The following is a 57671-nucleotide window of genomic DNA, read 5'->3' on the forward strand; positions in this document are numbered from 1 at the left end:
GCCTGCACATTGGTTCGTCTTGTTCAGTTTTCAAAGGTCTTTGTCGCCCCTCAAGCGACAACTATCTTAGTATATCATCTCCTTCTCTTCTTGTCAATACCTTTTTTCATCTTTTTTTACTTTTCTTAAACTTTTTCTTCCAATTTTATAGCTGGCAACATTTATTTGTTTTTATTAAAGAAGTTCCCATAGCCAAAAATACAAACATCTAATTTTAGAAATGTCATATGAGATGGATATAATTATTAAAAAAAGGAAGCAAGTAACGAGAAATTAACTTATGACTTCTTTACTTTTAGGAAGATGGTGGATGATATTTTTGAAGTCAGTTGGTTCAGCTAAACAAGTTTATCTTATTGTTACCTTAACTAAAGCAAGAAAAACTATCAATCCAACCTTTTCTTTGGCTTATCAAAATGATAATTTCACCACTTTAATGATTAAATTTAATCGGAAAACACTAAAATTTTACAAAGAGAAACCAATCTACACTCTTGACGAAAACGATTTTTTAGGATAAAATAATAAACGTTGTGGCGGTATAGCCAAGTGGTAAGGCACGGCTCTGCAAAAGCTTGATCGTCGGTTCAAATCCGTCTACCGCCTTCCGTAACCTGATTTAACAGGAATTAACCGAATGAAAAGCCCGTAAAATCGGGCTTTTTTATTTTTTTGTTCGGTTAAATTAGGTCAAATATAATGAAGTTGGTGGATGAATTTGAGACAAACATTTTCAACAAGAGTTTATTTTTCATCAAAATAGCACAAAAAATGAGCCAAAACCAATAACTATAAAAATTGATTTCTAGCTCACTTTTTATTATAATTCGGCAATTTGGTTCAGAGTCACTTCGGCAACTGTATCATTCCCGAATAGCGAAATAATCATTTTAACTTTGTTGTTGTCAATTTCGGTGATTTTACCCGTATAATCTGCAAAAGCGCCGTCAATGATACGTACGGTATCGCCAACTTTCACATCAATATCAAATTCTTGAACGGTTTGTCCCATTGAAATCAAGATTTGGCGAATTTCCTCTTCCAAAAGTGGTGTTGGTTTAGAGCGGTTTCCATGTGAGCCGACAAAGCCTGTTACGTTTGGTGTGTTCCGTACGACGAACCATGCTTCGTCTGTCATCACCATTTCTACCAAGACGTAACCTGGGAAACGATTTTCTTCAACTTCTTTGGTTTTTCCGTTTTTCTCCACTTGTACCGTTTGCGTTGGAATTTCTACGCGCAAAATATTTTCCAACATATTATAGGTTTGTGCACGTTGTAAAAGATTTTCTTTTACTTTATTTTCATACCCTGAGTATGTCTGCAAGACAAACCAGCCTTTATCAAAACTGTCCATCGTTCTTCCTTTCCTAAATAAAAAAGCCTGAGGGCTTCGGTTTCTTTCTAGCCCTATTATACCACAAAAATAGCAAATGCAATCTTTTTACTGCTATTTTTATAATAAAAGATAAAAGCCTACTTGATAAAACAACAAGCAGGCTAAAATTTAAAAGATATTTAACAATCGTACCAAACCTCTTGTGACAAGTAAGTCAAAAAGATAAATAATGACGACAAAGAAAGCTGTGTATTCCATAACTGAGATAAAATCTACCCAGCTTTGCTTTCTAGTTGGCCAAGTTGTATCTTTTAATACTTGAAATGTATCTTTAATGAATTTCACAACTTTCTCCTATCTAGTTTCTTTATGAATCGTGTATTTACTGCAATGTTTACAATATTTATTTACTTCCAGACGTTTTGGTTTTGGCGTACTACTCACTTTGATTGAATAGTTTCTCGATCCACAAACCGTGCACGCCAGACTCGCTTTTTTTAGTGCCATAACGCCTCCATCTTGTTTATTATATCAAGAAAGCCCATTTTTGACAAGTCTATTGGAACCAACTCTTAACCGTGTCCCAAAGATTCTGTGCTTTTTCAGGAATCTTAGCATCGTCAATTGCTTTCTTCGCTTGGTCAACCAAATTCTTAGCTTTATCCTGCACATCTTTCAAAACATCTGAACGATTGTCACTTTGCTTCGTAGTGTTATTTGTACCACTCGTATCAACCGGTGCAATACCATTTTTTGCATAGGCATTTTCATCACCGAACTTCGTACCATTTGTGTACGGTAGGATACTATTTGCCACACTTCGGAAAATAGCTGAAGCTTCATTGGCACTGGTGCCTGTCAGATAATGATTTTCATCTGTCTTTGGAAAACCTAACCACTGACTGATAACCACATCTGGCGTGTAACCAATAACCCATTGGTCTCCTGATAAATCTGGGTTAAAGTCAGTCTCTGTCGTTCCTGTCTTCCCAGCCATGTCATAGCCGTAAGGAGCAGCATAAACACCGGTACCATTGGTAAATGTTCCCAGCATCATACTGGTCATTTTTTCTGTTGTTGAGCGGTTAAGCACTCGCGTTGAAGTTGATTTATGAGTTTTGACTACTTGTCCACTAGCATTTTCGATTTTGGTAATCAAATGAGCATCATTCATAACACCATTATTGGCAAAAGTCGAGTAGGCTTGTGCCATTTGTAGCGGATTGGTTGTTACGCCACTGCCGAGAGCCACCCCAAGGGTCTGACTCACTTTATCCATATTCAAGCCAAATTTTTTACCATATTCAAAAACTTTTTTCAGTCCCAATTCATTAGCAGCAGCAACCGCTGGAATATTTAAGGATTGCGCTAAAGCCTGATACATTGGCACAGTCGAACTGGATTGAATCCCACCATAGTTGTTCACGGTGTAAGTTCCATACGTTGTTGTGCTATTGTCTAACTCTTTATTGATGGACCAGCCTGCATCAACTGCCGGGCTGTAAACTGCTAAGGGCTTAATAGTCGAGCCAGGGCTTCTTGAAGATTGTGTGGCATAGTTAAAACTTCTAAAACCAGCACTGGTACTATTGATTTGGCCGACAAGTGCGCGAACACCTCCCGTTTTAGGATCAAGCGCTACGCTACCCGATTGGGCTCTGGTGCCGTCTGCTGCTTGCGGGAATAAATCTTCGCGATCATAGATGACTTGCATGCTAGCTTGGTAATTTTGGTCTAGCTCTGTGTAAATGCGGTAGCCGTTATTGACAATATCAGCTTCTGTTAAGCCATAATCTCGAACTGCTTCATTGATAACCGCATCAAAGTAAGACGGATAACGATAATCTGCTGATTTTCCTGTGTAAGCATCTACCAATTGACTGCCCAAACCATTTGCTCCTGCTTGGTTTGCAGTATTTTGACTGATATAACCTGCTGCTGCCATATTTTGTAAAACGGTATTGCGTCGATTCGTTGCGTTTTTTATAGAAGCAAGCGGATTATATAGTTCCGGTCCTTTGAGCATTCCTGCTAAGGTAGCTGCTTGATCTAGTGTCAGTTGGCTAGCAGATACTCCGAAATACTTTTTAGAGGCATCTTCTACACCCCACACACCATTCCCAAAGTAAGAATTGTTGAGGTACATAGTGAGAATCTGCTTTTTACTATATTTTTTAGTTAATTCTAAAGCTAGGAAAAACTCTTTTGCCTTCCGCTCAATGGTCTGATCCTGAGATAAGTAAGCATTTTTAGCTAATTGTTGTGTAATAGTAGAACCACCACCAGAACGCCCAGCCGTTAAAATTGCTAGAATAAAACGACCGTAGTTAATCCCACTATTTTTATAAAAAGAACGGTCTTCTGTCGCAATGACGGCATGTTGTAAGTTCGGACTAATTTTGGACAATTCTACGTAAGTTCCCTTTTGCCCTGACAAACTTCCAGCTTTTTTGCCGTCCTTATCATAAATAGCTGTTGTTGCTTTCAAAGCATTCTGCAAATCATTCACATTAGTGGATTTGGCAACATAAAAGAGATAGCCTCCTGTCACCAAGCCAAAACCAAGCCCCAAAATCAAGACAATCTTCGTCAGGTGATAGCGACGCCAAAATCGACGAAATGGATGTTGAGAAATCGGTTTTTTTCGGCTTTTCCCAGAACGACTCAAATGTGATTCAGCCTCTTCAACCTCTGTCACCTCTTGATGCTTACGCTCAGGACTTTCCTTTTTAAAATGATTTACTGCTAGTTCAAATAATTCACTCAATTTTTTCATATCCTTATTCTATCACCTTCTCCATATCCAGACAAGAAGAGACCTCTTATCAAGCGTTTCGTTTAGAAAACTTTAAGAAATTGTTCAAGAGTTAGCTGACTATTTGCAATCATCTACTATTTTGTTACAATAAAATCATGCATTTTACAATTACGATTCCACAAGGTCTGCCAGAGATGACAGTCAAAGAGCTGCTGGAAGAACATTTTTTGATTCCACGAAAGATTCGCCATTTTCTGCGCATTAAAAAACACGTCCTTGTAAACCAACAACCCATTAACTGGCAAAGTCGGATTCATCCAGCTGATGCGATTGCTTTAATCTTTGACGAAGAAGATTATCCAGAAAAGTCTATTTTAATGGGCAAAGCTGATCTTGTGGAAGAATTATATCAAGATGAACACATCATCATTGTCAATAAACCTGAAGGTATGAAAACACATGCCAATGAACCGGCAGAGCTGGCGCTTTTAAATCATGTCTCTGCTCATGTTGGAAGTACATGCTATGTCGTTCATCGCTTGGACAAGGAAACTAGTGGGGCTGTCCTTTTTGCGAAAAATCCTTTTATCTTGCCAATCTTAAATCGATTGCTAGAAAACAAGGAAATTTCGCGTGAATATTGGGCTTTGGTACAAGGAGTATTCCCCAAAAAACGTCAAATCTATACAGATAAAATCGGGCGCGACCGTCACGATCGGCGAAAACGGCTAGTGGATAACAAAAACGGTCAATACGCTGAAACGCAGGTCACTAAGCTCAAAGAAATTGGAAACAACACCCTTATCAAGTGTCAACTTAAAACTGGGCGAACTCATCAAATCCGTGTACACCTTGCTCATCATGGGCTTCCTATCGTTGGCGATCCATTGTACAATCCTCAAAAGTCAGAGCGCCTCATGCTTCATGCTCATCGTTTAACTTTCACACATCCTTTTACACTCGAAAAAATTAGTGTCGAAGCTACCTCTCAAAGTTTTGAAAAAGGATTGATTTAAAAATAAAGGGACTACGAACTAAAAATTTTCGATTTTTAGTTCGTAGTCCCTCCCCCGCAAGAGTGCTCTTCCGAGCTTGAAAAGCAAACAGCTTTGATACTTGCTTCGCAAGTTTTATCTGCTACCTCAAAGCAGTGTTTTGAGCAATCAGAGTGGATTGCTGTGCAGGGCTGATTTCCCGACTTCAACAATTTACTGAATTGTTGAAGCTGGGACACTTTTTGCCCAGCCTCATTTTTCTATGCAACAGTAACAACTTTATAAATTGTTTTAGCAAGTGCCGCCTGATAATCTTCTGCACTGTGAGTGTGATCGGTCGTGACAGTAGCAACCTTTGTATCTAAATCAATTTGGACATCCGATACACCTTCTAATTTTAGGAAGTGCTCAGTGACGTGTTTTACGCAATTTTGACAAGATATATTTTCTAAAGTAACGATTTGTTTCATGATGAACTCCTTTTATGATTTTATTTTAAAGCGCCGTAAACGCAGCGCATTGGTGACGACAGAAACCGAGCTAAAGCTCATGGCAAGACCGGCTAACATAGGATTGAGCAGCGGACCGCCAAATACATACAGGAACCCCATTGCAACTGGTATTCCTAGAGTATTGTAGGCAAAGGCCCAGAACAGATTTTCTTTGATATTTTTAATCGTGGCTTGGCTGAGGCGAATGGCTGTCACCACATCTAAAAGGTCGCTGTGCATCAAAACAATGTTGGCTGAGTCAATAGCCACATCCGTTCCAGAACCAATGGCAATCCCGACTTCAGCTTGCACCAGAGCAGGTGCATCATTGATCCCGTCACCCACCATGGCAACCTTTTTCCCCTGCGCTTGCAAATTCTTGACGATATCTGCTTTGCCGTCTGGAAATACTCCTGCAATGACTTGATCGACACCAGCTTCTCTTGCAATGGCTTGAGCTGTTTCCTCACGGTCCCCTGTCAGCATCACCACTTCTAAGCCCATTTTTTGCAATTCAGCAATAGCTTTACGGCTATTTTTTTTGATTTGGTCAGCGACTGCTATCATCCCCACCAGTTGTCTATCCAAAGCGACAAACATAGCCGTCTTTCCTTGATGCGATAAGGAAATCAAGTCAGAGATATATTCTCCGAGCTCGACTTGGTATTGTCTCATTAAGTTTTCATTCCCAATTAGAATTTCTTGAGCTTTTACTTGAGCTGCAATCCCTTTACCTGAAATCGCTTGAAAATCTGTTACCGATGCTAATGGTATAGCTTCCGCTTTAGCGGCTTCTAAAATAGCAATTGCCAGCGGATGTTCTGAATGTTGCTCACTACTTGCAAGCGAATGTAGCAATTCTTCCCGTGTGACATCACCAAAAGTCAACACATCCGTCAAACTTGGCTTCCCTTCGGTAATCGTACCTGTCTTATCCAGAACGACAACATCTACCAAATGAGTCGCTTCAAGAGCCTGCCCTGACTTAATCAAGACGCCATTTTCAGCGCCCTTCCCCGTACCTACCATAATAGCCGTCGGAGTAGCTAAGCCAAGCGCACAAGGACAAGCAATGACCAACACCGCAATAAAGATAGAAAGTGAGAATTGCAAACTCTCTCCCGCCAGAACGTACCACAACAGAGCTGCTAAAACTGCCAAACTCAAGACAATTGGTACAAAATAGAGCGAGATCTTATCTGCCATAGCCGCAATAGGCGCTTTCGAGCCTTGCGCTTCCTCTACCAAATGAACAATCTGAGCTAAAGTTGTGTCCGAACCGACTTTGGTTGCTTCATAGTCAATAGAACCCGTTTGATTCATAGTGGCACTGGCAATCACATCTCCGACGTTTTTTTCGACAGGAACACTTTCACCTGTCATCATAGACTCATCCACATAGGTTTGTCCAGAGATAACCACACCGTCTACTGGCATACGTTCTCCCGGTTTAATCCGCACAATATCTCCAACCTTGATGTCTTCTGTATCAATTGTTACGACTTCGCCATAGCGAATAACGGTCGCTTGGTCGGGTACCAAACTCATCAAACTTTGAATCGCTTGTGAGGTTCGACCCTTGGCATTGGCTTCTAGATATTTCCCCAGTAAAACAAGAGTGATAATCACACCAACTGATTCAAAATACAACTGGTGTACAAAAGTATGATGCCCCAGCAAAACTTGAACGACCGAGTACAAACTATACAGAAAGGCTGCACTCGTTCCTACAGCAATCAAACTATCCATGTTCGGATGCTGTTTTGCCAAATTCCGAAAACCACGTACATAAAAACCGCGACCAACCCAAATCGCTGGCAAAGTAAGGAAAAATTGCGCCAATACAAAGGCAATGGGATGCGTCATGTGATCTAAAAAGGAGGGTAACGGCAAGCCAATCATGCTCCCCATTGAAATATAAAGTAGTGGCACGGTCGCTCCTGCCGCAAACCAAATCTGACACGCCATTTTGCGCACGTTTTCTTGCTTTTCCGCGACTTGCTTCGCATAATCAGACTGCCTTTGTTCTCCCTTTTCTGTCGCTTGGTAGCCAGCTTCTTTCACAGCCTCTAGGACTTGCTCGCTTGCAAATCCTTCTTTGGGAAGAACTGTCAATTTTTCCGTAGCTAAGTTCACCGTGGCTTCTTCTACTGTTGGCAAATCGTTGACGACCATTTCAATGGTCATCGCGCAAGCTGCACAGGTCATGCCTGATAATTTATACTCTTTTTTGTCATTTTCCATTTCTTACTCCGCCATTTTAGATTGATTCGTTTCATCTTGACAATGCGCGCCACAAGTACATTGACCTGGTGGACAATTGCACTGAATCGTCTCCGGTGCTTGTACCTGCTTTTCTTTTACAACATCTAGGATTCGAGACAAATCTGTTTGACTGAATTGATTGCTTTCTAGTATTGAAACTACTAAATCACCATGCTTGGTATTGCACATATTGTCAAGCAAGGTCCGCCAACTATTTTCCAAGTGCTCATCTTCTAAAATTAACGCATCATAGTAAAATTTCCCCTCAATTTTTTCCATTGAAATAAACTCTTTGGTTTTCAGACGATTAAGTAAGGTTTTAACAGTAGCCGGTTTCCAATCAAAATCAGCTTCTAAACGCTCCACCACCTCAGTACTTCTGCTATGAGGATACGCCCACAAAACACGCATAACTTGCCATTCTGCCTGACTAATATTTTGTTGTTCCATTTTGTTTCATCTCTTTTTTGATTACAATTGTAATTTTCGATTCTTTTATAGTTTACATCTGTAATCAGAGTTTGTCAAGCAAAAAAATCGAGAAGATTGCTCAACTCGATTTTTCTCTTTCTATATAGAAATTGTGTCTTTATCAATGCGCCAGCATTTCTTGAGCAATTTCTTGTCCGCTTAATTTAGTTGGATAGTAAGTTGGCCAATTTTCTAATTCGTTAAAGAGGGCTTCTTGGCTTTCACCACCGTAGAAAATGTGGAAGTGCGCTGCTTTCGTTGGGGCGATATTATGGTCGCTAAATTGAACATATTTATACTTACCTGCATCTGGGTCTGTCGCTTCAAACATGAAGCGCACGCCTCGGTTTCCTTTAGAGTACGTCAATGTATGCTTACCAACATATTTATAAGTATATTTCTTCTTTTGTCCGTTGACTACAAATTCCATAGTCTTATCTGTGATATTGATATGAGACACATCTGTCTTGTAGCCTTTTTCATAATACGCTTTGTACTCAGCAGCTGTCATCTTACCGCTTAATTTTGCTTTGTAATCAAAGACTTGGTCTAAAGTTCCATCTTGCAAATATGGATAAACGGATTGCCATTGACCTGCATAGTCAGACAACGTACGGTCTTTGACAGCACTATCTTCAAAGTAGCCATTTTGTACAGTCTTTGTATTTTTTTCTTTTTCAGCAGAAATTTCAGTACCAGCTTGATCTGTCGTCTTTTTCAAAGCTTTCAAGTTTGATTGCATGATGGAAATATAGTCTGCTCCATCTTTTGTTTGCTTTTCAGTTAAACTTTCAAGCGGATTAAGCACATCTAACTTCACACCCGTTTCTTTTGCCAATGTAGAAGCCAATGCTTGAGAAGCATTTTCTTCAAAATAGATATACTTAATATTGTTTTTCTTAATATATTTTGTCAATTCAGCCAAACGTGCCGCTGAAGGCTCACTATCTGGTGAAAGTCCTGAAATAGGCACTTGCTTCAAACCGTAGTCTAACGCTAAATAACGAAAGGCTGCGTGCTGTGTCACAAAGCTCTTTTGTTTGGCATTTGCTAAACCAGTTGCATATTCTTTATCCAGAGCTTCTAATTTCTTAATGTAAGCTGCTGCATTCTTTTGGAAAGTGACTTTCTTATCTGGGTAGCGTTTACTTAAGCTGTCGCGAATATTCTCCACCATTTTAATGGCACGTTTTGGTGACAACCACACATGGGGATCGTATTCATGATGGTGTCCTTCGCTCCCATGATCATGGTCTTCTTCCTCTTCTGTACCAGGAAGAAGCAACATTTTTCCACTTGCTTTCACCACATTTACTTTGTCTTTTTTCAAAGTTTTGAGCAATTTTGGTACCCAAGTTTCCATATTTTCATTTTCATATACAAAAGCATCTGCATCTTGAATCGTTGCAACTGCCTTGGCAGAAGGCTCGTATTCGTGCGGTTCTGTTCCTGCACCAATCAAGAGTTTGACATTGGCAGTATCTCCTGCTACTTGCCTGGTAAATTCATAAACTGGGTAAAATGTTGTGACAACATTTAATTTCCCATTTGCACTTTTTTGATTGGAACAAGCCACTAAAAAGATGCTCAGTAAACTTGCTACTAATAGACCAATTTTCTTCATTTCTTACTCCTATTTGATAAATTTTTTCAATAAATTTACTAGTAAAAATACGCCGACAAAAATAATGGTAATACTTGCACTGGCTGGCGTTTCTGCATAATACGAAATATACAAACCAGCAATCATACCTAAGAAGCCGATGATATTTGCCAACAAGATAACGGATTTAAAGTTCTTCCCCAACCGCAAAGCAATACTTGCCGGCAAAACCATAATGGTTGATACCAGCAACGCACCTGCCGCTGGAATCATGAGAGCAATGGCAACACCTGTCACAATGTTAAACAGAATGGACATGGTGCGCACAGGCAGACCGTCCACAAAAGCTGTATCCTCATCAAAGGTCAAAATATACATTGGTCGAATGAAGAGGAAGGTTAATGCCAGCACGATTGCCGCAATGATAAAGAGTGAAATCACCTGCTCCGTACTAATCGTGACAATAGAGCCAAATAAATACTGATCCAAACTCATAGAACTGGAACTCTTGCCCCTACTCATCACAATCAAAGCAATGGCAAGTCCTGTAGACATCAGAATTGCCGTTCCGATTTCCATAAAATCCTTGTAGATCGTCCGCAGGTATTCTAAGAAGACTGCCGCAATAATCACAATAATGACAGTTGAAATCGTAGGTGAGATGCCTAGCACCAAGCCAAAAGCAACCCCCGAAAGCGACACGTGGCTGAGCGTATCACTCATCAAACTCTGACGACGTAAAATCAAGAAAGTTCCTAAAACCGGCGAAAACAGACTCATAGCAATCACTGCTAGAAAAGCCCGCTGCATAAAATCGTAAGCTAATAAATTAAACATGGCTCACCTCCTCCTTGTCACTTTCGTGAACATTGAAGCAGCGCCATGGCGAATCTTGATTTCGCACCAAATGAATATTGCGGTCCGCATATTTTCGGACTTCCTCTGGATCATGCGTAATCATCAGTACAGCCTTGCCATGCCGATGCGCACTGTGGTGCATCAAATCATAAAATTCATCCTTGCTACCAGCATCCATCCCCGTTGTCGGCTCATCCAAGACAAAAACATCCGGATCCGAAGCAAACATGCGTGCAATCACTGCCCGCTGCTTTTGCCCGCCTGACAGCGAGCCAATCCGTTTATCTCGATGTTCCCACATACCAACTGCATCTAGACTGACCTTAATATGCTCCTCATCATGGGCATTTAAATGACGGAACCAACCCTTGCGTGGATAGCGACCGGATTTTACAAATTCATAGACGGTGCTTGGAAAACCCGCATTAAAACTAGCAATTTGCTGCGGCAAATAAGCAATCCGCAACTTCTTGCCAGCTGTATTCGTCTTAGAAATCGTCACCTTACCAAATCGAGGCTGCAAAATCCCAAGACTAGCCTTGATCAAGGTCGTTTTTGCTGCTCCATTTTCACCTGTCAAAGTCACAAACTCACCACTATCCACATAATAGTTAATATGCTCCAACACAGGCTCCTTATCATAATAAAAGGACAAATCTTCAACTGTGATATATCTCATTTTCCGATTTCTCCTACTAAGGTTTCCAAGAATTTTTGAATGGTAGCTTGCTCATTAGGAGTGTATTGATTGGCGATTTTTTCGTAAATTTCCAATGTATGCTGATGATGATGATGATGCTCCGCGGCAACTGGCTTCGCTAATTCTGTCAACCGATAAAAAATAACACGCGCATCTTTCTGATTCTTAAAAGGTTCCAGCATTTCTTGTTTGATGAGCGATTTGATGGCCTTTGTTACAGCTGCTTGACTGACGTTTAAGCGCTTCGCCAACTCTGAGTTTGTCAACGACTCCTCAGACAGCAACATCAAGATGTGCTCTTGAGTATTTGTCAAAGGCATTCCACTTGTACAAGAACCAATCAAAATCTCATGCTGATTCTCGGCTTTTAAAATGATTTCATTTAAGAAATGATCCATTTCATGTGCTAATTGACTCATGTTGCTCCTTTTCTGATTAACCAGTTAATTCTTTACTAGTTAAGTATATCATAAAGAAAAAAAGAGTCAAGTGAAAATTTCAGCATAGTTTCCACGAAAAGGATTAAGTATTCTCTAAATTTTTGTATAACTTTTCTAAGTCCATTTTCTCTAGGAAACAGCTCTTCCTTTTTCTTTTCACATTCTATGCTCTAGGCATCAAAAAGGGGATCTAAAGAGCCCCCATTTCAGAGGAGAATGCTCTCTAGATTCCCAATTTAAACTTATTATTTTTCTGAAGTCTTGATTTTATCAAGATTTCTTCTTGATGAGATAAACTGCACCGACCAAAACAATCAAACCAATGAAAATAGCTACTGTATGAATGACCGTACCTGTCTTAGGCAAACCTTTCTTTGGTGGAGTATAGCGATTTTCAAATGTCTTTATGTTCTTGTCATAACTTACTTTGGCAACCAAATGACCATTACCATCATCTGTGACTGTTACTGTCACCTTAATCACCTTCTTATCATAAGTGATTCCTTGAAGTTTTGTATCCTTTTCTGCAATCGTGTAATGGTAGGTACCAGTTGTTTTGTATTCAAAAGCATCAAAGTTTACCGAACCATCTGCGGTATTTTTCTTCGTTTGAAGCACTTGACCTCTTTCATCCTTCAATACAAACTCAAATTCATTTGCTTTCAAGGTACGACCGACCAATTTCTTAGTTACTTCAACCGTTGCTTGGACTGAATCTGCCGTATAAGTATTGTTGAAGACACGATCTTTTGTATCATAAGATACAGTTGCTACCAGTTTCCCTGCGCCATTGTCGGTCACAGTAACGGTTGCTTTGATTACCTTAGTGTCATATTTCACACCGCCAAGCTTCGTATCTTTTTCGGTAATCGTGTATTGATAAGTACCGACTGCTGTATAAGTTAGCGTCTTAAAGGTAATCTTACCGTCCTTATCATTTGTCACCGTTTCAAGCACTTCGTCCTTATCATTTGTCAGTTCAAAACTGAATTCACCGGCTTTAAGGTCACGACCAGTTAATTGTTTATTAGCTGAAAGCTGAGCAGTCGTTGGAGCAGCTTGGTATTGGTTCGTAAAGGTTTGGTCGTTCTGTTCATAGGCAACTTGTGCTACCAATTGACCTTGACCATTATCTGTTACGGTTACGGTTGCTTTAATCACTTTGGTGTCATATTTTACACCACCTAAGTTATTGTCTTTCTCTTTGATGGTGTAATGATAAGTACCGGCTTTCGTGTACTCAATGGTGTCGAAAGTGACACTACCGTCTTGAGCATTCTTCTTGCTTTGAGTAACTTTATCATCTTGGCCTTTCAATTCAAACTCAAACTCGCCATCTTTCAAAGCACGACCTGTCAAGGTTTTCTTAACAGAGAGTTGTGCGTTTGTTTTTGCAGCGGAATAAGTGTTCTTGAAGGTCTGATCATCTTTTTCATAAGCAACTTTTGTTACTAAGTGGCCTTGACCATCGTCTGTAACAGTGACTGTCGCTTTGATCACTTTGGTGTCATATTTCACACCACCGAGTTTCGTATCTTTTTCGGTGATGGTGTAGTGATAAGTACCCACCTTAGTATACTCAATGGTATCGAAAGTGACGCTACCATCTTGTGCATTTGTCTTCGTTTGGCGAACTTGATCGTCTGTACCAGTCAGTTCAAATTCAAATTCCCCTTCTTTGAGGTTACGACCTTCTAATAGCTTCTTAGCAGAAAGAGTTGCAGTGGCTTTATCTGCTGAATAAGTATTCGTGAAGGTGTTTTGGTTGTTTTCATAAGCAACTGTTGTATGTAGTTGACCTTTACCATCATCCGTGACAGTGACTGTTGCTTTGATTACTTTGGTGTCATATTTCACACCGCCTAAAGCACCAGCTTGTTCTTTAATGGTATAAGTATAAGTTCCAGCTGTTTTGAATGTCAACTCTTTAAATGAAATCTTACCATCTTTAGCGTTCTTAACGGTATCCACCACTTTACCGTTTGGATCAATCAAGTCAAAGGCAAATTCATTCGCTTCTAGGTCGCGACCAGTTAGCACTTTGTTCGCTTCTAATGTCGCAGTTGTTTCCTTAGCAAGGTAAGTATTGCTGAAGGTTGGATTAGCTGTATCATAAGATACTTGGGCAACTAACTGACCATTGCCATCATCAGTAACTTTGACAGTCGCTTTGATTTCTTTCTTATCATAGGTCACACCACCTAAGCCATTGTCTTTCTCTTTGATGGTGTAATGATAAGTGCCAACTTTTGTATAGTCAATCGCATCAAAAGTAACACGACCGTCTGCTGCATTTTTCTTCATCTGACGAACGTTGTCATCAGATCCGACTAATTCAAATTCGAACTCTTGATCGTTTAATGCACGACCTGTCAGTTCTTTAGTCACGCCTAGTTGTGCGCTAACCTTTTGACTAGAGTAGGTATTGTTGAAAGTTTGGTCGTTGTTTTCGTAGGTTACTTTTGAAACAAGCTGACCTTTACCATTATCTATGACTTCAACTGTTACCTTGATGGTCTTGGTGTCGTAAGTCACACCACCCAATCCTGTATTTTTCTCAGTAATGGTGTACTTGTGGGTACCAACAGTTTGATACTTGATTGCATCAAATTGAACCTTACCAGCTTTGTCATTCTTCTTGGTTTGAAGAACGTCTGCCTTGCCGTCTTCTTTCAGATCGAAGCTAAACTCGCCATCCTTCAAAGCACGTCCGGTTAATTTCTTCGTAACAGAGAAAGTAGCCTCTGTACCTTTGGCAGTGTATTTATTTGTAAAGTTTTGTTTAGAAATTTGATTCTTACCGCTCTCATCAAGACCTAGATAGATAACATTGACAACCAACTGTCCATCCTCTTCTTGTTGAACATGAACTGTAACCTTAATTGGTTGTTTATCATAGTCAACACCTGGAACGTTACCATCTTTTTCTTTGATAAGATAGTTATAGAGACCAGCTTTGGTGAACTTAAGATCTTTGAAAGGAATCGTACCATCCGCTTTATTTTTAGCTGTTTGAAGTAAACTATTATCTTTTCCATCATACAGCTCAAACTCAAACTCGTCATCTTGTAGATTGCGACCAGTTAAAGTTTTTGTCACTTGTAGTGGTACTGTGATTTCTTTTGGTGTGAACGTATTCTTAAAGGTCTTTTTACCACCGTCATAAGTCACGGTAGTACTTAGTTTCCCTTTACCATCATCCGTTACTTTAACTGTGACTTTGACTTCGCTCGAGTCATAAGTAACCCCTGTCAGGCCATTATTTTTTTCTGTAATGGTGTAGTGGTAGTTACCTGCTTTATCGTAGGTAATAGCTTGGAACTGAACTTTTCCTTGAGCATCATTTTTAGCTGTTTGAAGAACGTTTGGCTTACCATCTTCCTTCAACTCAAACTCAAATTCTTGCGCTTTCAGTTTGCGACCCGTGAGTTCTTTGGTCACATCGAAGGTTGCAGAAGTAGCTTGAGGTGTATAGGTGTTGTTGAAAGTGGTATCATCTTTTTCATAGATAATGTCAGAATGGAGTTTGCCTTTTCCGTCATCTGTAATTTTGACAGTAGCTTTCACTTCTTTCGTATCATAAGTAATGCCACCTAACTGACCTTTTTTCTCTGTAATGGTATAGTGGTAGTTACCTGCTTTTTTATACTCTAATTCTTTGAAGGTCACTTTACCATCAGTGTTGTTTTTCGCAGTATCTTCAACAACTCCTGTGTCATCGTTCTTCAACTCAAACTCAAATTCATCTTTTTGCAGCTGACGGCCTGTCAGAATTTTATTCACTTCTAATCGAGCAAAAGTCTTTCCTGGAGTATATCGATTGATAAAAGTTGGATTTTCGATCTCTTTATTAGCTTCTGAATACGTCACTTTGGTGACTTTCAGCTGACCGCCCTGATCTTCAACTTTTACCGTAACTGAAATAAGATTAGGGTCATACTCTACACCAGCAACATTACCCGATTTTTCTGTAATAGTATAATTGTAGGTTCCGGCTTTAGTATATTCAATCTCTTTGAATTCAACCTTACCATCTGCTTTATTTTTTACAGTTTCCAAAATTTTGTTGTTGTTTTGTAGATCTTTCAGTTCAAATTCGAATTCACCATCTTGAAGATCTCGGCCAACTAATTTTTTAGTTACAGCAAGTTTTGTACTTGTCTTATCCGGTATATAGTGGTTTGTGAAGGTGTCTTTTTTCTCTAACTGTCCATTTGCACCATTTCCTTGATAAGTAACTTCTGTAGCTAATTTACCTTCTTGATTTCTTGAAACTTTTACTGTAACTTGAATATCATTTGGGTCATAGTAAATTCCCTTTTCAGGATGGTCTTGACGTTTTTCAGAAATAGTATAGTTATAAGTTCCTTCTTCAGTAAATTCAAGAGCATCAAATGTTACTTTACCGTCAGCATCATTTGATTTTGTTTGAAGTGGGTTTTGTTCCCCATCTTTCTTCAATTCAAATTGAAATTCTTGATCCTTCAGTTTCCGGCCGATTAACTCTTTCTGAACCTGAAGTTGAGCAGAAACTTTTTCGTTTTTCTTATTGGTAACTGTCGGTCTATAAACTTTATCTGTCCCAAAGTCAGTTGGTTTCACACTAATCTTTTCAGTTGATTTTTGGTATCCGTCTGGAGCTTTAATTTCCTCAATAGTGTAGTTATCTTTCAGCAGCTTAGGAATCGTGACATCACCATTCGCATCAGTCTCATATTCACCGACTACCTGACCATTTCGATCACGTGTTACTTTAAATCGAGCACCAGCTAAGGCTTGTCCTGTTTTCTCATCCTGTTTATGGAGTTTGATGGAATAAACATAACCTTCAGCTTTACCACCTGCTGCCTGATAAGTATTCCTAAAGCCAACATGGCTAATTTCCCTATCATTAGACAATAAAGAAGCCTTGTTCTCGAGAATCTCCCCATCAGTTAACTCATAGCTTGCTTTAGCATCATACTCTATCTGATAACCTTCATCAGATTTTATATTTCCTAAGTTAACAGAAAACGAATTGTTTGAGAATTCAACATGAAATCGATTGGTAACATCTTCCATATTTTTAAATTCCCATTTGTCATGGTTTGCAACCCATTTCCCTTTATAAATTTTAAAAGTACTTTGAATGTAAGTTACACCAGGAGTCCCAAATGTGTCCTTAACAACTGCATTGGGAATATTTTTCCCTGAACGGTTAATTGGAAGTTTGTAGTGAATACCCTTTTGAGCATCAAACCAACCAGATTTGGTGATGTCTGTCTTTTCAGCTTTTCCAACTCCTTTAAACCCAACTTTTTTGTGAAATTTCACCTTTCCATTAACAGATATATCAAAATTCACATCAGTTTCTTCTTTCACGATTTCATGATTAACTCGGGCATAAAAATAAAAGCTACCTGTTACATTAGAGTGATTTTCTACATACTTTGTATAGGTTAATGTTACTGTTCTAGTTTGAGGATCAATCACAGCTTTTGCAACGACTTGATCTTTTGTATCTTTTAATTCAAACGGCTTAACATCACCAAAAGCTAACTTGTCTGGCAAAGCAATCGTAGTGTAGTCTCCTGCTTTAACACCATTATTTGGCAAGCTAAACTTGGCGTTTAAGCGAAATGTTTCCCATTTATCTAGCTTGTGATTTAAATCATGACCTCCATTATCGGTAATAGAGAAGTCTGTAATCACATCATCAATAGGCTTCGGTCCAGCAATTGCTCTCCGTGTTCTTTTACTTCTCGGTGGAGCTCCTGGCTGAGTCTCACTCTTTTCCTCTACCTTACTAGCTTTTTGTGAAGATGTATCTTCTTTTACTTGGCTAGCATCAGAGCTTTCTTCTTTTGAGGTGCTTGGCTTATTTTCCTGCTCATTTGAATTAGCTTCCGCTTTATTCTCAGTAGCAGGCTGCTGCCCCTGACTAGAACTAGTATCTGCTGCCTTTTGCGTTGACTCAGTAGGAGACGTTGGCTGTTCAGTCGTTCCTGTTTTCGGAGATGACTGAGTTGTCACTGTAGAAGATTGATTCGACAATGTCTGAGCAACAGCACTAGCTGGTGATAAGATTGTTGAAGCCAGCAATAATGCAACCCCAACAAGATTCATCGCTTTTTTAATCATGACGATTTCCTTTCTTTGGTTTTTCAGGACTTTGTACAAAAGTACAAAACTCCACTAATACCATTATATCAACTACCTTATAGTCCTTTCAAGCAAAATGCTCTATATTTTAGTTCTATTTCTTGACAAACTGTAAAGTTTTAAACACCCCATTGATATACAACAGGATATCTCGCAGGTGGTTTACAAAATGTAAACTTTTTTCGATGGTTTTGCTAGACTACATATATTTTTTAAATTAGAATATTTATAAGGAGGGAGCAAGATGGTACTTAATACGAGAGAAAAAATTCTAGAGGCTTTTTTTGAGCTTGCTATGGAACATCCAAATAAAATGCATTTTTCTTTAGCAGAAATTGCCAAAAAAGCTGGAATTTCAAGACAAGCCATTTATAAACGTCATTTCAATGGAAATCATGAAATTCTAGACTATATTCATAAAGAACTTGATGCTGAATTTCGAATGATTTTTCAAACTTATGATAAGAAAGTTTATCCTGATCCTTTTGTCTTTTTTGCAGAGGTAGTGATTCCTATCTTATACACCCACCGAAAACAAATCAGCTGTCTTTTTACAACAGCAGCAGATCCATATTGGAGGGAATTTTTACGAAATACCTATGGACAATGGATTGAACAACATATTACGATTGACTATCAAAAATTAAATATTCCAAAAGAAAAGGCTGCTCAAGTTCTTGTTAGAGGAATTTTGATCTTTATCGAAATTTGGATTACCCAACCTGAACCTACCCCTCCTGAACAATTTGCAGAAACCTTTTTAAAGTTGATTCATTTCCCTCTCACAGACTATGTTTGTTTCAAGCAAACTTCCTCTAATGACAAACTGATCGTTACAAACAGTTTGGAAGATAAAGAAAGGGAGTGAAACCGAACTAATCTTGAAAATTCTTAGTTCATAGTCTCATCTCCCATAGCTCTTCTGAGCTTGAAAAACGGATGAAGAAGTAAGTTGTCACGCTCACTTTTTATGTTATTTTTTTGTGGAGCAGATGATAAGATAGAATAACCACACTAATACCAATCCTGCTAATGTTAACAGAAATTTTGCTAAAAACAGCATGTCTGGATTAAGGGTTAAAATCCCTCCTGTCAGTAATAAAGCTAGGAAGACAAGGCTTAGTACAAGACGATTGGCTAAGGATTCAATACGCCGAAATCGTTGATTGTAGTCAATTAAGTCATGGTTGACAACCAAGCGACCGTTCACCACTTGCTCCACAAGTTGGTGTAGTCGTCGCGGAATACTTTTTCCATGCCGTAGCAAGTAAAGTAGTTCGATTAAGAAAGAATCGTAACTCAAAGTCTGGTGTAGAATATCTGACTTCATATTTTCAAGGAAATATTGCTTGGCGAGTGTCATCAGATTGATATTAGGAGCTAGCTCGCGAAAGAGACCTTCAATTTGCAAGGCAGATTTTTCCAAAATAGTCATCTGGGATGGTACTTGCAAATGATGACGTGTACAAACCGCCACTACGTCCTCAAACATATCTGTAATAGATAAGGAGCCCAACTCTAAATTGCCATACTTGGTCAACATGCGTTCAACATCTTGCTCTAGTTGTAATTTATTGATTGGTTCACTAGCCGTCGTAATGGTCAGAATAGCCTGCGTCATCGAGTCAATGTCCTGTGTCGTAAAGCTAGACAACATGTCGTTTAGAGACATACGAAAACCCGTTTCCAATTCTCCCATAATCCCAAAATCAATAAAATAAATCTTTCCTTCATGAATCAAGAGATTGCCGGGGTGTGGATCACCATGAAAGAATCCATCTTTAAATACCTGCTTGATAAAGCTCAACATAAGTTTCTGACCAATATCTGCCAAATCGTAACCCGCTTCTTGTAAAACAGCATATTGATTGATACGGACACCTGGAATATATTCCTCCACAATCAAGTGCGGAGTGGTAAACTCTGGATAGACTTTTGGCACTCCAACACAAGGAATATCTTGATTATATTGGGCGAACTCATCCATGTACTTAGCTTCGTTGCGAAAGTCAATTTCGTTCAGCAATGTTGTCTGTAACTGTTGCAAAATCTTTGGTAAATCCACCATGGGCAGCAAATGTTTGGGAAAATGACGGGCTAAACGAACCAGAAGAGCAAGGTCTTCTGTAATTTGCTCTTGAATGTGCGGACGCTGAATTTTCAGTACTACTTCATCGCCATTTAACAAAACAGCACGATGAGTTTGTGCCACGGAAGCGCTCGCCAAATGCTCTTGTGAAACATCTGAAAAGAGTTGCTCAATCGGACGCTTTAACTCATCTTCAATCGCAGCCATGACCGTCTCTTTGTCCAAAGGATTGACGTCATCTTGCAGCTTGCTCAATTCCTTGATATAGATTTCTGGCAATAAGTCACTACGGGTAGATAAAATTTGACCGATTTTTACAAAACTGGGTCCTAGTTGTTCAAAAGCTTCTCGCAATTGCTTGGGAGCTTTTTTCTCGTCCAACGGTTTTTTTCGATCTTTCAGATTGGACCAGCCGACTGCACTAAAGGCTGTTAGAATCTCTCGTAAGCGTTTATTTGCCATAAGGTTATCCTCATTCTGCTTGTTATCATTATTTTTTCTTTCAAATCCTACTTTTAGTTTAGCAAAAAACGCAGCCTTTATAAAGTTGTGACTGCGTTATCAGGAAGATTATTCTTCTGTTTTTGAAAATCCTTTGAGTAGCTGATCTAGTTTATCTTCTAGTCGTTCAATATCTTGCTTGGTGGCATATACATCATCGGATTGCTCCTCTGGACTTTCAGCCGTTTTTTCATTTACTTTGCGCTTTAGCTCTGACTGAAGCTGTTTGCCTTCATCCACCGTTAAGCGACCTTTGGCAATCAATTCTTTGACAAATTCGGTAGCTTTATCATAAGTCATGGAAGTCAATCCAATTCCTGCCAGCAAAACTTTTTTCAATTCGTCCATCTTGACACCTCCGTATATGAGAATCTTTCCACTTTCATTATAGCGCTTTTAAGCCATTTATTCTAGAGAAAATTGAACTGATAGACAAATTTTTAAAAAAGATCAACCACAAGTTTTACATTCAAAATAGTTAATAAAATAGAAACGGCATAAGCTAAGTAGGTATTCCATTTGCTGTTGACAAATTCGCCCATGAGCTTTTTATTAGAGCTGAAATACACGAGTGGAAAGATTGAAAATGGCAAAGCGACAGAAAGAAAGACTTGGGAATAGACCAAAAGATTGTCTAGCACCTGTTCTTTGTCTCCGTATAAAATAGCAACAATCACAACCGGTAAAAGAGCTAGTAAGCGAGTTACCAAGCGAAGAAACCACGGCGGCAGCTTCATGTTTAAAAAGCCTTCCATCACGATTTGTCCCGTTAAGGTTCCTGTGATTGTTGAGTTTTGACCACTAGCTAACAAAGCGACTGCAAAGAGCGTTGAGAGGATCGGGCTAGCAATAGCTCCAGCAATTTGAGGGTCTTTTAAGGCGTTGTACATTGCAGAAAAAGCACCAATTTTATCCGCATGACCAAAGAATAAAGCTGCTCCTAAAATCAACAGCAAAGAATTAACCACAAAAGCCAAACTCAATTGAATATTCGAGTCCCACGTCATAAACCGTACAGCTTCATGTACAGATTGTTTAGCCTTGTAGTTAACTTTTCGCGTTTGGGCGATAGAAGAGTGCAAATACAAATTGTGCGGCATAACCGTTGCCCCTACAATGCCCAGTGCCAAGGTCAAAACGGACGTTCCATTTTTACTAGCCGTATGTTGATAAGCTACCACATTTGGCAAATATCCTGATAAAATATGATGAAGATTGGGCTTTGCAAGGATTACCAGATATAAGAAAATCAATAAAATAGTTAAAATCAGCGTTCCAACGATTGCTTCAATCTTACGAAAGCCTAATTTCATCAAAAAAAGCAACAAGAAAACATCAAAGACTGTAATCAGAATCGAAAATAGCAAAGACCAACCAAATAGTAAATGAAGCGCAATCCCTGCACCGATGACTTCTGCCAAGTCCGTTGCCATTAAAGCCAACTCTGTAATAACCCAAAGGAGATAGCGAACTGGCTTTGACGTATGAGCCGCAATGGCTTGTGCCAAATCCATCCTTGTGACAATTCCTAATTTTCCCGCCATTTGCTGCAATTGCATAGCCATTACAGAAGAAACCAAGACAGCTGATAAGAGCAAATAACGATAGGTGGCACCACCTACAACACTTGTAATCCAATTTCCCGGATCCATGTAACCAACGGCAACCAACATTCCCGGCCCTGAAAAAGCTAATAAAGTACGAAAGAAACCAGCGTTTTTAGGCGTTACAATACTTTGGTTAACTTCACTTAAGGAAACCTTTTTGTCTGACATTTCTATCATTCTTTCTATTGTAGAATTATTTCTACTATATATTATAGCACAAACTATTAACGGTGGTTAATTTATATTTTTATAATGGTTAATATTTGGTGCTATTTAAACAATAAAATGCTTAGAATAGCTAAAATCGCAGGTCCGCCTTGAGTCAAGATGATTTTCTTGTTAGCTGTGGCTGCACCATACGCTGCAACCCCGATAACAAACAAAACAAAAACGGTCACAATTTCTAAATTATGTGAAATATACAAGCCATATAGTAGGAAAAGAGCTAAAAAGGCATTGTAAACCCCTTGATTTTTAAACAAGGAAGTAACGGACGGGCGAGATAATTCTTCCTTTGTCATATTAAAGACTCGGCTGGTGCTGTCTGACTGGGTAGCGATACTTTCTAGATAAAAGATATAGAGGTGTTCCAGTGCGACGAGTGTAGCTAATATAGTAGTAATGAGTGACATAATTTTTTCTTTCTAATGTTTTTCCACGGTAATCTGATCTAAGCCAGATACAAGTTTTTCTAATAAAGTGCTCAGCGTCCTTTGCTCATCATCCGAGAGAACTTTTTCCATTTGCTTTTTGACATTTACATGATAGGTCGGTGGCTCATGCAAAAGCTGCTCTTTTGCAACATTCGTGACATTCACTAGAACCTCTCGTTGATTTTTGGGATTGCGGCTCCGTTGAACATAACCGCGCTCTTCTAAAAGTTTGAAATGCCGAGTTAAAGCCGCAGGATCGATTTTTAAGACCTCTTGCACAGCAACTTGACTGCATGGAGCATTGTCCAATAAAAAATCCAGTATCTCGTACCGCGTTAAGCTAATTTCTAATTTTTGCTCAAAGAGTTGCGTGATAGCTTGATCAGTTAAATGCAATTGGTACAGCAGGTGATGAATGGCAACCATTTTTTCTCCTTTCTGATTTTAATTGACTAGTCAATTATTGATAAATCAATTATAGACCATCAAAAAAAGAAAAGCAAATATTTTGCTCCCCTTTAACAGATTATCTGTTTAATCTCTAGTAAATGGTTGATTTCGTGATTAATGTTTGGTCGATCATCGCAGAAATTGATTGATTGAATACCGCTGTTAAAGGCAACATCTACATCCAACGTCCGGTCACCGATATAGTAAGTCATTGCCTTATCCAGCTGGTATTTCTCTACGAGATAGTTCACACCTTCTGGGTCGGGCTTTCTTGCAAATCCATTAGCAGTAGTTACAATTTCTGTGAAATAATCCAAAATCTCTAAATCCGCCAAAATTTGATAAGCATTTTTCCCTTTATGAGTATAGACAAACTGCTGAATATCTGCTTCCTGCGCCCAAACAAGAATAGCCTTAGCACCATCCATGAGCTGAATGTGAGCATTTTTCTCTTGCAAACTTTGACCTCGAAAGCGGTTCATCTCTTCAGCATCTAAACCTTTTTCTGTTGCGACTTTTTCCAGTAATTTCTGAACAGAATGTTGCAAGATATAAGCATGGATAGCTGGTCTGTCAAAATCCAAGCCATAGTGCATATAGGTTTCCTCAATCCCCGCCAAAATTGCATCATAGGAATCCAATAATGTTCCGTCCAAATCCCAAATAAAAGCTCTTGTCATGTTTGACTCCTCATTTTTCGTTGATAGATGATTTGTAAAAAAATCCAGCGAAAGGTATTGTCCAAAAGGGTGGCTGTCCAAACTCCGGGCAAGCCCAATCCCAGAGTTACCCCCAGAAAGTAACCCGCCACAATGCGAATCAGCCACATACCAACAGTCGTAGCATAAAAAGGCAACTTGGCATTTCCCAATCCTTGCCAAACAGCTGTGTAAATGACTGTTCCTGCTGTCATAGGCACACCCAAAAGTGAAAAAAGAATGACCGACAAGCTAGCTGTTACAGCGCCGCTATCCTTTGTATAAAGATGTGTTAGTGGCTGTCCAAGTGCAAAAATAAACAGAGCCACCGCTAGCATGAGTCCAAGAGATAGCCAGTAGGTCTGCTTCGTCAGCTTCCTAACTGTTTGAAAATCTGCCTGTCCCACCGCATGAGCCACCAACATAACCGTTGCAGTAGCGACTCCAAAACCCGGCATATAGTTGAACTGGGTCAGAACCTCTCCAATAGCATTTCCCGCAACGGCATCTGTCCCGAACTTAACGATAATGGCAATAATCACCACATCTCCAGCCCGCATCATCAGCCGCTCTCCAGCAGCTGGCAGAGATAAACGCAACAAGTCCCAATCCAGCCTCCAACTCCAAGGCGCTAAAGGCAGAGACAATTCTTTCCATAAAATCAAAACGCCTACCAGACGGGCTAAAATGGTGCCCAGCGCCACTCCAACAATTCCCATGTGGAAAATAAAAATCGCAAGACTGGAAAAAATGACATTGAGCAGATTGCTTAAAAAACTGATATACATAGGCATACGAGGGTTGCTAGTTGCCCGAATCAAGGAGCCTAGCGTAGTCATCAGACCCAAAAGGAGAATCGTTCCCCCGATTAAAGCCAGATAAAGACCACCTGCATTGGCGACGACAGGCTCCGTTCCCAGCCAAGCTAATATCTGGCGTCCAAAAACAAGCGAGAAAAGTCCTAGAAAGACGCTCAAAATCAGAGTTAATTTAATGGCTTCGCTAGTGTGATAAGCCAGATTGTCTCGATCTCCTTCTCCCAAACTCTTGGAAATGAGACTGGATACTGCTGCTCCCAGCGCAATAAAAATAGCTTGGTAAATCGTAATAACATTACCAGCAACCGAAACTCCTGAAATAGCCACGAGACCGAGACTCGCTACCAAATACGAGTCCACCATTCCCATTAGCATCTGCAAAAAGTTTTCGACCATGGCTGGTAGGGCAATATTTAAAATCTTTTTATAAGTGGTCATACATCATGAAACTCCTGCTTTTGATTATACACTTTTCTGCACTTTGCTGGCAATATTTTGTTTACACCCTGTTGCAATCTGAAAACACTCAGTTGGCTACCAGCTGAGTGTTTGTTACAAAAATTTATTAGATTATTAAAGTCCTAAATAGCTTTCTACTGCTGCCTGCATTTGGTCAGCAGCGACAGTCGTTTTATGGCGGACTTGTGCGGTTTCTAGGTTAGCAACTGCAGAAGGCACTGCAACTCCTGAAATCTCGTGGAGTTTTGTTAAGGCTTCAAAGTCACTAAGACCACTTTGTCCCATTACAGCTTCGACTGCCACAACTGGGAATTTGTAAGGACTGGCGGTTGAAGCAATAACAGTCGTAGTCTCATCACCTGTAGCTGTCCGGTATTTTTGATAAACAGCTGAAGCGACCGCTGTGTGCGGATCTTCAATGTAATCAGACGCCTCATAAACTCGTTTGATCTCAGATGCTGTCTCAACTTCGGTAGCATATTCTGCCGCAAAGAGTTCTAAAATAGCTGGGTCAAAATCAGTCAACTCATACTGACCATGCTGATTGAGAGACTTCATCAAATCCGCTGTCTTTTCTGCACTATTTCCTAACAGGTGGAAAATCAAACGCTCTAAGTTTGAAGAAACTAAAATATCCATAGACGGACTAGACGTTACCTTAAAGCTGCGCTTTTTGTCATAAACATGTGTCTTAAAGAAATCTGTTAGGACATTATTTTCATTAGAAGCACAAATCAACTTGCCCACCGGAAGACCGATTTGTTTAGCATAATAGGCTGCTAAGATATTGCCGAAGTTTCCAGTTGGAACAGCAAAATTAACTGCTTCGCCTGCCTGAATCTGACCAGCCTTAACCAACTGTGCATAGGCATAAACATAGTAAACAATCTGTGGCACCAAACGCCCGATATTCATAGAGTTGGCAGAAGAAAATTGCAACTTGTGCGCTGCTAGCCGCTCACGAAGAACCGCATCATTAAACATGCTTTTGACATTGGTCTGGGCATCATCAAAATTGCCCTCAATGGCCACCACATGAGTATTGTCCCCCGTCTGAGTGGTCATTTGTAGCTCCTGAACCTTGCTGACACCGTCTTTAGGGTAAAAGACGATGATTTCCGTTCCTGGCACATCGGCAAAGCCTGCCATAGCTGCTTTTCCGGTATCACCAGAAGTCGCCGTCAAAATGACAATTTTATTTTTCAAACCATGCTTTTTCGCTGCTGTCGTCATCAAATGCGGGAGGATAGACAAAGCCATATCCTTGAAAGCAATCGTAGCACCATGGAATAGTTCCAAATTGTATTGCCCGTTCAGTTTCACCAGGGGAGCAATCTCTGGTGTGTCAAACTTGCTGTCATAGGCATTGTTAATGCAGTCATCCAGCTCTTGATCTGTAAAGTCATCTAAAAAAGCAGATAAAATCAATTTTGCAACTTCCTGATAGGAAGCGTCTTTGAGTTTAGTAAAATCCAGTTCCACCTGCGGATAAGAAATCGGCGTAAAGAGACCACCATCCGTTGCTAACCCCTGCAAAATAGCCTGACTGGCTGTCACCGTATTGTTTGCATCACGCGTTGATTGATAAACTAAAGTCATGAATTTTTGTCCCTTTCGTGTAGTCTGTTCTATTATAACATGATTTATCAGAAAATTCCCGCATTTTATGGGAAATGTGAGAGAGTGGAGTTGGAGATTTTTATTATTTATATAGCTACCTCAAAAAAACAAACGGACGTAAGTTCATAGAATCCACCATCCGTTTTGTTTTTATTTCACCTTCATTACTCTTACTAGACTAGCGCGCTCGGCTTCTTCTAGCTTCATCTCGATATAATGAATGGTTTCTGTGAGATCTGGAATGGTTGCATACTCTAAGCCATTGACCCTACGGCGGGTCTTTTCAATCTCATCTGCCATCAGCTGGCAGCTCTTTTCAATTTCTGCTAAGCGCAGGAGGTCAGGCAATAGGTTGCCCATATCCTCAATCGTCTCATCCATCTGGCTATTAGAAGCTACATAGCTATAAACCACATCTCCCTCATCATCACCATAAGGATTGTCAATACGGGCATGCATCTTAGGCACCTGCACACTCATGATATTTTCCTGTTCGATATGAAGATTGACTTCTCGCATAGGAACAGCAAAAATTTCCTCCACCATGAGGTCGCTTTCTAAAGCTTTTGCCAATACAAAATCCTGCATGTGACCAACCAGAGCTGATTCAACTTTTTGGCGAAGGTGATTGTTCTCGCGAACAGCTTCAATGAAACGACGCATCAATTCATCCCGCTTATCCTTGAGGAGTTTGTGACCGCGAGTAGCTGTTTTCAGTCGCTCTTTCAGGTTGTTCAGCTCCATTCGGGTTGGTTTGACATTTAAACGAGCCATTCAGATCACCTCCCTAGGCTTGCTGCTTGCTTTCTGGCAAATATTGATCAATCATGTCGTCCTTGATTCGTTTAAGTTCTGTCCGTGGCAAGATAGACAACAATTCCCAGCCTAAATCCAAACTTTCTTCAATCGTCCGATTGGTATAAAAACCTTGATTGATGTACTCTTTTTCAAATCGCTCGGTAAATTGAACATAGAGCTTGTCGGTGTCAGATAGTGCGGATTCTCCCAGTACAACCGCTAATTCTTTGGCTTGTTTGCCTTGTGCATAAGCCGCAAAGAGCTGATTCATGGTTGCTGCATGGTCTCCCCGAGTCTTTCCTTCGCCAGAACCCTTGTCTTTGAGGCGCGAAAGAGACGGCAATACGTTAATCGGCGGACGATAACCGCTGTTGTAAAGGTCACGCGACAGGATAATCTGACCTTCGGTGATGTAACCCGTCAAATCAGGAATGGGATGAGTGATGTCATCCTCAGGCATGGTGAGAATAGGAATCTGCGTCACCGAGCCTTTCTTCCCCACCAAGCGCCCCGCCCGTTCATAAAGGGTGGAAAGATTGGTATAGAGATAGCCCGGATAACCTCGACGTCCCGGCACTTCTCGACGAGCTGCGGATACTTCGCGCAAGGCCTCGCAGTAGTTGGTCATATCTGTCATGATGACGAGAACATGCATGTCTTTTTCATAAGCCAAATATTCAGCAGCAGTCAGAGCAATCCGCGGTGTCGCAATCCGCTCAATAGCAGGATCATTGGCTAGATTGATAAAGAGGATAGAGCGGTCAATAGCTCCCGTTTCTCGCAAGTCATTCATGAAAAACTCGGCTTCTTCAAAGGTAATCCCCATAGCCGCAAAGACTACTGCAAAATTTTCTTCTGAATTGAGCACCGTAGCTTGACGAGCAATCTGGGCAGCCAATTCCTTATGGGGTAGACCCGCCCCAGAGAAAACTGGTAATTTTTGTCCTCGAACTAAGGTATTGAGGTGATCAATGGCTGAAATTCCAGTCTGGATAAACTCATCGGGATAATCTCGCGCGACTGGATTGATGGCTTGACCGTCAATATCCAAGTATTTTTCCGGCAAAATATCTGGTCCACCGTCAATAGGCTTGCCCATACCGTTGAAAATCCGTCCTACCATATCTTCTGACACTGGCAATTCAAGCGGTCTGCCGGTAAAACGAACCTTGGCTTTTTCTAGATTGATACCGCTGGAGCCTTCAAATAGCTGCACCATCGCCTTGTCTTCCTGCACTTCCAAGACCTGTCCCTGACGCTTGGTTCCGTCATGGAGCTGGATTTCCACCAGCTCATTAAAATGCACACCTTCGACTTGCTCCACAATCATCAAGGGACCGACAACTTCACTGACGGTACGGTATTCTTTAATCACGTTCATTGATTGCTCCTCCTTGGGCAAGAATATCATGCAGTTTTTCTCGAATAGCGGTATCCAAACTGCGAATTGCTTCCAACTGATCCTCTGGGATAAATTTAGAGCGGGCAATCCGATCGCGTAGCTCCACAGTACCATTCATGACTTCAGTAAAGTAAGCACCTAAATTCAAGGCACGATTGGCTTCCTCATCAAATATTAGGATATTAGTGAGCAGAGCCACTTGCTTTTTAAAGGAAGTGTAGGTATCAACCTCATCAAAAGCATTCTGCTGCAGGTAATCCTCACGAATCATCTTTGCTGTATTCATGGTGAGACGATCCCTTTCAGACAGAGAATCCAGACCAACCAGCCGCACAATTTCCTGTAGCTCACTCTCTTTTTGGAGAATGTTCATCGCCTTGGTCACTTTTTCCGACCAAGCCAACTGCTCATGCTGATCGATATATTGACCCACCTCGTCTAGATAAAGCGAGTAAGAGCTAAGCCAGTTAATCGCAGGGAAATGGCGACGTTGTGCCAACTGAGCGTCCAAGCCCCAGAAAACTTTGACAATCCGCAGAGTGTTTTGCGTGACTGGCTCAGAAATATCTCCACCCGGAGGGGAAACAGCGCCGATTGCGGTAATGCTTCCCTCACGCTCGTCACTCCCTAAGGTTTTAACCCGACCAGCTCGTTCGTAATATTCAGCAATACGGCTGCCCAGATAGGCTGGATAGCCTTCGTCGCCCGGCATTTCTTCCAAACGCCCGGACATTTCCCGCAGAGCTTCTGCCCAACGTGAGGTCGAATCTGCCATAATGGCCACAGAGTAGCCCATGTCTCGGAAGTACTCAGCAATTGTAATTCCTGTATAAATAGAAGCCTCACGCGCCGCAACTGGCATATTGGACGTGTTAGCAATCAGAACAGTTCGCTGCATGATAGACTGACCAGTTGCTGGATCAATCAACTCTGGAAATTCATTCAGTACATCGGTCATTTCATTGCCTCGCTCGCCACAGCCCACGTAGATAACGATATCCACATTGGCAAATTTAGCGACCTGGTGCTGAACAACGGTCTTGCCTGCTCCAAAAGGACCTGGAACAGCAGCCGCACCGCCCTTGGTCACGGGGAAAAAGGTATCAATCACTCGCTGGCCCGTCACCAAAGGCTCCTCTGGAATCAGCTTTTGAGCAAATGGGCGACCTCGGCGAACCGGCCATTTCTGCATAAGACTGCCAACAAAGATAGATCCATCTGCCTGCTCAATCTCATAGACAGGCTGATCGATAGTATAACTCCCTGCTTCTATCTTGGTCACACGACCACTGACACCAATTGGCACTAGAATGCGGTGGACTACCAGCTCGGTTTCTTGAACCGTACCCAGAATATCTCCAGCGGTCACCTCTGCTCCAATCTCCAGACAAGGCACAAAGTTCCACTTGGTCTCACGATTCAGATGAGGCAGCTGCACTCCGCGCACCAGAAAATCACTCTGCGTCACCGCTTGAAAGCGTGCCAAAGGCCGCTGAATTCCGTCAAACATTTGCGAAATCAGCCCCGGTCCCAATTCGACCGACAACGGACTCCCCGTTGTTTCCACCGGCTCTCCTGGTCCAAGCCCAGAGGTCTCTTCATATACCTGAATGGAGGCCTCATCTCGACGCATCTCAATGATTTCCCCAATCAAGCCCAAATTGCCCACACGACAAATATCCTGAATATTCGCTTCCTGCATCCCAGAGGCGACCACCAAAGGACCCGAAACTTTTATAATCTTTCCTTGACTCACAATCTTCCTCCATTCTTGGGAGATTTTTGCTTATTTTCTATCCTTGCCGTGAGCTTGAAACCCTTCTTAGCTATCTCTACAGCAAAAATTTATACTTCTTATTTTAAAAATCAGATAAGGCTTTTATTTGTTGCCCATTTTCATCAAAATTATCTGGGCTTAGCCATTTTTCTAAACGGGTTTTGACCGCTGGCCAGTCCCTGTCAATCATGGCTAGCCAGTCAGTGTCTCGGTTGCGCCCCTTATAAACAACTGCCTGACGAAAAGTGCCCTCGTAGGTAAAACCAAGCCTTTCTGCTGCGCGCCTTGAAGGCTGATTGAGTGCATCGCATTTCCACTCGTAGCGGCGATACTCCAACTCTTCAAAGACATAGCGCGCCAGCAAGTACTGGGCTTCCGTAGCCAGTCTGGTGCGCTTCAGCTTGGGCGAATAGGTCACAGACCCCACCTCAATGACACGGTTGCCTCGGTCAATCCTCATTAAAGCGAAAGTTCCCAGCGCCTTGCCACTCTCCTTGTCCACAATGGCATAGTAAAAACGATCTGGAGCTGCCAACATCTGATCTAGCAAGGCCGACCATTCTTCCTGACTTTGAACAGGATTTTGAAAGAGATAAGTCCACATGTCAGCAGGAGAATCCGGACCATAGACTTCATACAAATCCGCCCCATGTTTGTCCTTGGACAGGCATTCAACGATAACATACCGTCCTTCTAGTCGCTCCATCTTGGGCAAATCTCCCGGTTTGAAATTCGGCAGGGCATCTCCAATGGGCTGGCCTAATTCATTTATTTTCATAAAAACCTCACAATATATCCTGTCCAACTGCTTTTTCTACGTTCTTACGAATACGTCTCTGTCCTAATCCTGTTACTCCTTTATGAGTCGGGATTAAGATAATCGCTGGCAACACTTGCTTATCATAGTAAGCCAGCGTTTCAGGGATTTCAGCAGCCATGTCTTCTGTCAAATAAATAATAGCAAAATCTTCTCGGCTCAGTCGTCGTAAAGTATTCACCACATCGGTCGCTTCGGTGACTGGAAAAGTCTGAAAACCAATCAGGCGAAAAGGCAGAATGGCATCGCGGTTCCCCACCACACCAATTTTATAAGTTTTACTGGCCATAAATCGGTCTCATCCTTTCTTTGATGATCTCTACTGGAAGTTGGTTCGTCAAACCAGTCAAAATAAGTCGAAGATTCTTCACTTCCAACTCTTTTCCAAATAAATAACGAACCAGCAGAAGCGGACCACTTGTTTCAAATCGTCCTTGCTCTAAGAGTTTAAACTGAACCAAGTCTGCCAAATACTCCAGTTCAAGATTTGTCAGTTTACCCGAACGCATTTTTTCTTCATAAGTGCGTAATTCCGCGTCAAATTCTAGTGGATTGACTTTGGAAAACCAGCTAGCGAGATGACCTTTTTCTGCCAATTCAATCCACTCCGCATTCGTCAAAGTGCCTTCATCAGATAAGAGTTGCGTCATAAAACTGTGCGGTTTTTGGTGCCGAATCGCTCGCTGCACCGTTACTGCATTATAAAAATCGATTGTCAACCGCACCAGTTGCTTGAGCCGCTCATCTTCAAATGCAGACTCCAAGCTTTTTAAGTGCTTGAAATAAGCCAGATCCATTCCAATTTCCAGAACGCGTACATCTTGATAATCTTGATATTCCGCCCAAGTCGCCGCCACTTCATCCGCCATCAATTTAGGACAATGTTCAGCAGAAAAGGTTGCAACCAAATGCTCCAAAATATCTAAAGGATAAGGTCCAACAGAAATCAACAGATGCTTTAAATTCAAACCTGTCGCCTTGTGCTTAAGCAACACCTTAAGATTGTGATAGGTATATTTGAGCGTAAAAAACTCCACCAAAGCAGATTCTGGACTAACTTCAAAAGCCCAAGCATACTCTGCAAACAAATGTTTCATGAGAAACCTCTCAATCGTATTTAAGTCTGTTAGTTGCTCATGATCCAGATTATAAACCGTTCCTTCCAAAGCTGCTGACCGACTTTCAGAAGTGAAAGTCCGCAACAACTGCTCGTATTGCGCTAAGCTTAAAAAGCTACTCTCATGAATACTAATTTCTGTATTCACTTGAGCGAAGGTCTTTTCATTCATAGAACGCCTCCTTAGTCTGCTTCATCTTGGAAAATCGTCTGAGCAAGCTGATAACTCTCCTCCTGCCACAAAGAATCCACCAAATTGCGATAGAGGTAATTATCATCAATGTTGCCTCGCGAAAGGAGAAAACCCGCTTCTCCATTCACAGGAGAAGAGGCCAATCTTACGTGCGGATAGTGCTCTAACAATCGTTCCAATTGTCCAGCCGAATATTTAACCAATGTCCGTGAGCCAACTGTCAAAACAAGCCCTTCTTGCGGATACTTTTTTAAGACCTGCTCCAAGAAAGCCTGCTCCTGCTCGATCGACCAAGCCGTCATTTGCTCATAAGCCCCCGCAAATAATTCTTTCAAAATCCCTTGCTTGGTCGCCAAAGTAGACTGGCGTTTTTCATTTTCAAGCTGCTGCACTTCACGCTGCACCTGACGGTTGATTGCTTTTATTTCTTGCTCACGCTGTCGCAGTTTTTCTTGTTTCAACCGTGCTTCTTGTTCTTTAGCTTCATGCTCAATAGACTCTTTAGCATCGGCCAATAGCTGCCGCCCATTTTCATGCGCCTGCTCTAAAACCGAATCCCTCAAATGAGATTCAAATTCCATATCTGCCTCCTTCTATGAAATCTTGTTTCAAGACATTGAACCTGTCTCATTTTACATTCAAAACCATCAAAAGAGATACAACAAAGGCAAGGATAGCATAAGTTTCTACCATGGCAGCAAGGATAACCCCTTTCATGACATCTTCAGGTCGCTTTGCCAAAATCTGCATGCCAGCGGTTGCTACATTTCCTTGGTATTTAGCAGAATAATAACCAACGATTCCGATTGGAAGTGCGGCAAAAAAGAGGGCTAGACCTGTTTGAAGAGCCATCTCAGGTTGAATTTTAAAGAAAATCAAAATCCCGATAACAAAGCCATATAAACCTTGCGTACCCGGCAAAAGCTGTAAAATCAAGGCGCTGACGAATTTCTCAGGTTGCTCTTTTAACAAGGCTGCCGCAGCCTGACCGGTTGATCCGACATTACGCGCAGAGCCAATACCGCTGAGGAAAATCGCAAAAACCACACCGAGTGCTGCGAAAAAGGCACCACCGTAAGTTGAAAAGTAAGATGAAAAAGCTTGCATGAATAAACTCCATTTCTAATAGTAAATATTATTTATTTGGTTATTTTGTCAATGACATAAAACTTCTAGCTGAGTTGCTAAAATAATTTAGCTGTGCTATTTTTTGTAGCGGACATATTTCTCTGCTGGCTTCAAAGGTTTAAAAGCTTTTCCGCCACCGTCATAGAATTTCCCAAAAAACTCAACGAAAATCAAACGCGCTCCGTGCACATAGCCTGATAAAAAGGAGAGAAACATATTGATACTGTGGAGGGCGAGAAACAACACAATGCCAATACTGAAGCGAGCAAAAGGTGGAAAGAGACTAACAATTAAGTTAAAAGCCGAGCCAATGCTTGCACCAGCAAGCCCCAAAGCCATAAGTCGCGTAAAGCTCACTAAGTCTCCCACATAGCTGCTGATATTGTATAGATTAAACAGTGCAGAACCCAAGCCTTTCAAACTCTTAGCACTGATAATAGAAACCAGTACAATGCCCACAGCATTTACAATAGCTAACCATTCTCCGATAAATCCGACCATAGCAAGAGCTGGGAACAGTCGCCCCGCCGCTAGCAAAGCCAACCCGATGAGAATCAACATCCAAGCAAAACCCGAATTATAAGCTGCCGCATAATCCTTCATACGAATATTCTTTTTGCCACTAAGGAAAAGTCCTGTCATGACTGTCACAAAACCAATCACGACCGAAATAATCAAAATAGTGATCACATCTGTGCTAGTATCAATGAGCGCAAAAGGCAATTTGAAGCCAAAGAAAGAACCATAAATCACTCCCCAGAGTGCAACGCCAATTCCTAAAATTCTAAAAAAGCGTAAATTCTTTGCCAGACTTGGCTTAACATGTAAAGTCTTCAAAGCCCAAGTCGTTCCGCCAAAAAGCAACAAACCATAGCCAATATCAGCCGCCATCATGCCAAAAAAGATAAAGTAGAAAATCGAAACAATAGGCGTTGGATCTTTATCTTCGTATTTCGGCAGCGAATACATCTCTGTCACCAGCTCAAAGGGTTCAATCAGAGCATTATTTTTAAGTTTTGTCGGGACTCGCTGTCGATCAGCTTCCGTCATTTCATGAATTTGAAGCAAGACAGCCCCACCAAATTGTTGCGCAAGACCTATTTTCAAATCTTCTATCTGCTCTTGCTCCATCCAGCCCTCTAAAGCGACCAAATTCTGCGTACTGGCAAGATCTCCCTTGCTTTCTTGGCGAGAAGTGAGATTCAAAATATAATCCAACTGAAGCTTGAGCTGTTGCAGTTCCTTACTGGAAGCCGCAAGCTGCGTTTGCGTTGAGCTGATAAGCGTTTCTTGCTCCTTTATCGTCTCTTGCAAGGCTGTCAAACGCTCTTTTGGTAATTCTTCAAAAGCATATTCAAAAGGTTTGAAACCAAGCTCTGTCAAGAATGCTTGCATTTCCTTAGCTGTTTCTGCTTTACATAGCACAAGAATTCCACTTTCTGTGGTACTGGTGAAAATCTCTTGGACTTCCAGATTAGGATAGTCCCGCAATCGAGCATTTAGCTGATTGTTCTCACTGCTTGGAATGCTTCCCACAAACGCACGAAGATGTTTAAAATGCTTAAGCGCTGACGGCGTAACGGCTAAACTCGCCCATTTTTCTAGCTCTGCCATCTCCGACTGAGCCATCTCTTTTACTTCCTGCGCTCTTGCCAACGCTTGAAATTGTTGCTGAATATTGACAAGAAGAGCTTCTTCATTACGCGCCTGCCCCGCTTGCTCTAAATCCACAAACGTTATTTCCAAAGGCACTTCCTTCAACGACTCCAGTAATTTTTTCTTGGGCACAAACGCCTGCAAACGTTCAATCATATTGGCAAGTTTTTCCTGCCGCCGAGTCAAAGTTTGAAGATGTTCCGAGAAAGACTTATCAGGATTCCACACCAACTCTTGCTCAAAAGCTCCCTGCCAAGTCTCTTTTGCCTGCAAATCCTGAATCTCAACTGACTGGAGATTTTGCAAATAAGAAAGGACATCATCCAACAAATCTTTTGGCAATAGCAACGACAACTCTTGCATGTGACTAATGGCCATATTTTTCTACCACCCTGTCCACAATCATTTGCAGCAGTACCTCTTTTTTATTTGACAAAGCTGCTTGGGCTTTTTCTTCGTTCTCTTGTCTCGTTTTTTCTAAGTCTTGTGTCAAGTTGGCAATCTCTTTTTCAGATTGTTCTTTTAACTCAACAAGCAATTGTTGCTTTTCTTCATCATAGACTTTCTCTAGCTGTTTCAGATTGCTGCTAGCTTGCTCTCGCAATTCCTGAATTTGACTTTTATAGCTCGCCAACACTTCATCTGCCGCTTGCTCGATTTCCTGCATTTGCTCAAAAGTAGCGTTCGTCATGTCTTGCACCTCCTTTGTATCATACAATGGCTGTAACGTTTACTTGTGTAAATTATAACACATTTTCAAACCATTCGTCACAAAGTTTTATTGGTTTTCTTCGCTTAATTGAAATCATTTCACCCTATGCTATTTATCAAGCTACCTAGCGTCCTATTTTGTAAAACTATGTTATAATACAAATAGGTTTTTCAAAACATTTGTTCTATATCATTACAAGTAAAGAGAGTACATCTATGGAAAATACGCAGCATATCATGGCGAGGATTGAAAGCCATTTTGATAGCATGACTGACTTAGAAAAGCGGATTGCCAACTACTTTTTGAGCCCTTCTAGTATCTATGACGATCTCTCTTCTCAAAAAGTTGCGCAAACTCTCTACATTTCTCAAGCAGCCTTGACACGCTTTGCGAAGAAATGCGGATTTAAAGGCTACAGAGAGTTTAATTTTCAATATATTCACCAGTTGCAAGACAAATCAGAGCAAACTGAACATTTGCAAAATGACTTATCTCGTAGAGTGCTGCGAAACTATGCTCAAATCCGTCAACAAACTGAGGAATTGGTTGATGAAGACAAATTGCTACGCGTTGCCAATCTTATCGAAGCAGCTGATCGCGTCTATTTCTTTGGAACGGGAAGCTCTGGCCTCGTCGCCCGTGATATGAAACTGCGCTTCATGCGGCTTGGTGTTGTCTGCGAAGCGTTGACAGATCAAGACGGCTTTGCTTGGACAACCAGTATCCTAGATGAAAATTGCTTGGTTATTGGATTTTCTTTGTCCGGAGGAACGCAATCTATCATCAACAGTCTCATTGACGCTAAAGCAATGGGCGCTAAAACGGTGTTAGTAACAGGATACCCCAACAAAGTCAAAGAAACCTTTACTGAAATCATCACTGTTGCCATTCAAAGCAAACCAGAGTATATTTTACGCATCTCAGCACAATTTCCTATGCTACTTATGATCGACCTCCTTTATGCCTTTTTCCTAGAAATTGACCGAGAAAGAAAAGAAAAAATCTTCAACAGTTTTTGGGAAAATCAAAAATTAAATGGCTATTACAGACGACACAAATAAGGCACCAAACAAAAATGAGCATCTCCTCACCAAGGATTTGCTCGTTTTCATTATAGAAGGCTTTTCGTTAATGATGTTTATTTTTAAAGTGATAATAAGCTCCAAACATCCCCGCAGCATTTTGATGATGAGCGAAAGCGAGCTTGGTTTTTTCAGCAATACTTGGCACCAAACAGGCTTTCATAGCAGCCTCAATTCGAGGACGAAGAATGGCCTCTTGACCCATAATGCCGCCACCTAAAATCACCACTTCTGGATTGACCACATAGCAAATATTCGCAATCCCTTGCCCCAAATAATTGACCATGCGGTCGATTCCTTGGATACACAGTGTATTTCCTTCTGTTGCTTCTTTGAAAATGCGGCGGCCATTCCACATAGTCGGATCTTCTCCGTGAAGCTCTGCTACATAATCGACCAAGGCAGTCGTTGAAGCCACATCTTGGAAAGCACCGTCTGGCAGATACACATAACCGACTTCACAGGCCGAATTACTAAAGCCGTGAAAAACCTGACCATCCACCAGCAAGCAGCCACCGATACCCGTTCCAATCGTCAAACAAATCGCAATGTTCGCTCCCTTGCCACTTCCTGACATAACTTCCGCCAAGCCAGCACAATTGACATCGTTTTCAATCTCACAAGGAACGGCAAATGTTTCTTCTACCACTTTCTTGAACTGAGTACCTGCATAGTTCGGAATCTGAGGACCAGCATAAAAGATTTCTCCTTTATCTGGATCGACCATTCCAGCCGAGGAGATACAAACCCCAGCAACTGGAATTTGTTCTAAATAACGTGCTACAATCCCCTTCACCTTACGCAAAATTTCTGGACCGCCTTTATGAGCCTCTGTTGGTATTTCATGCGCTTCCAACAAGGTGTCGGTATCATCAATCAGACCATATTTGATATTTGTTCCCCCAATATCAATGGCAATGTATTTTCCCATAATCCACCTCTTTTTCTATTATAGGAATGCTTCCTTAGCTGCACGAATCAAGCGTGCCGCTTCTTCTACAATCGGACGATCCGTGTCTGTCACTGGTGTTAATGGAGAACGGACAGAGCCGATATTCAGATTTTCATTGATTTTCAAGACTTCCTTGATGACGGAATACATATTCCCATGAGCAGCTGTTAATTTCCCGATGATAGCATTAATGGTAAATTGCAGTTCTTTTGCTTTTTCCAATTCTTTGTCAGCAATCAATTGATTGAGCTTCAAGAAAAGTTCTGGCATTGCGCCATACGTTCCGCCGATACCTGCTCTTGCTCCCATCAGGCGACCGCCTAAGAATTGCTCATCTGGACCATTAAAGACGAGGTGGTCTTTCCCACCAAGTGCTGCAAAGGTTTGAATGTCTTGGACAGGCATAGAAGAGTTCTTCACACCAATCACGCGTTCATTTTTGAGCATTTCTGTATAGAGACTCGGCGTCAGAGCTACACCTGCTAACTGTGGAATATTGTAAATCACAAAATCTGTCTGCGGCGCAGCTGCGCTAATGTCGTTCCAATATTGGGCAACCGAGTATTCTGGCAAGCGGAAGTAAATCGGCGGAATAGCCGCAATAGCATCCACTCCCAAACTCTCTGCATGGCGCGCCAACTCCATACTATCCTTGGTGTTGTTGCAAGCGACGTGAGCAATAATAGTTAATTTCCCTTTTGCCACCGCCATGACTTCTTCTAAAATCAATTTTCTATCAGCAACACTTTGGTAGATACATTCACCAGATGAACCATTGACATACAATCCTTGAACTCCTTTTTCAAGAAAATATTCTACCAAAGCTCGCACGCGCTCTGGATTAATCTCGCCTTGATCATCATAGCAAGCATAGAAGGCCGGAATGACCCCTTCATATTTTTTTAAATCTCTCATATTTTATTCTCCAAGTTAATTGGTTTTATCGTTTATACTTATTAAAAATAGTTTCCATAATAGGCAATTGCAAAAACCCTAAGGCTGCAAAGCCAACTAATACAAAAAGAGTAAAGCCCAGTAGCAATACAAATCCTGAACTAGAGAGTAAAAAGACAATTACAGCTAATAAGGCTATCATCAAAAAGAACCACAGAAAATGCAAACTCACCATGATCAGTCCTGTTTGTAAGAGATCTTTTACCGTCATTTCAAACTTAGCTGCCAAAGGATAGACACATAAAAATAGCAAACTAGCAAAAATGATGACGCCGATACAGGTTGCTTTTAACATTTGAAACGGCATGGTTTCCTGCCTCCAAAAAAGCAGGAGGTCAAATAGACTGATTCCTACAATCAGCAGCTCTAGCAAACTAAGTTTTAAACCGACCTTCCAATTTTTCCTAAATGCTTGTACATACGTTGCTGTGACTTTTACACGACGTGCACCCTTGATTGCAAACAAGGTCTGATATAGACTAACTTTTGCAATGCCAATCGTGACAATCGGCAGACAAGACAAAAGAAAGATGAGGTTCACAGTCACCAAATCTAATATTTTCTCACATATTTTCATAAAGAAATTATCTGTATCAAATATACTTCGTATTAACTGAGAACCTCTCTTTTCCATGGTTCTACCTCCTAATCAATTAGTTTAATCATTGAGCAAAACTTTTACGACACATTTTTTGACCTTATCACCTTTAGCAGCAAATCTATTGGGCTGATGTGGTTCGTTGGGCAAAAATGCAGCAAAATTCTGCTTGTCCAAATAAAGTGGATAGGGCTGCTCACAAATCACAAACCCAATATCCTTCTTTTTCTCATAAGGTTTGCTTATCTTTTTTACTTTTGCGCCATATTGAATGATTTCATGCCCTGCCAAAAGAAAATGCAAATCCAGATAATCTTGATGAAATTCACATTCATCTGTCACTTCGGAACTCAATTCATTTTCCTGCACAAACAGAAAGGATTTTTCTCCGTCAATCTCGTACCGTCCCAACTCACAATCGTTTAAATCGTGAGTCAGGAGATAATCAATGGCACAATCCAAATTCTCATAGATACCTTTGTAGTGGGCGAGATTTTCCAATTCATCGAAAATCATTTGGTCAGCCTCCTTATCCTTTCACAGCTCCCATAGTAATACCTTGCGTGAAGGATTTTTGGAAGACAAGAAAGACGGTTACAATCGGAACAGCTGCCATAGCAGCACCAGCCATAATCAAACCGTAGTTGGTCGCCATTTCAGCCTGCATCGTTGCTACCCCTAGTGAAATCGTTAGATTCTGCCGCGATGTCAGCATGACCAATTGCATAAAGTAATCATTCCATGTGTTGATAAAGGTAAAAATGGCAAGGGCAGCAAAACCTGGTTTTACAATTGGAAAAGCTACATTCCAAAAAGTCCGAATTTCACCACAGCCATCAATCTTAGCAGATTCCAACAATTCCGTTGGGATATTTTCACTAAATTGCTTCATGAGGAAAACCCCAAAAGGCCAACCGACAAGAGGCAAAATAACTGCAGCTAGTGTATCATGAATGCCCATAAAGTTGACAATACGGACCAAAGGAACTAGTACTACTTGTTTAGGCAGAGCCATGGCAGCGATAAAGGTCGCAAAAAGAATACGTTGACCATAAAAACGCTTCTTCGCCAAAACATAACCTGCTAAAGAAGAGTTAATACAGACCAAAAACATGGTCGCTAGCGAGATAAAGACACTATTCCACATCCATTGCAGGGCTGGATTTTGCACCATCAGCTGTTGGAAATTTTCTAATGTTGGCATCTTAGGCCACCATTGAGGTGGAATGACAATCGTATCTGGCTGCGATTTGAAAGCCCCTGTTAAAATCCAATAGAAAGGAAAAACAAAGAGAATGGTCAACACCAAGAGAATAATCGTTGAAATCACCGTAAAGGCACTTATTTTTTTCTGTTTCATCTTGTCTCTCCTTTCTTTAATATTCGACGTCATTTCCAAGAATCTTGAATTGGGCAAAGCTAATCAAAGCAATCATGACAGCTAAAAATACTCCCATGGTATTAGCATAACCATATTCAGATAACTTGAAGGCTTTTTCATACAGGTAATACATCAAGGTACTGGTTGAATAATTTGGACCTCCAGATGTCAATAGCTGAATCAAGGCAAAACATTGGAAGGAATTGATTGTTGTAATGATCGCAATATACAGAGTTGTTGGCAAAAGACTTGGCCATTTAATCTTCCAGAAAACTTGCAGCTCTGTCGCTCCGTCAACACGCGCAGCTTCCACCAATGAATTGTCAATATTTCCCATAGCAGCAATATAGAGAATAATAGGCTGCCCGACAGAAGTTGTCAGCAAAATCACAATAATCGCCATCAACGCCCAATGCTTATCACCCAGCCAAGAAATATTCTGATTGATGACATGACCCGACTTCAGGACGAAATTCAAAATCCCTGACAGTGGGTCGTAAATCCATTTCCATACAACCGTTACAGCTACACTCCCTGTCACCACTGGCAGGAAGAAGACAAACCGATAAAATGACCGTGCAATCGCATTCTGACTATAGGTTTGAGAAGCCACAAACAAAGAGAACAACACAACAATTGGTACCGAACCAATAACAATAATCACCGTATTAATGAGAGATTTAATAAAGACTGGATCTTTAAACATTCGTGAGTAATTGTCCAATCCAACGAATGAAAAGGATGTCATAGAATAATTAAAGAAACTCGTTACAAATCCCATCACCATCGGTGCCAATACAAAGACAATAAAGAATAATAGAACTGGTGCCAAAAAAGCATAGGAAATCACCGTTTCTCTCATTCTTATTTTATTCACTTTCACATTCAACACCTCATTTAGCTAGAGGAGATACTGACCTCCTCTTTTTGATAAAAAATTCCCTTTTCCTATTTTATGAAACCAACAACAGAAAAAGGGAAATCGTTACATTATTTATTTTTTACTTTTTTTAATGGTTTCATTTGCTTTTTCTGTAAAGGTCTTCAAAGCAGATTCAACTTTTTCATCGCCATTTGAAACAGATTGCAACATTGGGAACCAGAGTGTCCTCATTTCTGCAAATCCATCAATCGTGTTGTAATATGGTGAATAATATTTTGTCCAAGTGTTGATTGTTTCCATCCGTTTGTCATTGTACAATTTACCAAATGATGAACGAACCGGGAAAGCACCTGTACGAACAACATTTTGTGGTCCCCATTTCTTATCATCAGCGATAAATTTGACAAATTTCTTAGCAGCTTCTACTTTCTTTTTATCTTTATTGTTAAAGATGCCAAAGCCATTTACAAGGTATTCCAAAGCTGGTTTGCCATTGTCTGACGGGAATGGTACTTCAACAACTTCAACGCCACTTGCCTTCAACAATTTTGCTTGGATACCATTTTGCGCAGGTGCCCAAAGAACAGTATAAGAAGTTTGCCCATTCGCAAAGTTTTGAATATCTGCTCCACCATCGAATTGAGAGCCGTTTGTCATCAAACCATCTTTAATCCAGCTCACTGCTTTGTTCAAACCTTTGACAAAGTTTGGACTGTCCGTTGTATATTTTGTCACCTTATCATCTGTTACAGAACCACCATAAAGATTTGAAATGAAAGCACGTGTACCTTGGTCACCACCTTGACCATTACTGAAGAGTGAGCCAGGAGTATACCCTTTAGCTTTCAATGCTTTTAATACTTTTTCAAAGTCAGCGGTTGTCCAGCCCTCTTTAACAAGGTCTAACACACCAGCTTCTTTTAGCATTTTCTTGTTCAATGCCATGTAAAATGGCGCAGAGCTAATTGGATACATATAGGCTTTGTCACCAGCTTTGCTGGCCTGAATGATTTGATTGTTATTGACATCTTTGACAAAATCATTTGTAAAGAGATCGTTCAATTCTACCAATTTACCATTTTTACCATATTGAATAATCCGTCCTGGTGCGTCAAAGAGGACATCTGGCGCTGTTCCTGCTTCAATCGCTGTTGTAATTTTTTCTGGACCAGATTTGAAGTCAATAGTTTCTAATTTCACTTTAATATCTGGATTAGCTTTTTCAAATGCTTTGATAATTTCTTTTTCATACGTACCAACACCATCGCTGGCCTTTTTTTGCGTGAAGACTGGGAAAGCCCACCAGGTAATCTCTGTCTTGCCAGAGGAATTTCCTGAATCAGCTGATTTGTTTGAACCACCTGAATTTCCACATGCTGCTAACGATAAAATAGCAGCTCCTGCAAACAACGAACAAAGTATCTTCTTCATTCTCATATTGTTTCTCCTTTTATTGTCATCCTTTTTAGGATAAAATTGTTCCTACTTTTCACTTACTGCTGCAACAAAACGCTCTGTAATTTCTTTTGGACGCGTAATGGCACCACCTACTACAATTCCTCTAACACCTAAGTCATGAATCGTTTTAGCTTCACTTGGATAATGAATTTTTCCTTCCGCAATAACATCCAAACCTGCATCACATAAATTTTTTATCAGATCAAAATCCGGCCCCTCACATTGCAAACTATAAGAAGTGTAGCCCGACAAAGTTGTCCCTACAAAGTCCACACCTGCTTCTACCGCAGTAGCTCCCTCTTCAAAGGTACTCACATCTGCCATGAACAATTGATGAGGATATTTCTCCTTCACTTGCTTGATGAAATCCGCAATCTTTAAACCATCAAAACGCTCCCGCTTTGTACAATCAAAAGCAATCACTTCAATATCCAGAGCTGCTAGTTCATCAATTTCTCGCATCGTTGCGGTAATAAATGGCTCTTGAGGTGGATAATCTCGCTTGATAATACCAATAATGGGTAGCGAAGTGACCTCTTTAATTTCCTTAATATCCCGAACGCTATTCGCTCGAATACCAACAGCGCCTCCTTGTTCAGCCGCTTTCACTAAAAGAGGAATAACCCCACCTGCATCAGTATAAAGCGGTTCATGTGGCAGAGCCTGACAGGAAACAATGATGCCATCTTTTATTTTGGCAATCAGCTCGTCTTTTGTCATTTTTGCCATAGACAGCCTTCTCCTTTACTATTGTAGATCGATTTTTAAAGCGCTTTCAATCTCACGGTGCTATTATAGCTGTTTTTTAAAACGCTTTCAATAACATCCGATATTTAGGTTCTAATTTCTGATAATGCTCACTTTTCTCTTAAATCTTGAAAGTAGTTTCAGAGAGATAATCATTTTAACATGATACTATCATTATCGCACATTGCCTCCGAGGCACGCAAAAGACTACATCTCTGCGAGCGCTATCTACCACATCGTCACAAGCTTTCCCCCAAGAATTTTCCAGAATGGAGACCTTATAATAGAATTAGCAAGGGGGAACGCTTTTTTCAGGAGTATCAGCCAGAGTCGCTTTTGAATAAAAGTTTAAAAGTTTCTCAGTGCTGGTGTTCTTTGCGATATTGTCCTGGCGTCCGTCTAAATTTCTTTTTAAAAAGTCCGTTGAAGTGTTTTATAATATTTTATGCCACGCGACTTCTCACAAAAGATTATCAGTCAATATTTGCCAATTTTATTTTACGAACGAACCAGAGGTAGGGGACATATTGGGCAAGCATAAAAATTGAAAACGTAAATAAGCTACCGAAAATTTCATCGGTAGCTTATTTTTATGATAAATCAGTGCTTAAAACAATTCTTTGTAAAGAGCAATCGTTTCTTCTAGGGTTGGCATAAATGGATTTCCTGGTGCACAAGCATCAATGAGTGCATTTTTAGAAAGGTATTCAAAGTCAAATTCCTCTTCTTTAATGTCCAGTTCTGTCAATTTTTTCGGAATACCCACAGTTGCTGATAATTTTTCAATTTCAGAAATGGCATAATCAGCGCATTCTTTATCACTTTTGCCTTCCGTATGGAGACCAAGAGCTTTTGCAACATTTCGGAATGCTTCTGGCACACGTTTTGCATTTTCACGCTCTACAACCGGTAAAAGCATGGCACAACAAACACCGTGAGGAAGATTGTAAACTGCTCCAAGTTGATGAGCCATAGAATGTACATAACCTAGCCCAGCATTATTAAAGGCCATACCACCTAGGAAAATCGCATTAACCATCGCTTCGCGTGCTTCAATGTCATGGCCATTTTCAACAGCACGTGGCAAAAATTCTTTCATTAACTCAATTGCACCAATAGACAATTTTTTCGTCACATTGTACGCACCTGGTGTTACCAAAGCTTCAACCGCATGTGTAAGGGCATCCATACCCGTTGCAGCCGTCAAAGCTTTTGGTTTTGAAATCATCAATTCTGGATCATTTACTGACAGGAGTGCAAGGCTATTCTTGTCAACCATAACCATTTTCACTTTACGCTCTTCATCAGTAATAACATAGTTAATCGTGATTTCAGCTGATGTTCCTGCTGTCGTATTGATTGCTACAACCGGCAAGCCTTTTTCCTTTGATTTGTGAACACCTTCGTAATCTTGCGGACGCCCACCATTCGTTGCAAGAATTGAAATACTACTTGCAGCATCTTGCGGCGAACCACCACCAAGTGAAATAATAAAATCACAATTATTATCTCGCAAAACAGCTAAACCATCTTCAACATTTTTAACAGTTGGATTCGGCTCAACATCACTAAAAACGACATACTCAATGCCTTCCTTATCAAGTGGTGCAGTTACCTTAGGTAAAATGTCACTGCTTGCAATATAATGGTCTGTCACCAAGAGAGCTTTCTTATACCCCAACTCTTTGATATGACCACCTATTTCATTAATCACACCACAACCAATAAGATTAACTGATGGAACATAAAATACTGACATTATATTTCCTCCTTATTTTTTATAAATATCATCTATTTTAGAAACCGCTTACACAACTATATTATAACACTCATAATGCTTTTTGCAACATCAACTTTTCATTATTTTAGTATCAAATTTACAGATTCAAAACTTATCAGTCTATTATGATATTTTAGGGAAAAGAGAAGTATAAGATTTTCTGTATCCACAATGACATCGTCCCTATCAAATACCAACAATTGAAACATGACCGCCCTCCTTTTTTCACAACTAGTTTACAGGAAAACGCATACAATATCAAGCAAGAGAAAGAACACTCTCTCCAAATAGAAAAATCTCCCTACAAAAGCAGGGAGATGGTGACTGATAAACTGATTTATGTCTAAAAATCTGAATACATTGTCTGTACAATGACGAACGATTCAAATTAGAACAAACTTTACTGTCTATTTACGACGTCCTGGACGTTCTGCATAGCCATAGTAGGCATCAGCCATAATTTCTTCCATGTCAGTAACTATTGGCAAGCGTGGATTTGCTGGTGAACATTGGTCTTCATAAGCAAGAACGGCAATATCATGTAAGCTATCTTTCCAAGTTTTTTCATCAATACCTTGATCTTTAAAGTTCATCTTGATGCCAACCGCTACACCAAGGTCATAAACAGCTTTGGCATACGCTTCAACCGCTTCTTCTGGTGTTGAGCAAGGAAGACCTAGCATACGAGCAATATCTTGGAATTTTTCATCAGCTTTCCAGTAGTTGTACTTAGGCCATGTTGTAGTTTTAGATGGACGAGTTCCATTGTAACGGATAACATAAGGAAGTAAAATAGCATTTGTACGTCCGTGAATGGTGTGGTGAACAGCACCAATCTTATGCGCCATTGAGTGACTCATTCCAAGGAAGGCATTTGCAAAGGCCATACCAGCCATTGTAGAGGCATTATGCATCTTTTCACGGGCTTCTGGGTCAGCCGTTTTTACAGATTTTTCCAAGTATTTGAAGACTAACTTGATGGTTTGAAGAGCAATACCATCTGTATAGTCATTGGCAAAGTTAGAAGTATAAGCTTCAGTAACGTGAGTTAGAACATCCATACCTGTATCTGCTGCGATAAATGCTGGAACAGATTCTACCAAAGCTGGGTCAACAATCGCAATGGTTGGCGTCAAAGCATAGTCAGCAAGTGGGTATTTACGATTGTTTGCTTTATCAGAGATAACAGCAAACGGTGTTACTTCTGAACCTGTACCAGATGTTGTTGGGATACCAATGTATTTCGCTTTCTTACCAAGTGATGGGAATTTGAAGGCACGTTTACGAATATCCATGAATTTTTGAACAAGATCGCTGAAGTCAACTTCTGGTTGTTCATAGAACATCCACATTCCTTTAGCCGCATCCATTGGAGAACCACCACCGAGTGCAATGATTGTATCTGGTTCAAATTCACGCATTGCTTCAGTACCGCGGCGGACTGTTGTGATGTCTGGATCTGGTTCAACATCTGAGAAGACTTGAATCGTCACTTTATTTGCACGGAGATTCAATTGATCAATCACACGTTGCACAAAGCCAAGTTTTTCGATAGATTTATCGGTAACAATCATAACACGTTCAATGCCTTCGCAAGTTTGAAGATATTGGATTGAGTTACGTTCGAAGTAGATTTTTGAAGGAACTTTAAACCATTGCATATTATTTCTACGTTTTCCTACTTTCTTGATGTTAAGAAGGTTGATAGCTGATACGTTATCACCAACTGAGTTGTGTCCGTATGAACCACATCCAAGTGTTAATGATGGAATGAAGGCGTTGTATACATCACCGATACCACCAAAGGTAGATGGAGAGTTCCAGATAATACGCATTGCCTTTATTTCCGTACCGAAACGTTTTGCAAGAGCTTCATCTTTTGTATGGATAGCAGCTGAGTGTCCTAGACCATTAAATTCAACCATTTGACGAGCTTTTTTAAGTCCATCTTCAGTATCTTCAGCTTTCAAAACTGCAATAACAGGTGATAATTTTTCACGAGTCAATGGTTCTTTAATTCCAACTTCTGCACATTCAGCAGCCAAGATATTTGTACCTTCTGGTACTTTGAATCCTGCTTGCTCAGCAATCCATGTAGCTGGTTTACCAACAATATTTGGGTTCAATTTTGCACCAGCGCAGTTCTTGCTGTTAGCTTTTGCACCAAAACAGAATTCTTCCAAAAGCGCTTTTTCTTTCTTGTTGACAAAGTAAGTATGGTAAGATTTGAATTCTTCTACAAATTCATCATAGATTTCTTTATCAATAATCACGGCTTGCTCAGATGCACAGACCATACCATTATCAAATGATTTGGACATCACGATATCATGTGCTGCTTGGCGGATATTTGCTGATTTTTCAACGTAAGCTGGAACGTTACCAGCACCAACTCCAAGAGCAGGTTTGCCGCATGAATAAGCAGCTTTTACCATGGCGTTCCCACCAGTCGCAAGGATTGTTGCAATCCCTTCGTGGTTCATCAAAGCTGTTGTTGCTTCCATAGATGGCTGTGTAATCCATTGAACACAGTTTTCAGGTGCACCTGCTGCAATCGCTGCATCACGTACGATTTGTGCCGCATGAGCAGAAGATTCTTGAGCAGATGGGTGGAAAGCAAAGATAATTGGATTCCGCGTTTTCAACGAAATCAATGATTTAAAAATCGCTGTTGAAGTTGGGTTGGTCGTTGGAGTGATTCCGCAGATTACTCCGACTGGTTCAGCAATTTTCGTTAAACCTGTAATAGGATCATCTTCAATCACACCAACAGTTTTAACACCACGCATATTGTTAACAACATGTTCGCAGGCAAAAAGGTTTTTTGTTGCTTTGTCTTCAAAGACGCCGCGACCTGTTTCTTTAACAGCATGTTCTGCTAAGATACCATGTGCATCAAGAGCAGCAACTGAAGCTTTTGCAACAATGTAGTCTACTTGTTCTTGATTTAATTTTCTCATTTCTTCCAGAGCAACTAGCCCTTTTTGAACGAGTTCGTCAACATGCTTTTCAGCAGCTAACTTTTTTTCTTCGGGAGTTAATGTTTTTTTATCAGCCATGTGTTCCTCCAATGGTTCTCAGGATTTTTACAAATCCTTTGTTAATTTTTTCACAAGATTATTATACCTTATTTTCTTTCTCTTGTAAACACTTCCAAGTAAACTTCACAAACTTTTTCTTTTATATTGTGAATTTATTTCAAAACATGAGTTTTCTATTATATTTAAAAACATTGTTTGTGAAGTTTAAAACTTAAAATTATATATTTCACATACTTTTTCAAGATTTCCAAAAACAAAAGTTATGTAAAAAAGAGCATTTTTGCTGTGTATTCCTACACCCTCGTTCTACCCTACTATCTTTTTACAGCACACAAAAGTCATGAATCGCAAGGCAATCCATGACTTCTAATTATTACTATTATTTCTTCACTGTTCCTTTTTTCACAGCTTCATCAATGGCTTGTTTGACGGTTTGAGCATAGAGTTCACCGCCTTTGGTGATTGTTGTTGTCTCCGAGCCAAAGTGCACATAGTCAGTTCCATACCAAATTTCAGGATGTTCGATAGCTACCTGATACCAATCTGCTACAAAGACATAATCGTATTTTTTAGCCAATTCCAATTCATACTGACGTGTTTTTACAGCGATACTGGTCCCATCATGCGCTGTGCGTCCGTCATAAGGCGTTACCAAGATTAAGCGATGACCTTTCGGTAATTTTGAAATAAATTGATTGAGCAGACTTTCATAGTTATCAACAGTATTAGCGCCCAACGCTAGCACAACATTTTCCAGAAGCACTTTATTGGAAATATCTGTTTGATAAACCTCCAATCCTGATGCTAAATTACGGCTAACAGCTGCATCTACTTGAGCCTCTGGCATAGCTTGTTTGAGCCATTCGCTTGCCCGTAAAGCAACAGAATCTCCGATAACAGTTGTTCCTTTCGTAACATTGTATTGGCTGGCTGTCGCATGATCAACTTGTGTACGAGTGATTTGCATTTTATTATCAGCTTGATTGAGTCCATTGACCAATAAATTTTCTTCAAAGGCACCGATTTTGGGAGCAGTCATCATAATGATCAATGTTATCAAGGTAAAAGGAATTAAACTATAAAATACAGGTATTGTGATCTGCTTAATATTCATTTTCAAGCCAAATACTTTGGGCTCTTTACCTGCTAATGTTGGCTCCAAAAGGTAAAAAGAGCCGGCAGCGAAAGCAAAGGAGAGAATGGTTGTCAAGAGCACAGCTAAACCATTGCTCATCAATTGAGAGAAAATGATATAGAATGGCCAATGGAACAAATAGACACCGTAGCTCGTATCTGCAATGAAAGTGATAATCGGTGGCTCATCAACATGTGGCGTCTTCTCATGGAGCACACGTGTTGCTAAAATCATCACTACTGAAAATACCGTTGCAAGAAGAAAACCAAACAGATAAGTCAATAAATTGTCAAACCTCAGAAGAAAAGTCAACAGTAGCAAAGCTACAAAACTTCCACCAAGTAGATAAAAGGTTTTTTTCAAATCAAGCGCTTGCTCTATTTTACGGAAAGGTGCTCCCAAGTCGCTCACACCTGAAACCGTAGCTAGAACACTTCCTACAAAAAATGGGAAGATATGAGTAAAACTCGAAAAGTAAATCACAGAAAAGTTTGAAGAGAAAAAACCTCTGACAAACATAGAAAGAAAACTAATGAAGAACAAAGCAGACGAAACAAGAAAGATGACTCCACGAAATTGTCCAACATTCTTACTTTTCTTTGCTAAATACCATGTTGCCAACCCCCATAAAATATAGTAGTGCATTTCCAAAGCCAAGCTCCAAGTGTGCACAAAAAGGTGCGGGATAAATTGGCTTTCGTAATTTCCACCGGACAAGATTTCATAGAAATTGGTCATAAAGCCGAATGCAGCAGCGATTTGCGTTCCAATCCCCGCCACAAAATCTCTCCGAATTAAAAGCGTGAAAGGCATAACAACCAAAATCATTAGCACAAGCGGCGGCACAATCCGATAAAATCGCCGTCTCAGAAATCCTTTGATGTCAATTCCCTTGTTTCTGGCAAATTCATCAATCAAGAGAGATGTAATCAAAAAGCCTGAGAAAGTGAAGAAAATATCCACACCAATAAAACCGCCAGGAAAAGCTTTCTGGAAGAAATGGTAGAGCAGGACTAGAAGTAACCCTGTAATCCTCACTAATGAAAACCATTTAACGCGCATTTTGATAAATCCCCTGTTTAAACTTTCCCTTGTAGACAACATTGTCCTCTGTCGTCAATTTTCCTTGACCATCTGCTTGACCATTTACAAAATTTCCTTCATACTTCCAGCCAGCTTTAGCGGTAAAAGTTCCTTGCCCATTAAACGTTCCATTTTTAAAATGCCCTTTATAGACATCGCCATTTTTAAAAGTCAAGGTTCCTTGTCCACTCATTTTCCCACGAACAAGGCTACCATTGTACTTGATTGCTCCTTTATCCAACGTCAAAGCCCCTTGACTTGGAATCCCTGATGTAAAGGCAACAATCGCTGATATGACAATAACTGTTACTGTTAGCAACTCTAAATTATGCCTTGTAAGATAAATTTTATATTTTTCGTAAAATGCTTTTAGTGTATCCATTTTTTACTTAATCTTCGTTCTTCATCTGCTCCAGCCACTTTTGACAACCTTCCAATACAAGCTGATAGGTTTCATCAAAATCTCCTGTGTACCACGGATCTGGCACACTTTTCTCTTCAAATTGGAAAATTTTACTAGCATATTGCTTTGGCGCCATTTTCTTTAAATCCTGAAGATTGGATTGGTCCATTCCGATAATATAATCAAAACGTTCAAAGTCCTGTATTGATATTTGCTGCGAAGTCTTACCTTTATCATAAGGAATGGCATATTTCCTGAAAATTGCCTGCGTTCCAGAGTGAATTGGATTCCCATGTTCCCAATCCGAAGTCGCACGACTTTCAACATAAACTTCATCTGTCAAATCTTTCATCACAAATTCTGCCATTGGACTGCGACAGATATTTCCCAGGCAAACAAACACAATTTTTTTCATAGCATAGACCTCTTTACTATTATAACAAAATCTATAAAAATAGGAATTTTAACCCTTGAGATTTTTTCAATTCTTTATAAATCTCAAAAAAGCCGCCGATTGGGCGACTCTTATAGGGAGATTATTATGAAAAAGAAAAGTTTTTAGGAGTTCAAGTTAAGCTTCTCTCAACTTGTAATTATAGTATAACGATGCTGACTTAAATTTTTCTTAAAGATTTTTCTTTTTTCTAAAAAATTTTAAAGAAATTCAATTTGAAGATTGTTCCACTTCTTCTGCCAATCTTTTTTCTGTATTCTCATGTTATAGAGCTGCCTCCTGTCTGCATCTTCTAGGAAATGCGGAGTGGATGCAATTCGGAACTCGAGAATATCGTCTAAACCATAAGGAGCGAACAATTCCAACTGGTCGTTGTCCAATAAGCGAAGCCCAATTGCTGTACAGCGTTCTGGGTACTTGCTCATAGCATCTCTAGAATCTCGATAAGGTTCTGTATTAGGGTTGTGAATATGCATATAAACCTGATTTTTCAGTTCCCAGTTATAGTTTGGATAGTTTTCTTTCAGTTTTGTCTCGATTTTAAGGGTTTCTTCATAAGAAATAGCTGGATTAAAGAAAATTACATCAACGTCTGTCTCTTTATCAAATCCCGGTTGATTTGACAAATAATTCCAGATAAAATTTCGTACACTGCCAGCAGCCAACCAACTATCTTTTAGCTGCAAACTACGAATCATTGTTAAAATCGTCATCAAATCTTTATCTGCAGTAAATTGATTTAAAATATCCTGCTCTGCTATTTTCATAAATCCTACTTTTCCAAATACTCATATCCTAGATGTTCATAAGCCTTGCGCGTCGCCACGCGCCCTGTTCTCGTCCGCATGACAAAGCCTTTTTGGATCAGATAAGGCTCATACATATCTTCAACTGTTTCTCGTTCTTCAGCGATATTAACCGAAAGAGTTCCCAGACCAACCGGACCACCACCATAAACCTCAATCATGGTTTTAAGAATCTTCTGATCTACATAATCCAGCCCTTCTTGATCCACGTCCAGCATTGATAAAGCCTGATCAGTGATACGAGCATCAATCAAACCATCTCCCATGATTTGAGCAAAATCTCGTACGCGTTTAAGAAGCCGATTGGCAATCCGAGGCGTACCCCGGCTGCGCAGTGCCAATTCCTCAGCTGCTTCATGAGTGATATCCATTTCAAAAATTTCTGCCGTTCGCTCCACAATCTCAGTCAAATCTGCTTCTGCATAATATTCCATGTGACCAGTAATCCCGAAACGTGCGCGTAGAGGATTTGACAGCATACCTGCCCGCGTCGTTGCTCCAATCAACGTAAAAGGCGGTAACTCCAAGTGAACGCTACGGCTGGTCTCCCCTGCACCAATCATGATGTCAATATAGAAATCCTCCATCGCGCTGTAAAGCACCTCTTCCACAGCCATGGGTAAGCGATGAATTTCATCAATAAAGAGGACATCTCCCGGATCTAGATCATTTAAAATCGCTACCAAATCACCTGCTTTTTCGATGACTGGACCAGAAGTTTGCTTGAGATTGACTCCCAGTTCATTGGCAATGACAAAAGCCATAGTGGTTTTTCCCAACCCTGGAGGTCCAAAAAGCAACGTGTGATCTAGCGCTTCATCTCGCATTTTAGCTGCCTCAATGAAAATTTTCAGCTGATTTTTGACCTTGTCTTGCCCAATATATTCTTGTAAATACTGGGGACGCAATGTGCGCTCTACGAGCTCCTCGTCTCCCATCAATTCATTATCCAAAATTCTACTCATAAATACTATTATAGCAAAAAATCAGGTTGGTAAGCTGGTTTAACCTTAGATTTTACAAATAGAAATCGAAGGGAATGAGATTATGATGATATTTGATGATACTAAATGTCTTAATCAAAAACGACAGAAAAATGTACTGCCGTTTTTAATATTCATTTTCATTTGCTTGTTGCATGATAAATGGTTGTGCTGGTAAAAACCTCACCTGCTTTCAAGATAACATCAGCTTTCAGGTCGCTGTGAATGGCATCTGGTAGGGCTTGGGTTTCAAGAGCCAAGCCATTGTGTTGAATCATGGATTGTCCATTTAAAATGACTGTATCATCTACAAAGTTTGCTGAGTAAGTCACTAGGCATGGCGCACTTGTTTTAAATGTCAAAAGGCGACCGGATTTAGGATCGTACAAGGAACCTGCTTCTTTCTCTCCTTTTTCCAATGCAAACGGATGATCCAAGCCAGACACAATCTGAATCTGCTCATCTTGATTGGCAAAAATATCCTTAAAAGCCACACCTTTTGTTAGATCTTTGACAAACCCCCGCTCTGAATCTGGCATTTTAGCAGGCACGCCGTCCGGTGCGATTGGAAATACACCTAAGGTATTCAACTGCAAGATACAGTTATCAATTGGTTGGCTGAAATCACCTGATAAGTTGAAGTAACTGTGATTGGTTGGATTGACCAAGGTATCTTTGTCCGTCTGAACTTGGTAAGAAATCTCTAACTCACCTAGTTCCGTTAAAGTATAAGAAACCCAGACTTTCAGATTTCCCGGAAAACCACCCGTTCCATCTGCACGTTCGGTATAGAAAGTGACGCCTTCATTTGTGACTTCCTCAACTTGAAAAATAGCACTGTCCCAGCCAGTAGAACCGCTATGATTGCAATTTTCTGCGTTGTTGACTTCTAACTGATAGGTTTCGCCATTCAGCTCAAACTGTGCTTTTGCAATCCGTCCTGCAACTGGTCCGACGCTTGCACCATATTTAGGGCTGTTGCCTACATAGGCATCAAAATGATTAAACCCCACCACGATATTTGCAAATTCATGATTTTTGTCCGGAGTGGCATACTCTAAGACAGTCGCACCGTAAGTCATGACTTTCAAACGATAGCCCAAATCATTTTCAAATGTATAAGAGACAATATTTTGCCCTTGAAATGTTCCAAAAATAGCTTCTTGATAAGATTTCATACAACTTTCCTTGTTTTTATTACAAATTTAGGTTTGCCTATTTTAAATTTTTAGTTTTTCCGTCCACGAAACAGCTGTTTCACGTAAAACACGATTCAAGTCTTCAATATTTTGACGCCCCGCTTCATCTAGCCAAGCTTTAGCTGCATCTGTTCCTTGATCTGCAAAGACCGTAACTGCGTCTTTCCAAGTAGCACGTCCGCAAAGGACACCGTTAAATTGAGAACCCGCTTCATGCGCCACTTTGAGCGTTTTCTGGAAAAGTTCTGCGCTAACTCCAGCACTCAGGAAAATAAAGGGCAGGTGAGTTGCATCAGACTGCTCTTTAAAAAAAGCCTTCGCTTCTGCAAGACTATAAACTGGCTCTACTCCTTCTTTGGTAAAGCCTTCTACAAAATTCATATTGACAGGAACTTCTACTTTCAAAACGTCTACATTGTAGCGTGAATCTGAAAAGAGCTTCATGGCTTCGTTGACTTTGTGTGGTTTTACTTTCGCATAATCTACATCTACTACACTAGCACGCTTCCTATCATAAGTCAAGATTTCAAGGAAGTAAGGAATGTCTTCTGCCACACATTCACTTCCTACGCGCTCTACCCAGGCTTGCTTGATGTCGTTGATTTCAGGTTTGTCATCTATATCATAGTAAATCAAAACTTTGACTGCGTCAGCGCCTAACTCTTTCATGCGTTTGGCTGACCAATTTGGTAGCAAATCTGGCAGACGTCCTTCTGTTGTCGCATCATAGCCTGTTTTTTCATAAGCAACAATAAGACCGCACTCTGTTTCCAATGGAGCATAAAGTGCAAATCCTTGCAGACTCCAGTCCGAATGCCCTTGTGCTGGCTTTCTGCCAACAGTTTGTGCCCATAATTGACGCGCCCCATATTTTCTATAAAAATATCAATCTGATGCGTGGATTGCTTCTGCCGGGGAACAAAGATGTCTTCACCAATTTCCATTTGATACTGATTGACGACAAGCTCTTCATCGACAAAAAGCTGCATGCGGTCACGCGCATCAATGACACGAATCCGTTCCTCGTCCGCATCCCATTCCGCTTCTGTACGATAGAGCAGATAACTAACATTTTGGCCCAACTCCTCCATTTTCATAGGATACAAGCTCTCGATTGGCTGCGCTACATCTTCTAAAGTCTCAAATAAACTAACTTTCTCACTGAGCGGAATATTCTTTAACTCAAACGATTCTTTTACCAAAGGCTCCATTTGTGGATACTCTGGATAATATTTTTTTAACATTTGCTGAATAGCAAAGTATTTAGGTGTTGGATTTCCTTGTTCATCAAGGAGAGCTTCGTAATCATAAGACGTCACTTGCGGCAGATCAATGTTTCCTCGCGCTGAACAGCCATTCATAAAACCAAAGTTTGTTCCCCCGTGAAACATATAAAGATTGATACTGCCTTGTTGCAAGACTTCGTGAACCGCTTCAGCCAACTCTTCTGGATCTCGTGTGACAACTGGCTCCTTCCAACGATTGAACCAACCGTCCCAAAACTCCATACACATGAGCGGCCACTTCTTGCCATGTTCATCAAAGAATTCCTGCATCTGCGCGAAATTTTCTTTTGCTTTGGAGCCAAAGTTCCCCGTTACAAACACATCATCCTCAATCAACGTCCCTGCCCGCAAAGTGCCTCGCCAAGGTCCGTCTGACGTAAAGAGCGGACAAGTCACACCTCGCTCTAGCATCATATCTCGAACAGCTCTCAAGTATTCCTTATCTTCGCCATACGAGCCATATTCATTTTCGACCTGCATCATGAGAATGTTGCCGCCATTTTCCAAAAGATGCGGGACTAAGCGCGGAAGCAATTCATCATAATAGCTAGCAACTGCGGCAAAATAAGCAGGGTCAGAAGAACGGATTCTCATATCTTCTTCTAAAAGCCAAGCCGGCAAACCACCGAATTCCCATTCTGCACAAATATAAGGTGACGGACGAAGCAAGGCATACAAGCCTAAATCTTGAGCAATTTGAAGAAATTTCTCCAAATCCAAGATCCCCTCAAAGCAAAACTGCCCTTTCTGAGGTTCATGAACGTTCCAAGGAATGTAGGTTTCTACCGTATTAAAGCCCAGAGCTTTCAAATTATAAAGCGAATGATACCAATCATCTGGCTGAATCCGAAAATAATGAATGGCACCAGACAATATTTTAAAAGGCTGTT

At 40.5% G+C, this 57671-nt stretch carries 50 protein-coding genes, 1 tRNA gene and 2 pseudogenes (1 of these 53 running past the window's edge); 5 read left to right on the plus strand and 48 right to left on the minus strand.

Annotation, left to right across the window (positions count from 1 at the left end):
- Nucleotides 1-280 precede the first annotated feature (280 nt).
- Nucleotides 281-520 (plus strand): hypothetical protein, encoded by a 240-nt coding sequence (locus IYQ23_RS07820; protein WP_195674574.1) that lies wholly within the window; start codon nt 281-283, stop codon nt 518-520.
- Between the two features lie 15 nt (nt 521-535).
- Nucleotides 536-606, plus strand: a tRNA-Cys gene (locus tag IYQ23_RS07825).
- Nucleotides 607-820: 214 nt separating this feature from the next.
- On the opposite strand, the gene nusG is transcribed toward IYQ23_RS07825, so the two are convergent.
- From nusG to pbp2a, 4 genes are all read right to left on the minus strand, one after another.
- Nucleotides 821-1357, minus strand: coding sequence for a transcription termination/antitermination protein NusG (gene nusG / locus IYQ23_RS07830; protein WP_195674575.1), 537 nt, complete (start codon nt 1355-1357; stop codon nt 821-823).
- Between the two features lie 150 nt (nt 1358-1507).
- Complete coding sequence (gene secE, locus IYQ23_RS07835) at nt 1508-1684, minus strand: preprotein translocase subunit SecE (RefSeq protein ID WP_003027327.1); 177 nt, start codon at nt 1682-1684, stop codon at nt 1508-1510.
- A 9-nt stretch (nt 1685-1693) separates the two neighbouring features.
- Nucleotides 1694-1846, minus strand: a complete 153-nt coding sequence (gene rpmG / locus IYQ23_RS07840) for a 50S ribosomal protein L33 (protein WP_003027324.1) — start codon at nt 1844-1846, stop codon at nt 1694-1696.
- 49 nt (nt 1847-1895) lie between these two features.
- The gene (gene pbp2a, locus IYQ23_RS07845) at nt 1896-4115 is read right to left on the minus strand and encodes a penicillin-binding protein PBP2A (protein ID WP_195674576.1); all 2220 of its coding nucleotides are present in this window, start codon (nt 4113-4115) and stop codon (nt 1896-1898) included.
- Nucleotides 4116-4252: 137 nt separating this feature from the next.
- Between pbp2a and IYQ23_RS07850 the strand changes: the two genes are divergently transcribed.
- Nucleotides 4253-5113 (plus strand): RluA family pseudouridine synthase, encoded by an 861-nt coding sequence (locus IYQ23_RS07850; RefSeq protein WP_195674577.1) that lies wholly within the window; start codon nt 4253-4255, stop codon nt 5111-5113.
- A 239-nt stretch (nt 5114-5352) separates the two neighbouring features.
- On the opposite strand, the gene IYQ23_RS07855 is transcribed toward IYQ23_RS07850, so the two are convergent.
- The 8 genes from IYQ23_RS07855 to IYQ23_RS07890 all read right to left on the minus strand — a co-directional run bounded on the left by IYQ23_RS07855 (nt 5353) and on the right by IYQ23_RS07890 (nt 18040).
- Entirely contained in the window at nt 5353-5562 is a 210-nt protein-coding gene (locus tag IYQ23_RS07855) for a heavy-metal-associated domain-containing protein (protein WP_003032027.1), read from the minus strand.
- Nucleotides 5563-5574: 12 nt separating this feature from the next.
- Nucleotides 5575-7827 (minus strand): heavy metal translocating P-type ATPase, encoded by a 2253-nt coding sequence (locus IYQ23_RS07860; RefSeq protein WP_195674578.1) that lies wholly within the window; start codon nt 7825-7827, stop codon nt 5575-5577.
- A 3-nt stretch (nt 7828-7830) separates the two neighbouring features.
- Nucleotides 7831-8298 (minus strand): CopY/TcrY family copper transport repressor, encoded by a 468-nt coding sequence (locus IYQ23_RS07865; RefSeq protein WP_195674579.1) that lies wholly within the window; start codon nt 8296-8298, stop codon nt 7831-7833.
- Nucleotides 8299-8440: 142 nt separating this feature from the next.
- Nucleotides 8441-9943 carry a zinc ABC transporter substrate-binding protein AdcA gene (locus IYQ23_RS07870; RefSeq protein ID WP_195674580.1) on the minus strand — a complete coding sequence of 501 codons (1503 nt, stop codon included), beginning with the start codon at nt 9941-9943 and terminating at the stop codon, nt 8441-8443.
- Nucleotides 9944-9952: 9 nt separating this feature from the next.
- Nucleotides 9953-10759, minus strand: a complete 807-nt coding sequence (locus IYQ23_RS07875; protein WP_195323378.1) for a metal ABC transporter permease — start codon at nt 10757-10759, stop codon at nt 9953-9955.
- Nucleotides 10752-11459 carry a metal ABC transporter ATP-binding protein gene (locus tag IYQ23_RS07880; RefSeq protein WP_195674581.1) on the minus strand — a complete coding sequence of 236 codons (708 nt, stop codon included), beginning with the start codon at nt 11457-11459 and terminating at the stop codon, nt 10752-10754. Before IYQ23_RS07880 ends, IYQ23_RS07875 begins: the two co-directional genes overlap by 8 nt.
- A complete protein-coding gene (locus tag IYQ23_RS07885; RefSeq protein ID WP_003027297.1) occupies nt 11456-11899 on the minus strand; it encodes a zinc-dependent MarR family transcriptional regulator in 444 nt (147 codons plus the stop codon). Before IYQ23_RS07885 ends, IYQ23_RS07880 begins: the two co-directional genes overlap by 4 nt.
- A gap of 291 nt (nt 11900-12190) precedes the next feature.
- Nucleotides 12191-18040: a Spy0128 family protein gene (locus IYQ23_RS07890; RefSeq protein WP_195674582.1), complete on the minus strand. Its 5850-nt coding sequence runs from the start codon at nt 18038-18040 to the stop codon at nt 12191-12193.
- A gap of 265 nt (nt 18041-18305) precedes the next feature.
- Here IYQ23_RS07890 and IYQ23_RS07895 point away from each other — a divergent pair, with 265 nt between their 5' ends.
- Complete coding sequence (locus IYQ23_RS07895; RefSeq protein ID WP_003032003.1) at nt 18306-18929, plus strand: TetR/AcrR family transcriptional regulator; 624 nt, start codon at nt 18306-18308, stop codon at nt 18927-18929.
- A 105-nt stretch (nt 18930-19034) separates the two neighbouring features.
- Here IYQ23_RS07895 and IYQ23_RS07900 read toward each other — a convergent pair whose 3' ends face one another.
- The 18 genes from IYQ23_RS07900 to IYQ23_RS07985 all read right to left on the minus strand — a co-directional run bounded on the left by IYQ23_RS07900 (nt 19035) and on the right by IYQ23_RS07985 (nt 36535).
- The gene (locus IYQ23_RS07900; protein ID WP_049508008.1) at nt 19035-20612 is read right to left on the minus strand and encodes an ABC1 kinase family protein; all 1578 of its coding nucleotides are present in this window, start codon (nt 20610-20612) and stop codon (nt 19035-19037) included.
- A 108-nt stretch (nt 20613-20720) separates the two neighbouring features.
- On the minus strand, nt 20721-20999 hold the full coding sequence (locus IYQ23_RS07905; protein WP_003032012.1) for a phasin family protein: 279 nt from the start codon (nt 20997-20999) through the stop codon (nt 20721-20723).
- 92 nt (nt 21000-21091) lie between these two features.
- Entirely contained in the window at nt 21092-22426 is a 1335-nt protein-coding gene (locus IYQ23_RS07910) for an Nramp family divalent metal transporter (protein ID WP_195674583.1), read from the minus strand.
- 101 nt (nt 22427-22527) lie between these two features.
- Complete coding sequence (locus IYQ23_RS07915) at nt 22528-22890, minus strand: DUF1304 domain-containing protein (RefSeq protein ID WP_049517221.1); 363 nt, start codon at nt 22888-22890, stop codon at nt 22528-22530.
- A gap of 12 nt (nt 22891-22902) precedes the next feature.
- Nucleotides 22903-23337, minus strand: a complete 435-nt coding sequence (locus tag IYQ23_RS07920; protein ID WP_195674584.1) for a MarR family winged helix-turn-helix transcriptional regulator — start codon at nt 23335-23337, stop codon at nt 22903-22905.
- A 92-nt stretch (nt 23338-23429) separates the two neighbouring features.
- Nucleotides 23430-24041: an HAD-IA family hydrolase gene (locus tag IYQ23_RS07925; protein WP_195674585.1), complete on the minus strand. Its 612-nt coding sequence runs from the start codon at nt 24039-24041 to the stop codon at nt 23430-23432.
- Nucleotides 24038-25315: an MATE family efflux transporter gene (locus tag IYQ23_RS07930; protein ID WP_022526411.1), complete on the minus strand. Its 1278-nt coding sequence runs from the start codon at nt 25313-25315 to the stop codon at nt 24038-24040. The genes IYQ23_RS07925 and IYQ23_RS07930 overlap by 4 nt, the downstream gene beginning before the upstream one ends.
- Nucleotides 25316-25450: 135 nt before the next feature.
- Complete coding sequence (gene thrC / locus IYQ23_RS07935; protein WP_195674586.1) at nt 25451-26935, minus strand: threonine synthase; 1485 nt, start codon at nt 26933-26935, stop codon at nt 25451-25453.
- 171 nt (nt 26936-27106) lie between these two features.
- Nucleotides 27107-27730: a V-type ATP synthase subunit D gene (locus tag IYQ23_RS07940; protein ID WP_003027263.1), complete on the minus strand. Its 624-nt coding sequence runs from the start codon at nt 27728-27730 to the stop codon at nt 27107-27109.
- Between the two features lie 13 nt (nt 27731-27743).
- Nucleotides 27744-29135 (minus strand): V-type ATP synthase subunit B, encoded by a 1392-nt coding sequence (locus IYQ23_RS07945; RefSeq protein WP_025271523.1) that lies wholly within the window; start codon nt 29133-29135, stop codon nt 27744-27746.
- Entirely contained in the window at nt 29122-30912 is a 1791-nt protein-coding gene (locus tag IYQ23_RS07950; protein WP_195674587.1) for a V-type ATP synthase subunit A, read from the minus strand. Before IYQ23_RS07950 ends, IYQ23_RS07945 begins: the two co-directional genes overlap by 14 nt.
- Nucleotides 30913-31015: 103 nt before the next feature.
- Complete coding sequence (locus IYQ23_RS07955) at nt 31016-31711, minus strand: GNAT family N-acetyltransferase (protein WP_195674588.1); 696 nt, start codon at nt 31709-31711, stop codon at nt 31016-31018.
- Between the two features lie 7 nt (nt 31712-31718).
- Nucleotides 31719-32039, minus strand: coding sequence for a V-type ATP synthase subunit F (locus tag IYQ23_RS07960; protein ID WP_003028571.1), 321 nt, complete (start codon nt 32037-32039; stop codon nt 31719-31721).
- Nucleotides 32029-33039, minus strand: coding sequence for a V-type ATPase subunit (locus IYQ23_RS07965; RefSeq protein ID WP_195674589.1), 1011 nt, complete (start codon nt 33037-33039; stop codon nt 32029-32031). Before IYQ23_RS07965 ends, IYQ23_RS07960 begins: the two co-directional genes overlap by 11 nt.
- Before the next feature lie 11 nt (nt 33040-33050).
- Nucleotides 33051-33641, minus strand: a complete 591-nt coding sequence (locus IYQ23_RS07970) for a hypothetical protein (protein ID WP_195674590.1) — start codon at nt 33639-33641, stop codon at nt 33051-33053.
- Nucleotides 33642-33687: 46 nt separating this feature from the next.
- Nucleotides 33688-34167 (minus strand): V-type ATP synthase subunit K, encoded by a 480-nt coding sequence (locus IYQ23_RS07975; protein ID WP_003027244.1) that lies wholly within the window; start codon nt 34165-34167, stop codon nt 33688-33690.
- Between the two features lie 96 nt (nt 34168-34263).
- A complete protein-coding gene (locus IYQ23_RS07980) occupies nt 34264-36222 on the minus strand; it encodes a V-type ATP synthase subunit I (RefSeq protein ID WP_195674591.1) in 1959 nt (652 codons plus the stop codon).
- Entirely contained in the window at nt 36212-36535 is a 324-nt protein-coding gene (locus tag IYQ23_RS07985) for a hypothetical protein (protein ID WP_003032005.1), read from the minus strand. The genes IYQ23_RS07980 and IYQ23_RS07985 overlap by 11 nt, the downstream gene beginning before the upstream one ends.
- A 236-nt stretch (nt 36536-36771) precedes the next feature.
- Between IYQ23_RS07985 and IYQ23_RS07990 the strand changes: the two genes are divergently transcribed.
- On the plus strand, nt 36772-37617 hold the full coding sequence (locus IYQ23_RS07990; RefSeq protein ID WP_003032006.1) for a MurR/RpiR family transcriptional regulator: 846 nt from the start codon (nt 36772-36774) through the stop codon (nt 37615-37617).
- A 67-nt stretch (nt 37618-37684) separates the two neighbouring features.
- Here IYQ23_RS07990 and IYQ23_RS07995 read toward each other — a convergent pair whose 3' ends face one another.
- The 18 genes and pseudogenes from IYQ23_RS07995 to IYQ23_RS08080 all read right to left on the minus strand — a co-directional run.
- The gene (locus IYQ23_RS07995; protein WP_195674592.1) at nt 37685-38569 is read right to left on the minus strand and encodes an ROK family protein; all 885 of its coding nucleotides are present in this window, start codon (nt 38567-38569) and stop codon (nt 37685-37687) included.
- 18 nt (nt 38570-38587) lie between these two features.
- Entirely contained in the window at nt 38588-39505 is a 918-nt protein-coding gene (locus tag IYQ23_RS08000) for a dihydrodipicolinate synthase family protein (protein WP_195674593.1), read from the minus strand.
- Between the two features lie 25 nt (nt 39506-39530).
- Nucleotides 39531-40178: a YesL family protein gene (locus IYQ23_RS08005; RefSeq protein ID WP_022526424.1), complete on the minus strand. Its 648-nt coding sequence runs from the start codon at nt 40176-40178 to the stop codon at nt 39531-39533.
- Between the two features lie 24 nt (nt 40179-40202).
- The gene (locus IYQ23_RS08010) at nt 40203-40658 is read right to left on the minus strand and encodes a YhcH/YjgK/YiaL family protein (protein ID WP_195674594.1); all 456 of its coding nucleotides are present in this window, start codon (nt 40656-40658) and stop codon (nt 40203-40205) included.
- A gap of 13 nt (nt 40659-40671) precedes the next feature.
- Entirely contained in the window at nt 40672-41502 is an 831-nt protein-coding gene (locus tag IYQ23_RS08015) for a carbohydrate ABC transporter permease (RefSeq protein WP_195674595.1), read from the minus strand.
- Nucleotides 41503-41518: 16 nt separating this feature from the next.
- Nucleotides 41519-42406: a carbohydrate ABC transporter permease gene (locus tag IYQ23_RS08020; RefSeq protein WP_003074939.1), complete on the minus strand. Its 888-nt coding sequence runs from the start codon at nt 42404-42406 to the stop codon at nt 41519-41521.
- Nucleotides 42407-42517: 111 nt separating this feature from the next.
- Complete coding sequence (locus IYQ23_RS08025) at nt 42518-43843, minus strand: ABC transporter substrate-binding protein (RefSeq protein WP_195674596.1); 1326 nt, start codon at nt 43841-43843, stop codon at nt 42518-42520.
- A 45-nt stretch (nt 43844-43888) separates the two neighbouring features.
- Nucleotides 43889-44593 (minus strand): N-acetylmannosamine-6-phosphate 2-epimerase, encoded by a 705-nt coding sequence (locus IYQ23_RS08030; RefSeq protein WP_195674597.1) that lies wholly within the window; start codon nt 44591-44593, stop codon nt 43889-43891.
- A 625-nt stretch (nt 44594-45218) separates the two neighbouring features.
- The gene (locus IYQ23_RS08035) at nt 45219-46370 is read right to left on the minus strand and encodes an iron-containing alcohol dehydrogenase (protein WP_195674598.1); all 1152 of its coding nucleotides are present in this window, start codon (nt 46368-46370) and stop codon (nt 45219-45221) included.
- A gap of 428 nt (nt 46371-46798) precedes the next feature.
- On the minus strand, nt 46799-49450 hold the full coding sequence (adhE, locus tag IYQ23_RS08040; RefSeq protein WP_195674599.1) for a bifunctional acetaldehyde-CoA/alcohol dehydrogenase: 2652 nt from the start codon (nt 49448-49450) through the stop codon (nt 46799-46801).
- Nucleotides 49451-49811: 361 nt separating this feature from the next.
- Nucleotides 49812-51629 carry an acyltransferase family protein gene (locus IYQ23_RS08045; RefSeq protein WP_195674600.1) on the minus strand — a complete coding sequence of 606 codons (1818 nt, stop codon included), beginning with the start codon at nt 51627-51629 and terminating at the stop codon, nt 49812-49814.
- A complete protein-coding gene (locus tag IYQ23_RS08050) occupies nt 51619-52032 on the minus strand; it encodes an MORN repeat-containing protein (RefSeq protein WP_039677546.1) in 414 nt (137 codons plus the stop codon). Before IYQ23_RS08050 ends, IYQ23_RS08045 begins: the two co-directional genes overlap by 11 nt.
- A 7-nt stretch (nt 52033-52039) precedes the next feature.
- Nucleotides 52040-52468 (minus strand): low molecular weight protein-tyrosine-phosphatase, encoded by a 429-nt coding sequence (locus IYQ23_RS08055; protein WP_003027217.1) that lies wholly within the window; start codon nt 52466-52468, stop codon nt 52040-52042.
- A gap of 239 nt (nt 52469-52707) precedes the next feature.
- Nucleotides 52708-53274 carry a nucleotidyltransferase family protein gene (locus IYQ23_RS08060; RefSeq protein WP_195674601.1) on the minus strand — a complete coding sequence of 189 codons (567 nt, stop codon included), beginning with the start codon at nt 53272-53274 and terminating at the stop codon, nt 52708-52710.
- A 5-nt stretch (nt 53275-53279) separates the two neighbouring features.
- On the minus strand, nt 53280-54278 hold the full coding sequence (gene ruvB / locus IYQ23_RS08065; RefSeq protein ID WP_195674602.1) for a Holliday junction branch migration DNA helicase RuvB: 999 nt from the start codon (nt 54276-54278) through the stop codon (nt 53280-53282).
- 158 nt (nt 54279-54436) lie between these two features.
- The gene (locus IYQ23_RS08070; RefSeq protein WP_195674603.1) at nt 54437-55474 is read right to left on the minus strand and encodes an aldose epimerase family protein; all 1038 of its coding nucleotides are present in this window, start codon (nt 55472-55474) and stop codon (nt 54437-54439) included.
- A gap of 42 nt (nt 55475-55516) precedes the next feature.
- Nucleotides 55517-56266, minus strand: a pseudogene (locus IYQ23_RS08075) (tagatose 1,6-diphosphate aldolase); the annotation flags it as partial.
- A pseudogene (locus IYQ23_RS08080) lies at nt 56263-57671 on the minus strand (glycoside hydrolase family 35 protein) (its annotated part continues 40 nt past the right edge of the window); the annotation flags it as partial. The pseudogenes IYQ23_RS08075 and IYQ23_RS08080, both read right to left, overlap by 4 nt.

Origin of the sequence: Streptococcus sp. HF-100 (genome assembly GCF_015594635.1) — a bacterium.
Taxonomy (GTDB): domain Bacteria; phylum Bacillota; class Bacilli; order Lactobacillales; family Streptococcaceae; genus Streptococcus; species Streptococcus vaginalis.

Coding starts and splice junctions, on each gene's coding strand:
- pbp2a (WP_195674576.1), bottom strand. CDS start 4,115: ATGAAAAAATTGAGTGAATTATTTGAACTAGCAGTAAATCATTTTAAA.
- IYQ23_RS07820 (WP_195674574.1), top strand. CDS start 281: ATGACTTCTTTACTTTTAGGAAGATGGTGGATGATATTTTTGAAGTCA.
- IYQ23_RS07960 (WP_003028571.1), bottom strand. CDS start 32,039: ATGGCCAGTAAAACTTATAAAATTGGTGTGGTGGGGAACCGCGATGCC.
- IYQ23_RS07850 (WP_195674577.1), top strand. CDS start 4,253: ATGCATTTTACAATTACGATTCCACAAGGTCTGCCAGAGATGACAGTC.
- IYQ23_RS07895 (WP_003032003.1), top strand. CDS start 18,306: ATGGTACTTAATACGAGAGAAAAAATTCTAGAGGCTTTTTTTGAGCTT.
- IYQ23_RS07930 (WP_022526411.1), bottom strand. CDS start 25,315: ATGACCACTTATAAAAAGATTTTAAATATTGCCCTACCAGCCATGGTC.
- IYQ23_RS07985 (WP_003032005.1), bottom strand. CDS start 36,535: ATGACGAACGCTACTTTTGAGCAAATGCAGGAAATCGAGCAAGCGGCA.
- IYQ23_RS07860 (WP_195674578.1), bottom strand. CDS start 7,827: ATGGAAAATGACAAAAAAGAGTATAAATTATCAGGCATGACCTGTGCA.
- IYQ23_RS08050 (WP_039677546.1), bottom strand. CDS start 52,032: ATGGATACACTAAAAGCATTTTACGAAAAATATAAAATTTATCTTACA.
- IYQ23_RS07955 (WP_195674588.1), bottom strand. CDS start 31,711: ATGAAAATAAATGAATTAGGCCAGCCCATTGGAGATGCCCTGCCGAAT.
- IYQ23_RS07900 (WP_049508008.1), bottom strand. CDS start 20,612: ATGGCAAATAAACGCTTACGAGAGATTCTAACAGCCTTTAGTGCAGTC.
- IYQ23_RS08025 (WP_195674596.1), bottom strand. CDS start 43,843: ATGAGAATGAAGAAGATACTTTGTTCGTTGTTTGCAGGAGCTGCTATT.
- rpmG (WP_003027324.1), bottom strand. CDS start 1,846: ATGGCACTAAAAAAAGCGAGTCTGGCGTGCACGGTTTGTGGATCGAGA.
- IYQ23_RS07980 (WP_195674591.1), bottom strand. CDS start 36,222: ATGGCCATTAGTCACATGCAAGAGTTGTCGTTGCTATTGCCAAAAGAT.
- IYQ23_RS07975 (WP_003027244.1), bottom strand. CDS start 34,167: ATGCAAGCTTTTTCATCTTACTTTTCAACTTACGGTGGTGCCTTTTTC.
- IYQ23_RS08015 (WP_195674595.1), bottom strand. CDS start 41,502: ATGAAACAGAAAAAAATAAGTGCCTTTACGGTGATTTCAACGATTATT.
- IYQ23_RS08055 (WP_003027217.1), bottom strand. CDS start 52,468: ATGAAAAAAATTGTGTTTGTTTGCCTGGGAAATATCTGTCGCAGTCCA.
- IYQ23_RS07870 (WP_195674580.1), bottom strand. CDS start 9,943: ATGAAGAAAATTGGTCTATTAGTAGCAAGTTTACTGAGCATCTTTTTA.
- ruvB (WP_195674602.1), bottom strand. CDS start 54,278: ATGAGTAGAATTTTGGATAATGAATTGATGGGAGACGAGGAGCTCGTA.
- IYQ23_RS07995 (WP_195674592.1), bottom strand. CDS start 38,569: ATGGGAAAATACATTGCCATTGATATTGGGGGAACAAATATCAAATAT.
- IYQ23_RS07940 (WP_003027263.1), bottom strand. CDS start 27,730: ATGGCTCGTTTAAATGTCAAACCAACCCGAATGGAGCTGAACAACCTG.
- IYQ23_RS08060 (WP_195674601.1), bottom strand. CDS start 53,274: ATGAAAATAGCAGAGCAGGATATTTTAAATCAATTTACTGCAGATAAA.
- IYQ23_RS07970 (WP_195674590.1), bottom strand. CDS start 33,641: ATGGAATTTGAATCTCATTTGAGGGATTCGGTTTTAGAGCAGGCGCAT.
- IYQ23_RS08045 (WP_195674600.1), bottom strand. CDS start 51,629: ATGCGCGTTAAATGGTTTTCATTAGTGAGGATTACAGGGTTACTTCTA.
- IYQ23_RS07905 (WP_003032012.1), bottom strand. CDS start 20,999: ATGGACGAATTGAAAAAAGTTTTGCTGGCAGGAATTGGATTGACTTCC.
- nusG (WP_195674575.1), bottom strand. CDS start 1,357: ATGGACAGTTTTGATAAAGGCTGGTTTGTCTTGCAGACATACTCAGGG.
- IYQ23_RS07990 (WP_003032006.1), top strand. CDS start 36,772: ATGGAAAATACGCAGCATATCATGGCGAGGATTGAAAGCCATTTTGAT.
- IYQ23_RS07865 (WP_195674579.1), bottom strand. CDS start 8,298: ATGGAACAACAAAATATTAGTCAGGCAGAATGGCAAGTTATGCGTGTT.
- IYQ23_RS07945 (WP_025271523.1), bottom strand. CDS start 29,135: ATGAACGTGATTAAAGAATACCGTACCGTCAGTGAAGTTGTCGGTCCC.
- IYQ23_RS07880 (WP_195674581.1), bottom strand. CDS start 11,459: ATGAGATATATCACAGTTGAAGATTTGTCCTTTTATTATGATAAGGAG.
- IYQ23_RS07885 (WP_003027297.1), bottom strand. CDS start 11,899: ATGAGTCAATTAGCACATGAAATGGATCATTTCTTAAATGAAATCATT.
- adhE (WP_195674599.1), bottom strand. CDS start 49,450: ATGGCTGATAAAAAAACATTAACTCCCGAAGAAAAAAAGTTAGCTGCT.
- IYQ23_RS08005 (WP_022526424.1), bottom strand. CDS start 40,178: ATGGAAAAGAGAGGTTCTCAGTTAATACGAAGTATATTTGATACAGAT.
- thrC (WP_195674586.1), bottom strand. CDS start 26,935: ATGACTTTAGTTTATCAATCAACGCGTGATGCAAACAATACGGTGACA.
- IYQ23_RS07915 (WP_049517221.1), bottom strand. CDS start 22,890: ATGTCACTCATTACTACTATATTAGCTACACTCGTCGCACTGGAACAC.
- IYQ23_RS07920 (WP_195674584.1), bottom strand. CDS start 23,337: ATGGTTGCCATTCATCACCTGCTGTACCAATTGCATTTAACTGATCAA.
- IYQ23_RS07875 (WP_195323378.1), bottom strand. CDS start 10,759: ATGTTTAATTTATTAGCTTACGATTTTATGCAGCGGGCTTTTCTAGCA.
- IYQ23_RS07910 (WP_195674583.1), bottom strand. CDS start 22,426: ATGTCAGACAAAAAGGTTTCCTTAAGTGAAGTTAACCAAAGTATTGTA.
- IYQ23_RS08070 (WP_195674603.1), bottom strand. CDS start 55,474: ATGAAATCTTATCAAGAAGCTATTTTTGGAACATTTCAAGGGCAAAAT.
- IYQ23_RS08010 (WP_195674594.1), bottom strand. CDS start 40,658: ATGATTTTCGATGAATTGGAAAATCTCGCCCACTACAAAGGTATCTAT.
- IYQ23_RS07925 (WP_195674585.1), bottom strand. CDS start 24,041: ATGACAAGAGCTTTTATTTGGGATTTGGACGGAACATTATTGGATTCC.
- IYQ23_RS08035 (WP_195674598.1), bottom strand. CDS start 46,370: ATGTCAGTATTTTATGTTCCATCAGTTAATCTTATTGGTTGTGGTGTG.
- IYQ23_RS07890 (WP_195674582.1), bottom strand. CDS start 18,040: ATGATTAAAAAAGCGATGAATCTTGTTGGGGTTGCATTATTGCTGGCT.
- IYQ23_RS08030 (WP_195674597.1), bottom strand. CDS start 44,593: ATGGCAAAAATGACAAAAGACGAGCTGATTGCCAAAATAAAAGATGGC.
- IYQ23_RS07855 (WP_003032027.1), bottom strand. CDS start 5,562: ATGAAACAAATCGTTACTTTAGAAAATATATCTTGTCAAAATTGCGTA.
- IYQ23_RS07965 (WP_195674589.1), bottom strand. CDS start 33,039: ATGAATGAAAAGACCTTCGCTCAAGTGAATACAGAAATTAGTATTCAT.
- IYQ23_RS08000 (WP_195674593.1), bottom strand. CDS start 39,505: ATGAGAGATTTAAAAAAATATGAAGGGGTCATTCCGGCCTTCTATGCT.